Origin of the sequence: Mesorhizobium sp. M7A.F.Ca.US.011.01.1.1, from assembly GCF_003998295.1 — a bacterium.
GTDB lineage: Bacteria > Pseudomonadota > Alphaproteobacteria > Rhizobiales > Rhizobiaceae > Mesorhizobium.
Window position 1 is genome coordinate 1 of the sequence record NZ_RZRT01000034.1, and the last position, 53,839, is coordinate 53,839.

Annotated in this window: 59 protein-coding genes; 25 read left to right on the top strand and 34 right to left on the bottom strand. The window is 63.6% G+C overall.

Annotation, left to right across the window (positions count from 1 at the left end; translation table 11 throughout):
* Nucleotides 1-134 precede the first annotated feature (134 nt).
* The 3 genes from EOA13_RS24975 to rplS all read right to left on the bottom strand — a co-directional run bounded on the left by EOA13_RS24975 (nt 135) and on the right by rplS (nt 1,758).
* Nucleotides 135-638 (bottom strand): MarR family transcriptional regulator, encoded by a 504-nt coding sequence (locus EOA13_RS24975; RefSeq protein ID WP_023811267.1) that lies wholly within the window; start codon nt 636-638, stop codon nt 135-137.
* A complete protein-coding gene (locus EOA13_RS24980; protein ID WP_023811268.1) occupies nt 635-1,069 on the bottom strand; it encodes an organic hydroperoxide resistance protein in 435 nt (144 codons plus the stop codon). Before EOA13_RS24980 ends, EOA13_RS24975 begins: the two co-directional genes overlap by 4 nt.
* Nucleotides 1,070-1,209: 140 nt before the next feature.
* The gene (rplS, locus tag EOA13_RS24985) at nt 1,210-1,758 is read right to left on the bottom strand and encodes a 50S ribosomal protein L19 (RefSeq protein WP_023811269.1); all 549 of its coding nucleotides are present in this window, start codon (nt 1,756-1,758) and stop codon (nt 1,210-1,212) included.
* 328 nt (nt 1,759-2,086) lie between these two features.
* Between rplS and EOA13_RS24995 the strand changes: the two genes are divergently transcribed.
* Nucleotides 2,087-2,839, top strand: coding sequence for a sulfite exporter TauE/SafE family protein (locus EOA13_RS24995; RefSeq protein ID WP_127296315.1), 753 nt, complete (start codon nt 2,087-2,089; stop codon nt 2,837-2,839).
* Here EOA13_RS24995 and trmD read toward each other — a convergent pair.
* Both trmD and rimM read right to left on the bottom strand, forming a co-directional pair.
* Complete coding sequence (gene trmD, locus EOA13_RS25000; RefSeq protein WP_127296316.1) at nt 2,821-3,525, bottom strand: tRNA (guanosine(37)-N1)-methyltransferase TrmD; 705 nt, start codon at nt 3,523-3,525, stop codon at nt 2,821-2,823. The two genes, EOA13_RS24995 and trmD, sit on opposite strands and share 19 nt — an antisense overlap.
* Nucleotides 3,522-4,121: a ribosome maturation factor RimM gene (rimM, locus tag EOA13_RS25005; RefSeq protein WP_127296317.1), complete on the bottom strand. Its 600-nt coding sequence runs from the start codon at nt 4,119-4,121 to the stop codon at nt 3,522-3,524. Before rimM ends, trmD begins: the two co-directional genes overlap by 4 nt.
* A gap of 129 nt (nt 4,122-4,250) precedes the next feature.
* Here rimM and EOA13_RS25010 point away from each other — a divergent pair, with 129 nt between their 5' ends.
* A complete protein-coding gene (locus EOA13_RS25010) occupies nt 4,251-5,189 on the top strand; it encodes a tyrosine recombinase XerC (protein ID WP_127296318.1) in 939 nt (312 codons plus the stop codon).
* 123 nt (nt 5,190-5,312) lie between these two features.
* Entirely contained in the window at nt 5,313-6,383 is a 1,071-nt protein-coding gene (locus EOA13_RS25015) for a TraB/GumN family protein (protein ID WP_023811275.1), read from the top strand.
* Nucleotides 6,384-6,385: 2 nt separating this feature from the next.
* On the opposite strand, the gene EOA13_RS25020 is transcribed toward EOA13_RS25015, so the two are convergent.
* The 12 genes from EOA13_RS25020 to mdh form a co-directional block, all read right to left on the bottom strand.
* Nucleotides 6,386-6,973 (bottom strand): DUF2867 domain-containing protein, encoded by a 588-nt coding sequence (locus tag EOA13_RS25020; RefSeq protein ID WP_127296319.1) that lies wholly within the window; start codon nt 6,971-6,973, stop codon nt 6,386-6,388.
* Between the two features lie 480 nt (nt 6,974-7,453).
* Nucleotides 7,454-8,860 carry a dihydrolipoyl dehydrogenase gene (lpdA, locus tag EOA13_RS25030; RefSeq protein ID WP_127296320.1) on the bottom strand — a complete coding sequence of 469 codons (1,407 nt, stop codon included), beginning with the start codon at nt 8,858-8,860 and terminating at the stop codon, nt 7,454-7,456.
* A 23-nt stretch (nt 8,861-8,883) separates the two neighbouring features.
* Entirely contained in the window at nt 8,884-9,639 is a 756-nt protein-coding gene (locus EOA13_RS25035; protein ID WP_127296321.1) for an SDR family oxidoreductase, read from the bottom strand.
* Nucleotides 9,636-10,154, bottom strand: a complete 519-nt coding sequence (locus EOA13_RS25040) for a hypothetical protein (RefSeq protein WP_023811279.1) — start codon at nt 10,152-10,154, stop codon at nt 9,636-9,638. Before EOA13_RS25040 ends, EOA13_RS25035 begins: the two co-directional genes overlap by 4 nt.
* Before the next feature lie 59 nt (nt 10,155-10,213).
* A complete protein-coding gene (gene odhB, locus EOA13_RS25045; protein WP_023811280.1) occupies nt 10,214-11,494 on the bottom strand; it encodes a 2-oxoglutarate dehydrogenase complex dihydrolipoyllysine-residue succinyltransferase in 1,281 nt (426 codons plus the stop codon).
* 47 nt (nt 11,495-11,541) lie between these two features.
* A complete protein-coding gene (locus EOA13_RS25050) occupies nt 11,542-14,529 on the bottom strand; it encodes a 2-oxoglutarate dehydrogenase E1 component (RefSeq protein WP_023811281.1) in 2,988 nt (995 codons plus the stop codon).
* A gap of 128 nt (nt 14,530-14,657) precedes the next feature.
* A complete protein-coding gene (gene sucD, locus EOA13_RS25055; protein WP_127296322.1) occupies nt 14,658-15,560 on the bottom strand; it encodes a succinate--CoA ligase subunit alpha in 903 nt (300 codons plus the stop codon).
* Nucleotides 15,561-15,574: 14 nt separating this feature from the next.
* Entirely contained in the window at nt 15,575-15,994 is a 420-nt protein-coding gene (locus EOA13_RS25060) for a PIN domain-containing protein (RefSeq protein WP_127296323.1), read from the bottom strand.
* Nucleotides 15,984-16,214 (bottom strand): hypothetical protein, encoded by a 231-nt coding sequence (locus tag EOA13_RS25065; protein WP_023811284.1) that lies wholly within the window; start codon nt 16,212-16,214, stop codon nt 15,984-15,986. Before EOA13_RS25065 ends, EOA13_RS25060 begins: the two co-directional genes overlap by 11 nt.
* A gap of 64 nt (nt 16,215-16,278) precedes the next feature.
* The gene (locus tag EOA13_RS25070; protein WP_127296324.1) at nt 16,279-16,650 is read right to left on the bottom strand and encodes a cupin domain-containing protein; all 372 of its coding nucleotides are present in this window, start codon (nt 16,648-16,650) and stop codon (nt 16,279-16,281) included.
* 4 nt (nt 16,651-16,654) lie between these two features.
* Nucleotides 16,655-17,848, bottom strand: coding sequence for an ADP-forming succinate--CoA ligase subunit beta (sucC, locus tag EOA13_RS25075; protein ID WP_127296325.1), 1,194 nt, complete (start codon nt 17,846-17,848; stop codon nt 16,655-16,657).
* 43 nt (nt 17,849-17,891) lie between these two features.
* Entirely contained in the window at nt 17,892-18,860 is a 969-nt protein-coding gene (gene mdh, locus EOA13_RS25080; protein ID WP_013528846.1) for a malate dehydrogenase, read from the bottom strand.
* A 235-nt stretch (nt 18,861-19,095) separates the two neighbouring features.
* On the opposite strand from mdh, the gene EOA13_RS39420 reads away from it, so the two are divergent.
* Nucleotides 19,096-19,218: a hypothetical protein gene (locus EOA13_RS39420; protein WP_281040875.1), complete on the top strand. Its 123-nt coding sequence runs from the start codon at nt 19,096-19,098 to the stop codon at nt 19,216-19,218.
* 49 nt (nt 19,219-19,267) lie between these two features.
* Here EOA13_RS39420 and zapE read toward each other — a convergent pair whose 3' ends face one another.
* Nucleotides 19,268-20,467, bottom strand: a complete 1,200-nt coding sequence (zapE, locus tag EOA13_RS25090) for a cell division protein ZapE (RefSeq protein WP_127296326.1) — start codon at nt 20,465-20,467, stop codon at nt 19,268-19,270.
* 53 nt (nt 20,468-20,520) lie between these two features.
* Nucleotides 20,521-21,060 carry a protease inhibitor Inh/omp19 family protein gene (locus EOA13_RS25095; RefSeq protein WP_127296327.1) on the bottom strand — a complete coding sequence of 180 codons (540 nt, stop codon included), beginning with the start codon at nt 21,058-21,060 and terminating at the stop codon, nt 20,521-20,523.
* A 260-nt stretch (nt 21,061-21,320) separates the two neighbouring features.
* On the opposite strand from EOA13_RS25095, the gene EOA13_RS25100 reads away from it, so the two are divergent.
* The 8 genes from EOA13_RS25100 to EOA13_RS25135 all read left to right on the top strand — a co-directional run bounded on the left by EOA13_RS25100 (nt 21,321) and on the right by EOA13_RS25135 (nt 28,676).
* Nucleotides 21,321-22,340: an MBL fold metallo-hydrolase gene (locus EOA13_RS25100; protein ID WP_127296328.1), complete on the top strand. Its 1,020-nt coding sequence runs from the start codon at nt 21,321-21,323 to the stop codon at nt 22,338-22,340.
* A gap of 83 nt (nt 22,341-22,423) precedes the next feature.
* Nucleotides 22,424-22,585, top strand: a complete 162-nt coding sequence (locus EOA13_RS25105; RefSeq protein ID WP_013528842.1) for a DUF1328 family protein — start codon at nt 22,424-22,426, stop codon at nt 22,583-22,585.
* 96 nt (nt 22,586-22,681) lie between these two features.
* Nucleotides 22,682-23,566, top strand: coding sequence for a diaminopimelate epimerase (gene dapF, locus EOA13_RS25110; protein WP_127296329.1), 885 nt, complete (start codon nt 22,682-22,684; stop codon nt 23,564-23,566).
* A complete protein-coding gene (gene mtaB / locus EOA13_RS25115) occupies nt 23,566-24,879 on the top strand; it encodes a tRNA (N(6)-L-threonylcarbamoyladenosine(37)-C(2))-methylthiotransferase MtaB (protein WP_127296330.1) in 1,314 nt (437 codons plus the stop codon). Before dapF ends, mtaB begins: the two co-directional genes overlap by 1 nt.
* Nucleotides 24,880-24,891: 12 nt before the next feature.
* Nucleotides 24,892-26,697, top strand: coding sequence for a signal recognition particle-docking protein FtsY (gene ftsY / locus EOA13_RS25120; protein WP_127296331.1), 1,806 nt, complete (start codon nt 24,892-24,894; stop codon nt 26,695-26,697).
* 61 nt (nt 26,698-26,758) lie between these two features.
* Nucleotides 26,759-27,436: a septation protein A gene (locus tag EOA13_RS25125; RefSeq protein ID WP_127296332.1), complete on the top strand. Its 678-nt coding sequence runs from the start codon at nt 26,759-26,761 to the stop codon at nt 27,434-27,436.
* A gap of 51 nt (nt 27,437-27,487) precedes the next feature.
* Nucleotides 27,488-28,108 carry a pyridoxamine 5'-phosphate oxidase family protein gene (locus EOA13_RS25130; RefSeq protein ID WP_023811295.1) on the top strand — a complete coding sequence of 207 codons (621 nt, stop codon included), beginning with the start codon at nt 27,488-27,490 and terminating at the stop codon, nt 28,106-28,108.
* 37 nt (nt 28,109-28,145) lie between these two features.
* Complete coding sequence (locus EOA13_RS25135; protein ID WP_127296333.1) at nt 28,146-28,676, top strand: NADPH-dependent FMN reductase; 531 nt, start codon at nt 28,146-28,148, stop codon at nt 28,674-28,676.
* A 276-nt stretch (nt 28,677-28,952) separates the two neighbouring features.
* On the opposite strand, the gene EOA13_RS25140 is transcribed toward EOA13_RS25135, so the two are convergent.
* Both EOA13_RS25140 and EOA13_RS25145 read right to left on the bottom strand, forming a co-directional pair.
* Nucleotides 28,953-29,159, bottom strand: coding sequence for a 4-oxalocrotonate tautomerase family protein (locus tag EOA13_RS25140; protein ID WP_023811297.1), 207 nt, complete (start codon nt 29,157-29,159; stop codon nt 28,953-28,955).
* Nucleotides 29,160-29,232: 73 nt separating this feature from the next.
* Nucleotides 29,233-30,153: an SMP-30/gluconolactonase/LRE family protein gene (locus EOA13_RS25145; RefSeq protein ID WP_127296334.1), complete on the bottom strand. Its 921-nt coding sequence runs from the start codon at nt 30,151-30,153 to the stop codon at nt 29,233-29,235.
* A gap of 56 nt (nt 30,154-30,209) precedes the next feature.
* Here EOA13_RS25145 and EOA13_RS25150 point away from each other — a divergent pair, with 56 nt between their 5' ends.
* On the top strand, nt 30,210-30,431 hold the full coding sequence (locus EOA13_RS25150) for a hypothetical protein (protein WP_127296335.1): 222 nt from the start codon (nt 30,210-30,212) through the stop codon (nt 30,429-30,431).
* Complete coding sequence (locus EOA13_RS25155) at nt 30,428-30,595, top strand: hypothetical protein (protein ID WP_013528833.1); 168 nt, start codon at nt 30,428-30,430, stop codon at nt 30,593-30,595. The genes EOA13_RS25150 and EOA13_RS25155 overlap by 4 nt, the downstream gene beginning before the upstream one ends.
* A 272-nt stretch (nt 30,596-30,867) precedes the next feature.
* Here EOA13_RS25155 and EOA13_RS25160 read toward each other — a convergent pair whose 3' ends face one another.
* The 4 genes from EOA13_RS25160 to ccmA form a co-directional block, all read right to left on the bottom strand.
* Nucleotides 30,868-31,449, bottom strand: coding sequence for a DsbE family thiol:disulfide interchange protein (locus tag EOA13_RS25160; protein ID WP_127296336.1), 582 nt, complete (start codon nt 31,447-31,449; stop codon nt 30,868-30,870).
* Entirely contained in the window at nt 31,446-31,613 is a 168-nt protein-coding gene (gene ccmD / locus EOA13_RS25165; RefSeq protein WP_127268184.1) for a heme exporter protein CcmD, read from the bottom strand. The genes EOA13_RS25160 and ccmD overlap by 4 nt, the downstream gene beginning before the upstream one ends.
* Nucleotides 31,614-31,736: 123 nt before the next feature.
* Nucleotides 31,737-32,402: a heme exporter protein CcmB gene (gene ccmB, locus EOA13_RS25170; RefSeq protein ID WP_127296337.1), complete on the bottom strand. Its 666-nt coding sequence runs from the start codon at nt 32,400-32,402 to the stop codon at nt 31,737-31,739.
* 25 nt (nt 32,403-32,427) lie between these two features.
* Nucleotides 32,428-33,033 carry a heme ABC exporter ATP-binding protein CcmA gene (ccmA, locus tag EOA13_RS25175; protein ID WP_127296338.1) on the bottom strand — a complete coding sequence of 202 codons (606 nt, stop codon included), beginning with the start codon at nt 33,031-33,033 and terminating at the stop codon, nt 32,428-32,430.
* 280 nt (nt 33,034-33,313) lie between these two features.
* Between ccmA and acnA the strand changes: the two genes are divergently transcribed.
* A complete protein-coding gene (acnA, locus tag EOA13_RS25180) occupies nt 33,314-36,004 on the top strand; it encodes an aconitate hydratase AcnA (protein ID WP_127296339.1) in 2,691 nt (896 codons plus the stop codon).
* Nucleotides 36,005-36,090: 86 nt separating this feature from the next.
* On the opposite strand, the gene EOA13_RS25185 is transcribed toward acnA, so the two are convergent.
* Nucleotides 36,091-36,762 (bottom strand): ceramidase domain-containing protein, encoded by a 672-nt coding sequence (locus EOA13_RS25185; RefSeq protein ID WP_127296340.1) that lies wholly within the window; start codon nt 36,760-36,762, stop codon nt 36,091-36,093.
* Nucleotides 36,763-36,934: 172 nt separating this feature from the next.
* On the opposite strand from EOA13_RS25185, the gene EOA13_RS25190 reads away from it, so the two are divergent.
* Together EOA13_RS25190 and EOA13_RS25195 are read left to right on the top strand one after the other, a co-directional pair.
* The gene (locus tag EOA13_RS25190) at nt 36,935-37,735 is read left to right on the top strand and encodes a thioredoxin family protein (protein ID WP_127269003.1); all 801 of its coding nucleotides are present in this window, start codon (nt 36,935-36,937) and stop codon (nt 37,733-37,735) included.
* A 605-nt stretch (nt 37,736-38,340) separates the two neighbouring features.
* The gene (locus EOA13_RS25195) at nt 38,341-38,727 is read left to right on the top strand and encodes a DUF2794 domain-containing protein (RefSeq protein ID WP_023811306.1); all 387 of its coding nucleotides are present in this window, start codon (nt 38,341-38,343) and stop codon (nt 38,725-38,727) included.
* 115 nt (nt 38,728-38,842) lie between these two features.
* Here EOA13_RS25195 and EOA13_RS25200 read toward each other — a convergent pair whose 3' ends face one another.
* From EOA13_RS25200 to EOA13_RS25215, 4 genes are all read right to left on the bottom strand, one after another.
* Nucleotides 38,843-39,415 carry a GNAT family N-acetyltransferase gene (locus tag EOA13_RS25200; protein ID WP_127296341.1) on the bottom strand — a complete coding sequence of 191 codons (573 nt, stop codon included), beginning with the start codon at nt 39,413-39,415 and terminating at the stop codon, nt 38,843-38,845.
* A gap of 89 nt (nt 39,416-39,504) precedes the next feature.
* Nucleotides 39,505-40,284, bottom strand: a complete 780-nt coding sequence (locus EOA13_RS25205; RefSeq protein ID WP_127296342.1) for a Bax inhibitor-1/YccA family protein — start codon at nt 40,282-40,284, stop codon at nt 39,505-39,507.
* Between the two features lie 227 nt (nt 40,285-40,511).
* On the bottom strand, nt 40,512-43,061 hold the full coding sequence (locus EOA13_RS25210; RefSeq protein WP_127296343.1) for an ABC transporter permease: 2,550 nt from the start codon (nt 43,059-43,061) through the stop codon (nt 40,512-40,514).
* Nucleotides 43,061-43,756, bottom strand: a complete 696-nt coding sequence (locus tag EOA13_RS25215; RefSeq protein ID WP_127296344.1) for an ABC transporter ATP-binding protein — start codon at nt 43,754-43,756, stop codon at nt 43,061-43,063. Before EOA13_RS25215 ends, EOA13_RS25210 begins: the two co-directional genes overlap by 1 nt.
* Nucleotides 43,757-43,839: 83 nt before the next feature.
* Here EOA13_RS25215 and EOA13_RS25220 point away from each other — a divergent pair, with 83 nt between their 5' ends.
* On the top strand, nt 43,840-44,484 hold the full coding sequence (locus EOA13_RS25220; protein WP_127296345.1) for an arylesterase: 645 nt from the start codon (nt 43,840-43,842) through the stop codon (nt 44,482-44,484).
* Nucleotides 44,485-44,609: 125 nt separating this feature from the next.
* On the top strand, nt 44,610-45,206 hold the full coding sequence (thpR, locus tag EOA13_RS25225) for an RNA 2',3'-cyclic phosphodiesterase (RefSeq protein WP_027037464.1): 597 nt from the start codon (nt 44,610-44,612) through the stop codon (nt 45,204-45,206).
* On the opposite strand, the gene EOA13_RS25230 is transcribed toward thpR, so the two are convergent.
* A complete protein-coding gene (locus tag EOA13_RS25230) occupies nt 45,110-45,628 on the bottom strand; it encodes a low molecular weight protein-tyrosine-phosphatase (protein ID WP_127296346.1) in 519 nt (172 codons plus the stop codon). The two genes, thpR and EOA13_RS25230, sit on opposite strands and share 97 nt — an antisense overlap.
* 50 nt (nt 45,629-45,678) lie before the next feature.
* On the opposite strand from EOA13_RS25230, the gene EOA13_RS25235 reads away from it, so the two are divergent.
* From EOA13_RS25235 to EOA13_RS25245, 3 genes are all read left to right on the top strand, one after another.
* Nucleotides 45,679-45,975: a 4a-hydroxytetrahydrobiopterin dehydratase gene (locus EOA13_RS25235; protein WP_023811314.1), complete on the top strand. Its 297-nt coding sequence runs from the start codon at nt 45,679-45,681 to the stop codon at nt 45,973-45,975.
* Between the two features lie 123 nt (nt 45,976-46,098).
* On the top strand, nt 46,099-46,461 hold the full coding sequence (locus EOA13_RS25240) for a YkvA family protein (RefSeq protein WP_127296347.1): 363 nt from the start codon (nt 46,099-46,101) through the stop codon (nt 46,459-46,461).
* A 270-nt stretch (nt 46,462-46,731) separates the two neighbouring features.
* Complete coding sequence (locus tag EOA13_RS25245; RefSeq protein WP_127296348.1) at nt 46,732-47,235, top strand: invasion associated locus B family protein; 504 nt, start codon at nt 46,732-46,734, stop codon at nt 47,233-47,235.
* Between the two features lie 54 nt (nt 47,236-47,289).
* Here the strand turns inward: EOA13_RS25245 and EOA13_RS25250 are convergent, their stop codons facing one another.
* A complete protein-coding gene (locus EOA13_RS25250) occupies nt 47,290-48,645 on the bottom strand; it encodes a chloride channel protein (protein ID WP_127296349.1) in 1,356 nt (451 codons plus the stop codon).
* Between the two features lie 158 nt (nt 48,646-48,803).
* Here EOA13_RS25250 and rlmN point away from each other — a divergent pair, with 158 nt between their 5' ends.
* The 3 genes from rlmN to EOA13_RS25265 are packed head-to-tail and all read left to right on the top strand — an operon-like array spanning nt 48,804 to nt 50,964.
* A complete protein-coding gene (gene rlmN, locus EOA13_RS25255) occupies nt 48,804-50,039 on the top strand; it encodes a 23S rRNA (adenine(2503)-C(2))-methyltransferase RlmN (protein ID WP_127296350.1) in 1,236 nt (411 codons plus the stop codon).
* The gene (locus tag EOA13_RS25260) at nt 50,036-50,485 is read left to right on the top strand and encodes a hypothetical protein (protein WP_127296351.1); all 450 of its coding nucleotides are present in this window, start codon (nt 50,036-50,038) and stop codon (nt 50,483-50,485) included. Before rlmN ends, EOA13_RS25260 begins: the two co-directional genes overlap by 4 nt.
* Complete coding sequence (locus EOA13_RS25265; RefSeq protein WP_127296352.1) at nt 50,485-50,964, top strand: hypothetical protein; 480 nt, start codon at nt 50,485-50,487, stop codon at nt 50,962-50,964. The genes EOA13_RS25260 and EOA13_RS25265 overlap by 1 nt, the downstream gene beginning before the upstream one ends.
* Before the next feature lie 6 nt (nt 50,965-50,970).
* Here EOA13_RS25265 and EOA13_RS25270 read toward each other — a convergent pair whose 3' ends face one another.
* Together EOA13_RS25270 and EOA13_RS25275 are read right to left on the bottom strand one after the other, a co-directional pair.
* A complete protein-coding gene (locus tag EOA13_RS25270; RefSeq protein WP_127296353.1) occupies nt 50,971-51,612 on the bottom strand; it encodes a LysE family translocator in 642 nt (213 codons plus the stop codon).
* 125 nt (nt 51,613-51,737) lie between these two features.
* The gene (locus tag EOA13_RS25275) at nt 51,738-53,813 is read right to left on the bottom strand and encodes a bifunctional diguanylate cyclase/phosphodiesterase (protein WP_127296354.1); all 2,076 of its coding nucleotides are present in this window, start codon (nt 53,811-53,813) and stop codon (nt 51,738-51,740) included.
* Nucleotides 53,814-53,839: the final 26 nt, after the last annotated feature.

Here is a 53,839-nt window from a genome sequence, read left to right on the forward strand (position 1 = left end):
TGCCAAGCGAACAGTCGAAACCGTCTGTGACGCCATCGGCCAAATCCTCGGCACCGTCACGTCAACCGAATGCCGAAATTACTTCACAGAGGCAGGCTATGCCCAACCTAAATTCATCCCGCTCTAGCCGGCGGTCAGTCAGCCGCCGGTGCCTTGGCGTCCGTCTCGCGCAGCCCAGCAATGAGCTTGGCCAGGATGCGGTGCAGGCCATCCAGTTCGACCGCGCTGAGGCGGGGAAATTGGCAGAGTATCTGGACAGCAACGTCTTTGGCGGGCCCGCGTAGCGACTGTCCCTTGGCTGTCAGCTCCAGAAGCACCCGGCGCTCGTCGGCAGCGTCGCGCCGGCGGGTGATGAAGCCGCCCGCCTCCAGCCGTTTGAGCAGGGGTGTCAGCGTCGCCGAATCGAGACCCAGCACCTCGCCGAGCCCACCCACCGTGCGTGGCGCTCGCTCCCACAGCGCCATCATCGCCAGATATTGCGGATAGGTGAGGCCGAGCGGTTCGAGCAACGGCCGGTAGAGCCGTGTCATCAGCCCGCTAGCCGAATAGAGGGCGAAGCAGATCTGGTCGTCGAGTTTCGGCACCCCGGCGAAATCCGCCGAGGCCTGCGTGGTATCGTCCGTCTGTTTTGTGTTCATGCTGCCTTTGCCGGAAGCGCCTTAGCCGAAAGCGCCACCTCGATGTTGCCCTTGATGGCGTTGGAATAGGGGCAAACCTGGTGCGCCGCCGATACAAGCGCTTCCGCCGCCGCCTGATCAAGACCTTTTGTTTCCGCTGCCAGCGAAACGCCGAGCACAAATCCGCCCTGCGCATTGCTGTGCAGGCTGACATTTGCCGTCACCGAGGCATCCTGCAGCGGCAGTTTCTGCTTGCCGGCGATGAAGCGCATGGCGCTTTCGAAGCAGGCGGCATAGCCGGCGGCGAAAAGCTGTTCGGGATTGGTGGCGCCACCTTTGCCGCCAAGCTCCTTGGGCATGGCAAGATCGAGGCTGAGCAAGCCATCATCGCTCTGGACATGGCCGGCGCGGCCGCCGACGGCGCGGGCTTGGGTAGAATACAATGCAGGCATTTCATTTCTCCATTTAAATCGTGCACGATTGTTTAGTACACGATGTAAATCGAGTCAACCGCCGACTTTTCCGCCAGCCAGCCCCCGGAAACGAAAAAAGGCGGCCGAAGCCGCCTTTTCAAACTTGCTCGTCGAAAAACTTATTCGGCGGTGGCTGCTTCGGCTGCCTTTGCGGCTTCAGCTGCCTCGGCGGCGGCCTTCTTCTCGGCGGCGTCCTGAGCGGCCTTCTCGACGGCCAGAGCCTCGGCGGCTGCCACCTTCTCGGCCTCAATGCGGGCCTTCTCGGCGTTCAGAGCATCGCGCTCCTCGTCGTTCAGCTTGCGGGCGCGCACGCCGGTGTTTTCCGAAATACGGGCCGATTTGCCGCGACGATCGCGCAGGTAGTAGAGCTTGGCGCGACGCACCTTGCCGCGGCGAACGATTTCAACGCCTTCAACCATCGGCGAGTAGACCGGGAAAACGCGCTCGACGCCTTCGCCGTAGGAAATCTTGCGAACCGTGAAGTTCTCCTGGAAGCCGGCGCCTGCGCGGGCGATGACGACGCCCTCATAGGCCTGGACGCGGGTGCGGGTGCCTTCGGTCACGCGGACCTGGACGCGCACGGTGTCGCCGGGCTGGAATTCGGGAAGCTTGCGCTTGGCTTCGATCTTGGCGGCCTGTTCGGCCTCGAGCTGACGGAGAATATCCATCTCAAAAGTCCACTTCTTGTTCTTCCGACAGTCAGAGCGTCCGACACTCGCCTTGCAGTTCCATTGACCGCTTGGCTATGCCCTTTGTCTCCAAGACACTTGTCTTTGAAACATCAGGCAGGGGCGACTACACCGTCATTGTTGACGGGTCCGGCAGATTCTTTCTGGCCGGTACGGGCGGGCACATACAGCTATTTCGCCGCTTTGTCACGCCTTGGCAGCGCATTTTCTGCTCGCATGGCACCATCGTAATCCTGCCGTGCCGGGTTGCGCCGGTCGTTCAGGCTTTCTAAGCCTGAAATAACACAGTTTTGAGCGGCCGCAATTCATGTCTGTCTTCGATGCCATCCTGCTCTTTCTGGCGGGCTTTCTGTCAGGCGCCGCCAATGCGGTCGCCGGTGGTGGCACCTTCATCACCTTCGGCGCCATGACGTTGGTCGGCCTGCCGCCGATCGTCGCCAACGCCACCTCCTCGGTGACGCAATTTCCAGGCTACATCACCTCGACCCTCGCCTACTCGGCCGATATCAGGCATTTCTGGCGCGGCGCACTGCTGCTGTGCCTGATCTCGGCCGTGGGCGCACTGGCCGGCGCGTTGATCCTTTTGGCGCTCGACAATCCGTCGTTTCGCGCTCTGGTGCCGTGGCTGCTCTTGGCCGCGACGGCCCTGTTCGCCGCCGGCCCCTGGCTGAAACCGGTGCCGAAGCCCGGCCATGAAGCGGCGGTGGGCTCGCTCGCCGGCTCCCTGGCGCAGTTTCTCACCGCCATCTATGGCGGCTTCTTCGGCGCCGGCATGGGCGTGATGATGCTGGCGACGCTCGGCCTCACCCAGGCCGGCGACTATCACCGGCTGAACGCGTTGAAGAACATGCTGGCCATGGTCATCGCCGCTGTCGCGATCGTCGTCTTCGTCTCGGGCGGCGTCGTCGCCTGGCCGCAGGCGATCATCATGATCCCGGGCGGCGCGCTGGGCGGCTATGCCGGCGTCTGGATCGCCAAGCGCGTGCCGCAAAACGCGGTGCGCGGCTTCGTCGTCGGCGTCGGCCTGTTTCTGGCTTTCTATTACTTTTGGAAAGGCTGAGCGGCGGCGCCCAACAAATCAGGACGCCGCTCTTTCGTCAGCGCTTCCGACTGCGCCCGCCGCCATGCGGCGATCTTCTTGTGATTGCCCGAGATCAGCACCTCGGGAATCTCGCGCCCTTCAAACTCCTGCGGCCGCGTATAGTGCGGATGTTCGAGCAGGTCGTTCTCAAAGCTTTCTTCCTCGCCCGACACCGCGTTACCCATCACGCCCGGCAACAACCGCACCACCGCATCGAGCAGAACGAGCGCTGCCGGCTCGCCGCCCGAGAGTATGTAGTCGCCGATCGAGACTTCCTCCAATCCCCGCGCGTCGATCACCCGCTGGTCGACGCCCTCGAAACGGCCGCAGACGATGACCGCGCCCGGTCCTGCGGCCAGTTCGCGCACGCGGACCTGGGTCAGCGGCTTGCCGCGCGGGCTCATCAGCAGCCGAGGCCGCAGGTCACCTTCCGGCGAAGTGTGGTCGATGGCTTTCGCCAGCACGTCGGCGCGCATCACCATGCCGGCGCCGCCGCCGGCTGGCGTGTCGTCGACGGTGCGATGGCGGTCGGTGGCGAAGTCACGGATCTGGATCGCCTCCAGCGACCACGTGCCGGCCTCGAGCGCCCGGCCGGCCAACGACAGGCCGAGCGCGCCGGGAAACATCTCGGGGTAAAGCGTCAGCACCGAAGCGGAAAAACTCACCGGTTGCCCCCGGCATCGCTCGGTCCGCGCGGCCTGCCCTTCGGATCGAAGTCTTCCTCTCGCGGGCCGTCGCCATCCTGGTCCTCGACAAGTCCGGCCGCCGCCGGGTCGACACGGACGAAGCCTTCGGCGATCGACACTTGCGGCACGGCAGCCTGTGTGAACGGGATCAGCACGCCCTTGCGCCCGCCCAGCGTCACGTCGAGAATGTCGCCGCCGCCGAAATTGTGCACCGCGACGATCTTGCCGAGTGCGGCACCCGTCTCGTCGCGGACTTCGAGGCCGACGAGGTCGGCATGGTAGAACTCGTCTTCCTCGCCGTCGTCCGGCAGCATCGAACGGTCGACGAACAGCTCCGTGCCGGCCAGCGCCTCGGCCGCGTTGCGGTCGGCAACGCCCTTGAAGCGGACCACGACGACGGTGTTGGCGGGCCTGATGTCGATGATCTGGAAGGCGCGCCCGTCCCTGGCGTAGAGCGGCCCGTAATCGGCCAGCGCCAGCGGCTCACCTGTGAAGGTCTTCACCCGCAATTCGCCCTTGATGCCATGGGCGGCGCCGATCACGGCCATCTGGACAGGGTTCTGGGGCTTGCTCATGGCGCTAAATCCTTTGGCTTTTGCTCTAACGCTCCCCGATCGTCATTTCAATGACGCGCTCTTCACCGCTTCCTAACCCGGCTGCCGGAAAATGGCCGGCATGCATGAAACAAAGGTCGAAAGCACGCCATGCAGGAATTCCTGATCCCGGCCAAACCCGATCTCCAGGCGGCGCGCGAAAGCTGGCTGAAGATGCTCGCGCGAGAACGTCGGCTGTCGCCCGAGACGGTGGAAGCCTATGAGCGCGACACGCGCCAGTTCCTGCATTTCCTCACCGGCCATTGCGGCGGCTCACCCGGCATTTCGGACATCGCCGATCTGCGCCCGGCCGACCTGCGCAGCTTCCTCGCGGCGCGGCGCAATGCCGGCGCCGGTGCCCGCACGCTGGGCCGGGGTCTTGCCGGCATTCGCTCGCTGCTGCGTTTCCTCGAGCGGCGCGGCCTCGCCAATGCGGCAGGTGCGGCAGCACTGCGCGCGCCGCGCCAGCCCAAATCGCTGCCCAAGCCGCTGACGGCGAGCGACGCCAAGCATGTTGTTTCCATCGAAGGCCAATTGGCGGAAGAACCCTGGATCGCGGCCCGCAACGCCGCTGTGCTGACACTGCTCTACGGCTCCGGCCTGCGCATTTCCGAGGCGCTCGGTCTGGCGGGCGCCGATCTGGCGTCGGCGGACGACACGGTGCTGCGCGTCACCGGCAAGGGCGGCAAGACGCGACTGGTGCCGGTGCTGCCGGTGGCGCTCCGGGCGATCGCCGAATATCGCCGGCTCTGCCCCTATCATCTCGACCCCAAGGGCCTGCTGTTTCGCGGCGCCCGCGGCGGCCCGCTCAACCCGGCCATCGTCCAGCGCGACATGGCCAAACTGCGCTCGGCGCTCAACCTGCCCGATACCGCGACGCCGCATGCGTTGCGCCATTCCTTCGCTACGCATCTGCTCGGCAGCGGCGGCGATTTGCGCACCATCCAGGAACTGCTCGGCCACGCCAGCCTGTCGACGACGCAGATCTACACCGGCGTCGACACCGCGAGGCTGCTCGAGATTTACGAATCAGCCCATCCACGGGCATGAACCCTTCAATTTCGCAGTACCAATTAACCGTTTTGCCGCTTTTCGGTTCTAGAACTGACCATGATCCCGAAAAGTGGGACCCGGTTTTCGGAAAAGATCATGGTCAAACATGAAGACAGAACCATGAAACGCGTCATCGCCATCGCCGACCGTGCAGCTTCCGTGTCGCTGAAGCTGCTCGTCGCGCTCAATGTTTTGTTCTTCCTGTCGTTCCTCGCCGTGCTGCTGTTCGCGGCCGGCAAGGCGCATGCCGGAATCCCGACCTGCACCGGCGCCGACATGCTGTCGGCCTTGCAGAAGAACGATCCGGCGACCTACCGCAAGATCGAAGCGGAAGCCGCAGCGACACCGAACGGCAAGGGCCTGTTGTGGAAGCTGGAAAAGCCGGGCGAGAAGCCGTCCTTCCTGTTCGGCACCATGCATATGACCGACCCGCGCGTCACCACGCTGCCTCCCGACGCGCAGAAGGCCTATGACGCCGCCGGCACCATCGTCATCGAAACCACCGACGTGCTCGACAAGCAGAAGATGATGGTCGCGATGCTCCAGGAGCCGGACCTGATGATGTTCACTGATTCGACGACGCTGGCGTCGCTGCTGTCGCCCGACGATGCGGCGGCCATGAACGCCGCGCTCGACGCACGCGGCATTCCTCCGGCAACGGTTGCCAAGATGAAGCCGTGGATGCTCTCGGCCATGATGGCACTGCCGGCCTGCGAACTGGCCCGCCAGTCAGGCGGCGCCCCGGTGCTCGATGTCAGGCTGGCGCAAGGTGCGAAGGCTTCCGGCAAGCCGGTGGAAGGATTGGAGACGGCTGAAAGCCAGCTGCGCGCCATGGCCTCGCTGCCGCTGGCGTTTCACATGAAGGGTCTCGTCGACACGCTGAAGCTCGGCGATAAGATCAACGACATCAACGAAACCATGATCGTGCTCTACCAGCGCGGCGACACCGGCATGTTCTGGCCGCTGTTTCGCGTGGCCATGCCGGATGGCACGGACGACCCCGCGGGCTATGCGGCGTTCGAGGAAACCATGATCACCAGCCGCAACAAGGTGATGGTCGAGCATGCCGAACCGATCCTTGCCAGGGGCAACGTCTTCATGGCGGTCGGCGCCCTCCACCTTCCCGGTCCCGAAGGCCTCGTCGAGGATTTCCGCAAGGCCGGTTACACCGTCACGCCTGTAGGCCTGTAACCTTATCTGATCTGGGCCAGCATCGCCGGAACGACGATCCGGTGGAACGGCATGATGATCGCGAGATAGGCGCGCCCGAGCCAATTGTGCGTCTTGACGATCGTCGTCGCGGCCACTTCCTGCCGGCCCATGCCGAGCTCCCGGACTTCGACCAGGGCCCGGAAATCGAGATGCCGGTCGTCGAGGCCAAGCACAACCTTGCCGGGAAACTGGCTGATGAGCGGAAATATCCCGATCCGGCCCGACGGCAACACCGCAGCTTCCAGGCCCGTCTTCAACCGGAACGGCCTGACGGCAAGGTTGCGCAGCGCCATGAGCCTGCCGACCCAGGGCGGCGTTCGCCCCAGGGCGCGTTCCGCCGCGCCGAGTGCGGTTAAAGAAAGACCTTCAGTGACCAGCACATAGCGGTCGGCGAACTGGGCTCCGGCGAGAGCATCGCAGTGATTCGGGACAAACTCTGCTATGGGATTCGTCACGGCAAAATCCTCCGGAAAAACCATGATAGGCACCAATTTGGCGCGTTGCGTGGCGAAAAGACGCCATTCCGGCTCCGGAACGGCGGGATTGTCCTTGTTTTTGGCGTTTTCCAACCCTAGCGTGAAACCAGTTCAATGATTGCGCGTTATGTGGTGTTGATTGATATTTTTCATCCACGGAGGATACTTTTATGGCGAACGCACCGAATCCAAACGACCCGTTCAATTCGTCCACCAACGCTCCGAGGCCAAGTGGCGGCGGTGGCGGTAGTGGTTGGCTGATTGCGCTGGTCGTCGTTATTCTGGCGGTTGTCGCGTATTATGTTTTTGGAAGAAGCGGTGAGCACCCGGCACCCGCCGAGCCGCCGGCAGCCAGCACACCGGCGCCCGCACCGGCACCGGCGGAACCGATGAAGCCGGCCGAACCTGCGCCAGCACCTGCCCCGGCACCTGCAGAACCGGCGCCTGCTCCGGCACCAGCACCGGCCCCAGCGCCGGCTCCAGCCCCAGCCCAATAAGTCGGCTCGATATCGAATACGAACGGCCCGCTGAAAGGCGGGCCGTTCTGTTTTGGGGGCAGCGCTACGTTCGTCTTTAAATATGAATGGGCTTGAAGAACGTGGCCAGCGCCGCCTCCTTCACCGCTTCCGACATCGTCGGATGCGCGTGGCAGGTGCGGGCCAGATCCTCAGACGAGCCGCCGAATTCCATCAGCACCGCCGCCTCGTGGATCATCTCGCCTGCGCCGAAGCCGACAATATGCACGCCGAGCACGCGGTCGCTTTGCTTGTCGGCGAGGATCTTCACAAAACCGTCGGTGTGCAGCATGGCGCGCGCCCGGCCATTGGCGCTGAACGGGAACTTTCCGACCTTGTAGTCGATGCCGGCCTTCTTCAACTCTTCCTCGGTCTTGCCGACCGAGGCGATTTCCGGGCTGGTGTAGACGACGCTCGGAATGACGTCATAGTTCACGTGGCCGGCCTGGCCGGCAATGATTTCCGCTACCGCCACGCCCTCGTCCTCGGCCTTGTGTGCCAGCATCGGCCCGGCGATGACATCGCCGATGGCATAGATGCCCGGGACATTGGTCTTGAGATGGCCATCGGTCTTGACGCGGCCGCGCTCGTCGACCTCGACGCCGGCTTCCTTCAGCCCGAGACTGTCGGCATAGGCGCGGCGGCCGGTGGCAATCAGCACGGCATCGGCCTCGATCGTCTCGGCGGCGCCGCCCTTGACCGGCTCGAAGGTGACCGCGGCACCCTTCTTGGCCTTGGCGACACCGGTGACCTTGGCGCCGAGCTTGAACTCGAAACCCTGTTTGGATAGCAGCCGCTGGAACTGCTTGGAGACCTCGCCGTCCATGCCGCCCAGGATGGTGTCGAGGAATTCGACCACGGTGACCTTGGCGCCGAGCCGCGCCCACACCGAGCCGAGCTCGAGCCCGATGACACCGCCGCCGACCACCACCAGATGGCCGGGCACCTTCTCCAGCGACAGCGCGCCGGTCGACGACACGATCACCTTCTCGTCGATGTCGACCTTGACGCCGGGAATGCCGGCGACATCCGAGCCGGTGGCGATGACGATGTTCTTCGTCTCGATCTCCTCGACCTTGCCGTCCTCGCCGGTCACCGAGACCTTGCCGGCCGCGACCACCTTGCCGGTGCCGCGGAAACTATCGATCTTGTTCTTCTTGAACAGGAAAGCCACGCCGTTGACGTTCGACGACACCGTCGCATCCTTGTGCGCCATCATCTTCTTCAGGTTCAATTTCGGCGCTGATATCTCGACGCCGAGCGTGTCGAAGGAGTGGCCGGCCTCGGCGAACATCTCGGAGGCATGGAGCAGGGCCTTGGACGGGATGCAGCCGATGTTCAGGCAGGTGCCGCCGAAGGTGGCATTCTTCTCGACCACCGCAACCTTGAGCCCGAGCTGCGCCGCCTTGATGGCGCAGACATAGCCGCCCGGTCCCGATCCGATGATAACGACGTCATAAGCCATGTTTGTTTCCCTTTGCTTGGCGCTCAGCGGCCGCCGCTTACATTCAGGATCGCGCCCGTCGTATAGGACGCGGCGTCGGATAGAAGATAGAGAACCGCGCCCGCGACTTCATCAGCCGTGCCGGCTCTTTTCATCGGCAGCAGGTCGCGGAACCGCTCTATCCTGTCCGGCTGCCCGCCGGAGGCATGGATCTCGGTATCGATGAGGCCGGGCCGCACCGCATTGACGCGAATGCCTTCCAGTGCGACCTCACGGGCGAGCCCGACGGTGAACGTGTCGATGGCACCCTTGGAGGCGGCATAGTCGACAAATTCGCCCGGCGAGCCCAATGTCGCTGCCGCCGACGAGATGTTGACGATCGATCCGCCCGCCCCCCCATGACGGGTCGACATGCGCTTCACCGCTTCGCGGGCACACAGGAACGAGCCGACGACATTGATGCGCATCATGCGCTCCAGCCGCGCGACGTCCATCTCGTCGACACGCGCCTTGACGTCGACGATGCCGGCATTGTTGACGAAGGCATCGAGCCGGCCATAGGCGCGGTCGACGGCCTCGAACATGGCCACGATATCGGCCTCGCTGCCGACATCGCCCTTGACGGCTAAGGCCTCGCCGCCGCCGGCCTTGATCTCGGCGACCACTGCGTCAGCGGCAGCCTGGTTCGAGGCATAGTTGACCGCCACGCGGTAGCCGGCCTTCGATCCTAGCCGGCAGACCGCGGCGCCAATGCCGCGGCTGCCGCCGGTGACCAGCAGCACCTTTTTCGCCTCGCTCATTCCTGGCATCCCTTCAAGACAAACACATCCCACGGCACTTTCGAAAACCCGCTGCCGCCATAGGCCGAGGATTGGCGCAACGCCGGCCCGAGGTCCGGCAGGATCAGCGTCTTCGGCGCTTCGACCCCTTCGGCCGGCAGCAGTCCGATGTTGCCCTTGTCATCCGACGTGTAGATGACGCCATGCCAAGGCGTGCAGGCAGCAAGCTCCTCGCCGGTGACGTCGCCTTCGGGGCATTTGTACATCAGCGCGCCGTTCGGCCGCGACACGCCTTCGTTCCACATAACGATACCGTTGAGCACCACATTGTTATCGAGGATCATGCGGAAGCTGTTGGTGACGGTCGCCGAGGTGCCGGTCGGCGTGAAATCGATTTCGCTGCCGCTCTGGGCGTCACCATAGACGGCAAGCTCGATCGGACAGGCTGCATGGGCGCCGGCGGTGGCCAGCACCATGCCGGCCGCGATCGATGCGATCGAAAGCACCTTGGAAAGGCTAAGGGAACGGGTCGTCATTCTGCCGCGCAGATCCCTTCCTCCGGCACGCATTCCAACAGCCGGATCAGCACCAGACCTCAGAGATCAAGCACCAGCCGTTCCGGATCCTCCAGGCTTTCCTTGACGCGGACCAGGAAAGTCACCGCTTCCTTACCGTCGACGATGCGGTGATCGTAGCTGAGTGCCAGGTACATCATCGGCCGGATCACGATCTGGCCGCCGACCACGACAGGCCGCTCCTGGATCTTGTGCATGCCCAGAATGCCCGACTGCGGCGCGTTGAGGATAGGCGTCGACATCAGCGACCCGTAAACGCCGCCGTTGGAAATCGTAAACGTCCCGCCTTGCATGTCGGCGACCGACAGCTTGCCGTCGCGGGCGGCGATGCCCAGCCGGCCGATGTCCTTCTCGATCTCGGCGATCGACATCTGGTCGGCATTGCGCACGACCGGGACGACGAGGCCCTTTTCGGTGCCGACGGCGACGCCGATATGGGCATAGTTCTTGAAGATGATGTCGGTGCCGTCGATCTCGGCATTGACCGAAGGGATTTCCTTCAGCGCGTGGGTGACGGCCTTGGTGAAGAAGCCCATGAAGCCGAGCTTCACGCCGTGCTTCTTCTCGAACACGTCCTTGTATTTGGTGCGCAGCGCCATCACCGCTGACATGTCGACCTCGTTGAAGGTGGTCAGCATGGCGGCGGTCGACTGCGCTTCCTTGAGGCGGCGCGCGATGGTCTGGCGCAGCTTGGTCATGCGCACGCGCTCCTCGCGCGAGGCGTCGTCGCCGGAGGATGGCGCGCGCACGGCAACCGGTGCAGGTGCCGCCTTCGGCGTCTCTGCCGGCTGTGACGGCGCGCCTTTGGAGATGGCGTCGAGCACGTCGCCTTTCAGCACCTGGCCACGCTTTCCCGAACCGGAGATCTGGTCGACCGAGAGATTGCTTTCGGCGATCAGCTTGGCCGCGGCCGGTGCCGGCGGCATGGTGCGCGGTTCGACCGGGCCGGCGTCGCCGGCGATCTTGGCGGTCTCGGCCGCGGCCTGCTTGCCGGTCGATGCGGCATCCGGCGACGAGGCCTGCGACACCGCCTGCGGCTTGGTTGCCGGCGCGGCGGCCGCGCCGCCTGCCGAAATCGAACCCAGCAGCGCGCCGACACCGACCGTCTCACCTTCCTTGACGGTGATCTCACCCAGAGTGCCGGCGGCGGCGGCAGGCACCTCCACCGTCACCTTGTCGGTCTCGAGTTCGACCAGCGGTTCATCGGCGGCGATTGTATCGCCAACCTTCTTGAACCATTTGCCGACGGTCGCTTCAGTGACGGATTCGCCGAGAGTGGGAACGCGGATTTCGGTAGCCATTGTGCCTGTCCGTTTTCTTTCGGTTCTGTTATTCGCCCAGATCTTCTCTATTCACCAAGCGCGTCTTCGAGCAAGGCGGCGAGCTGGGCGAGATGCTTCGACATCAGTCCGGTCGCCGGCGAGGCGGCAGCCGGACGGCCGGTGTAGCGCACCCGCTGATGCTTGGCGTCGATATGCGCCAGCACCCATTCCAGATACGGGTCGATGAACGACCAGGCGCCCATGTTCTTGGGCTCTTCCTGGCACCAGACCATCTCGGCATTGCGGAACCGCGACAGTTCGGTGATCAGCGCCTTGGCCGGGAACGGATAAAGCTGCTCGACGCGCAGCAGATAGATGTCGTTGATGCCGCGCTTTTCGCGCTCCTCATAGAGGTCGTAATAGACCTTGCCCGAACACAGCACGACGCGGCGGATCTTCGAATCCTTGGTGAGCTTGATCGCCTGGCCGGAAAGCAGCTGCGCATCGTCCCACAGCAACCGGTGGAACGAGCTTTCGCCCGAAATTTCCGGCAGCGTCGACACTGCCCGCTTATGGCGCAGCAGCGACTTCGGCGTCATCAGGATCAGCGGCTTGCGGAAGTCGCGCTTCAGCTGCCGGCGCAATATGTGGAAGTAGTTGGCCGGCGTCGTGCAGTTGGCCACTTGCATGTTGTCTTCGGCGCAAAGCTGCAGGAAGCGTTCGAGCCGGGCCGAGGAGTGTTCCGGACCCTGGCCTTCATAGCCATGCGGCAACAGGCACACGAGGCCCGACATTCTGAGCCACTTGCGTTCGCCCGACGAGATGAACTGGTCGAACACCACCTGGGCGCCGTTGGCAAAGTCGCCGAACTGCGCCTCCCACAAGGTCAGCGCCTTGGGCTCGGCCAGGCTGTAACCATATTCGAAGCCCAGCACCGCCTCTTCCGACAGCATCGAGTTGATGACTTCGTAGCCGGCTTGAGCCGCCGACAGATTGTTGAGCGGGATGTAGCGGGTCTCGTCGCGCTGGTCGTAGAGCACGGAATGGCGCTGCGAGAAGGTGCCGCGTTCGGAATCCTGCCCCGACAGGCGGATCGGATTGCCGTCGAGCAGGATGGCGCCGAAGGCCAGCGCCTCGGCCGTCGACCAGTCGATGCCTTCGCCGGATTCGATCGCCTGGCGGCGGTTTTCGAGGAAGCGGATGATTGTCTTGTGCGCCTCGAAATCCTTCGGCACCTCGGTCAGCTTCTTGCCGATTTCCTTCAGCGTCTTGACCGGCACGGCGGTCTTGCCGCGCCGCTGCTCGTCCTGGTTATCGGCGGTGCGCAGGCCCGACCAGGCGCCGTCCAGCCAATCGGCCTTGTTGGGCTTGTAATGCTGGCCGACTTCCCATTCGGATTCCAGATGCGCCCGCCAGTCGGCCTTGAGCTGGTCGAGTTCAGCCTGGCTGATGTGACCCTCGGCGATGAGCCGGTCGCCGTAGATCTGCACGGTCGTCTTGTGGGTGCGGATGTTGCGGTACATGATCGGCTGTGTGAAGGCCGGCTCGTCGCCCTCATTGTGGCCGAAGCGGCGATAGCAGAACATATCGACCACAACAGGCTTGAAGAACTTCATGCGGAATTCGATCGCCACCTTGGTGGCGTGCACCACGGCTTCCGGGTCGTCGCCATTGACGTGGAAGATCGGCGCCTCGATCATCTTGGCCACGTCGGATGGATAGGGCGACGAGCGCGAGAAGCGCGGGTTGGTGGTGAAACCGATCTGGTTGTTGATGATGAAATGCAGCGTGCCGGCGACGCGGTGGCCGCGCAGGCCGGACAGGCCGAGGATCTCGGCGATCACGCCCTGGCCGGCGAAGGCGGCATCGCCATGCAGCAAGAGCGGCAGCACCTTGGCGCGCTCTTCCAGCGGCACGATCTCCTCGCGGCTGCGGCCGAACAGGTAATCCTGCTTGGCGCGCGCCTTGCCCATCACCACCGGATCGACGATTTCCAGATGCGAGGGGTTGGCAGTCAGGGACAGATGCACCTTGTTGCCGTCGAACTCGCGGTCCGACGAGGCGCCGAGATGGTACTTGACGTCGCCCGAACCCTCGACCTCGTCGGGGGCGGCCGAGCCACCCTTGAACTCGTGGAAGATGGCGCGGTGCGGCTTGGCCATCACCTGGGAGAGCACGTTCAGCCGGCCGCGATGCGCCATGCCGAGCACGATCTCCTTCATGCCGAGCTGGCCGCCGCGCTTGACGATCTGCTCCAGCGCCGGGATCAGCGCTTCACTGCCATCGAGGCCGAAGCGCTTGGTGCCCTTGTACTTGACGTCGATGAACTGCTCGAAGCCTTCGGCCTCGACCAGCTTCTGCAGGATCGCCTTCTTGCCGGTGGCGGTGAAGGTGATCTCCTTGTCGGCGCCTTCGATGCGGGCCTGGATCCAGGCCTTTTCCTCGGGGTCCGAAATATGCATGAACTCGACGCCGAGCGTCGAGCAATAGGTTCGGGTCAGGATTTCCAGCATCTGCCGGATGGTGCCGAATTCAAGCCCGAGCACATTGTCGAGGAAGATCGGCCGGTCATAGTCGGCTTCGGTGAAGCCATAGTTCTCCGGCGACAGCTCGTTGTAATCCTCGAGCGGCTTGGCGATGCCGAGCGGATCGAGATTGGCGTGCAGATGGCCGCGCATGCGGTAGGCGCGGATCATCATGATGGCGCGCACCGAATCGCGCGTCGCCTGATGCACGTCGGCATCGGACAGGACGACGCCGTTGGTGACCGCCTTGTCCTTGACCTTCTTTTCGATCGTCTTCTCGACGATGCCCCAGTTGCCGTCGAGCGCCGAGACCAGTTCGCCATTCGCCTGCAGCGGCCAGGAGGGCTTGGCCCAGGAGGCGCCCTTGGCGTTCCTGCGCACATCGCCGGCATCGTCTTTCAGCCCGGCGAAGAACTCCTGCCATTCGGGATTGACCGAGGCGGGATCGTCCTCATAGGCAGCGTAGAGCGCGTCGATGTAATCGGCGTTGCCGCCATAGAGGAATGAGGTGAGCGAAAATTGGTCGTTGGCCTGATCTTGTCTTGCCATTTTTGTCCGCGGAGCCTGGCTCCGTCTCCTGTTTTTGGAGGGGAGTAGGGTAATAAGGGAATAGGGGAGTAGGGCTTTTTGCCGCTGCTATTTTCCCTACTGCCCTACTCCCTTACTCCCCTATTCCCTTACCCTTTGATCGCCTCGACCAGCGTCGTGCCTAGCCGCGCCGGCGAGGGCGATACTTTTATCCCAGCCGATTCCATCGCCGCGATCTTGTCTTCCGCGCCGCCCTTGCCGCCGGAGATGACCGCGCCCGCATGGCCCATGGTGCGGCCGGCCGGCGCCGTGCGCCCGGCGATGAAACCGGCCATCGGCTTGCTTCGGCCACGCTTGGCTTCGTCCTTGAGGAACTGCGCGGCGTCTTCCTCGGCGGAACCGCCGATCTCGCCGATCATGATGATCGACCTGGTCTCGTCATCGGCGAGGAACATTTCGAGCACGTCGATGAATTCGGTGCCCTTGACGGGGTCGCCGCCAATGCCAACGGCGGTGGTCTGGCCGAGGCCGACATTGGTGGTCTGGAACACTGCCTCATAGGTAAGCGTTCCCGACCGCGAAACAACGCCGACCGAGCCCTTGCGGAAGATGTTTCCGGGCATGATGCCGATCTTGCATTCGTTGGGCGTCAGCACGCCCGGGCAGTTCGGCCCGATCAGCCGCGACGTCGAGCGGTCGAGCCGCGCCTTGACCTTGATCATGTCCATCACCGGGATACCTTCGGTGATGCAGATGATCAGCGGGATCTCGGCCTCAATCGCTTCCAGGATGGCCTCGGCGGCACCCGCCGGCGGCACATAGACGACGGAGGCGTTGGCGCCGGTCTTTTCCTTGCCCTCGGCGACGGTGGCGAAGATCGGCAGGCTCTCGCCCTTCGCGCCGGTCCACGTCTCGCCACCCTTCTTCGGGTGGATGCCGCCGACCATTTTCGTGCCGTGATAAGACAGCGCCTGTTCGGTGTGGAACGTGCCGGTCTTGCCGGTCAGGCCCTGCACCAGCACCTTGGTGTTCTTGTCGACGAGAATGGACATTTTTTGCGACCTGATCAGTGATTGCGGAAGGGGTTCATGGCGACCACGGAGCCATAAGACTGCCCGTGGTTGAGGTCTTCGGTGTAGAGTATCTTGACGCCAAGGCGCTCGGCGGCGGCGATGATGGCGCCATCCCAATATGAAATCTGGTAGCGTTGCGCGTTCGCGATGCCCCGCATTACAACGGCGCTATCCAGATCCTGGCAGGGCTTCATGGAGATCGCGGCGACCCATTCGGCCGCCTTCGCCGGCGCCAGTGTGACCTCAGCTCGCTTGGTCACGTTGACATAGAACTCCTGCAGCACCTGTGCGGAGGTCGAATAGTCTTCCTTGGCGATCAACTCCACGGCGCGCTCATACTTCGCGCGCTCGGCCTTGTGTCCGATGGCGGCATAGACGAGGATGTTCGTGTCGAGGAAGCAGTCAGCGATCATAGAGAGCTTCCCGGTTCCATTTCTTGCCACCCATGTCGCCTGCCGCCTCGCGGGCGAGCCGCAGAAGGGCCTGCCGTGCCTCGTCCTTGGCGTACCGCTTGGCGGCCACTGCCGAGAAAAACTCCCGCACCATGGCGTTGACGGTCGTTCGCTGTTCGGCGGCCGTCAGCTTGACCTGCTCCAAGACCTCGTCTTCGACTGCCAGAGTGATGTTCTTCATTTCTCTTTTCTCCTGCGCCTACTTCACACAGTATATGTGTAACTGTGTGGCAGTCGCAAGTTCGTTACAGCCGCTTCAGGTCGGCGACGGTGAGGTCGCTTTTGGCATTGCCGGTGTTGAGCGTCGTTGCCGGCTCGAACATCAGCACCACGGGTTCCGCGGTCAGCGAGCGCGGCCGGTGTTCGACGCCGCGCGGCACGACGATGAAATCGCCCTCGCCGAGCTCGACCGGACCGTCGCGGAAATCGATGGCGATACGCCCGCGCAGCACGAGGAAGGCTTCGTCCTCATTGTCATGCGCATGCCAGTCGAACATCTCGCCGAACTTGGCGACCTTCGCCTGGCTGTCGTTGACATCGCCGGCGATATGCGGATCGAAAACCTTGCTGATGGTCCGATCGGCCGCCTCGACGAGGTTTATCTTGCGCGGAGGCATCCGCTCAGCCCTTCACCGCCGCCACGATCTTCTTGGCTGCGTCGTCGAGATCATCGGCCGACACCACGTTGAGACCGCTGTCGTTGATGATCTTCTTGCCAAGCTCGGCATTGGTGCCTTCCAGGCGCACCACCAGCGGCACTTCCAGGCCGACTTCCTTGACCGCGGCAATGACGCCCTCGGCAATGATGTCGCACTTCATGATGCCGCCGAAGATGTTGATCAGGATACCCTTGACCGCCGGATCCTTGGTGATGATCTTGAACGCAGCCGTCACTTTTTCCTTCGACGCACCGCCACCGACATCGAGGAAGTTGGCGGGCTCGGCGCCATAGAGCTTGATGATGTCCATCGTCGCCATCGCAAGGCCGGCGCCGTTGACCATGCAGCCGATATTGCCGTCGAGCGCGACATAGGCGAGGTCGTATTTCGACGCCTCGATTTCCTTCTCGTCCTCTTCGGTGGTGTCGCGCAGTTCGAGCACGTCGGGGTGGCGGAACAGCGCGTTGTTGTCGAACGACACTTTCGCGTCGAGCACGCGCAGCCGGCCGTTCTTCATGACGATCAGCGGGTTGACCTCGAGCAGGCTCATGTCCTTCTCGACGAAGGCCTTGTAGAGGATCGGGAACAGCGTATCGCCGTCCTTGGCCGCATCGCCGTCGAGCTTGAGCGCGCCGTTGAGCGCCTTCAGGTCGGCTGCCGTGACGCCTTTTTCCGGATCGATGGCGACGGTGATGATCTTTTCGGGCGTGTCATGGGCGACCGCTTCGATGTCCATGCCGCCTTCGGTCGAGACGACGAAGGCGATGCGGCCGACCGAACGGTCGACCAGGATCGACAGATAGAGCTCGCGTTCGATGTCGGCACCGTCCTCGATGTAGAGGCGGTTGACCTGCTTGCCGGCCGGACCGGTCTGCTTGGTCACCAGCGTGTTGCCCAGCATCTCGTTGGCGTTGGCGACGACGTCGGCCACCGATTTCGCCAGCCGCACACCGCCCTTGGCGTCCGGGCCGAGCTCGGTGAATTTGCCCTTGCCGCGGCCGCCGGCATGGATCTGGCTCTTCACCACATAGAGCGGGCCCGGCAGCGCCTTGGCGGCGGCTTCCGCTTCGCTCGCCTTGAACACCGGCACGCCTTCGGCCACCGGCGCGCCAAAGCTCTTCAGCAGCGCCTTGCCCTGATACTCATGGATGTTCATCTGGATGGTCTCCGGATCGACTGGGGGTTCACTTACTGGAGATTCATTTGGAGGCGAGTTGCGGCGCGATCTTGACGCAGGCCTCGGTCAGGCCCTGCACCGTCGCCACAGAGGAGTCGAACATCTTCTGCTCGCTCTTGTTGAGTTCGATCTCGATGATGCGCTCGACGCCGCCGGCGCCGATCACCACGGGAACGCCGACATAGGTGTTCTTGACGCCATACTGGCCGGAGAGATACGCCGCGCAGGGCAGCACGCGCTTCTTGTCCTTGAGATAGGCTTCAGCCATCGAGATCGCCGAAGCTGCCGGGGCATAATAAGCCGAACCGGTCTTGAGCAGGCCGACGATCTCGGCGCCGCCGTCGCGGGTGCGCTGTACGATCTGGTCGAGCTTCTCCTTCGAGGTCCAGCCCATCTTGATGAGGTCGGGCAGCGGAATGCCCGATACTGTCGAGTAGCGGATCATCGGCACCATGGAATCGCCGTGGCCGCCGAGCACGAAGGCGGTAACGTCCTCGACCGAGACCTTGAATTCCTCGGCCAGGAAATAGCGGAAGCGCGCGCTGTCGAGCACGCCGGCCATGCCAACGACATGGCTGTTGGGCAGGCCTGAGAACTTCTGAAGCGCCCAGACCATGGCGTCGAGCGGGTTTGTGATGCAGATGACGAAGGCCTTCGGCGCGTACTTCTTCAGCCCGGCGCCGACCTGTTCCATGACCTTGAGGTTGATGCCCAGAAGGTCGTCGCGGCTCATGCCGGGCTTGCGCGGCACGCCGGCGGTGACGATGCAGACGTCGGCGCCTTCGATGCCGGCATAGTCGTTGATTCCGGTGAGCCTGGAGTCGAAGCCATCGACAGGCGACGACTGCGCGATATCGAGCCCCTTGCCCTGCGGGATACCTTCGGCAATATCGAACAGCACCACGTCGCCGAGGTCCTTGAGGCCGATCATGTGAGCGAGCGTGCCGCCGATCATGCCAGAGCCGATAAGCGCTATCTTGTTGCGTGCCATATGAGGATGTTTTCCCTTTGTCGGTGACGACGTCTCAAATCTCTGGTGATTTGATGGCGGCGTCGAAGAAGAGTCCGGAATGCTGCGGGGAACCGCGAATTTTCGCCGCACCCAATAGCCCCGGCATGGAAAAAATTCAAACGATTATTTTGGTGTCAGTGTTTTCAATCGGTTAGATCATTTGGGATTTACGTAAACGTCAAAGTTTATAAGCCGGCTTGAGAAGAAGTAGCCGATGAAGATGGAAATCGTAAGGCTGGATGCTGGCGATGACACCCTTGTGATGGTGGTCGCCAAGGATGTGTTCGACGAGCAGGTCAGGCCGGATCGGCTGGCTCGACAACAACAGAGCCCTTGATCGTGCTGGCGAGATAGAGGCGCGCGAAGGAACGCTACGGATCCGATTTCTAGGCCTGCGCCTGCTGTCCCTCTGGCGCCGGCTTCCCTTTCTGCCGCTCCGCCCAATCCTCCAGCCAGTCGCGGCTTTGCATCTCGATCAGCCGCGATGCGGTGCGCTCGAACTCGAAGACTTCGACGCCGCGCTTGGCCACATAAAGCTGTGGCGGCTGCGCTTCGGCGCTCACCACCAGCCGCACATGATGGTCGTAGAGCGTGTCGACCAGAAGGATGAAGCGCTTGGCCTCGTTGCGCTTGCCTTCGCCGAGCACCGGGACGTGGTCGATGAAAATGGTTGAGAAGCGCCCGGCGATCGCGAGGAAATCACGCGCGCCAAGCGGCTTCTCGCAGAGATCGGCGAAGGAGAACCGCGCCGCATCGCCCGCCGCACGCGGCACGATCACCTGCCGCCCTTTGAGGGCAATCGATGTCTCGGCGGTCGGCGCGCCCCGCGTCATGGCTTGCCAGGCCTCGTCGAGTAGCTGGTCCGCCGCCGCATCGGCCGGCGTCACATAGACCGGTGTCCGGGCGAGCTTTTCCAGCCGGTAGTCCTTGTCGGCGTCGAGCGCCAGCACCTGTGTGTGCCGCTCCAATATGCCGATGAAGGGCAGGAAAAGCTGGCGGTTCAGCCCGTCGGTGTAGAGGTTTTCCGGCGCCACATTCGAGGTGGCGACCAGCACCACGCCGCTGGCAAACAGCGCCGAAAACAACCTGGACAGGATCATCGCGTCGGCAATGTCGGTGACCGAGAACTCGTCGAAGCACAGCACCCAGGCTTGCTCCGCAAGGGCCTTGGCCACCGGCGGGATCGGATCCTCTTCCCTGACGTCGCCATCCTTGCGCGCCTGCCGGTGCTTCTGGATACGGTCCTGCACGTCGGCCATGAAGTCGTTGAAGTGGACGCGGCGCTTGCGCCGCACCGGCAGCAAGTCGAAGAACATGTCCATCAGCATGGTCTTGCCGCGGCCGACGCCGCCATGGATGTAGAGGCCTTTGACGGCCTCATGCGTCTGGCGCTTGCGGGCGAACAGCCAACCCAGCGCGCTCGACTTATGCGCCAGCCGCTTGGCCGAAATCTCATCGGTCAGCCGGTCGAGCGCCGCAACGATCCGTTCCTGCGCCGGATCGCGGTCGATCGTACCGGTTTCCACCAGATGGTCGTAGCGCTGCCTGACGGTCGCATGGGTCTGGAGGCCGTCACGCAGATGCATCGGTCACGTCGTTCTGGAGCGATTCCGGGAACCGGAATTGCGTAAAACAAAAACTATCTCGTAAGTGAAATCGGCTGGCCGTTGGAAGTCTGGCCGTCGAATTTCGAGCCGCCCGAGGAATAGAGCCGCGCCAGCGCACCGCCGCTCTCGTCATAGAGCGTCAGCTGCTTGCCGGCGACGTTCCACGACTTGATGCCGTCCATCGGCGCCGGGCAATGCAGCGGACCGGCGCGGAAGCCGGCGCCGAATTTGGTCTGCGGTGTCGCCACCTTGCAGCTCTGGCCCGCAACGCTGGCGTTCCAGACACCGGCAACGCTGGCGGCGGTCACGTCCGAAGCGCCGGCTGGCGCCGAACCGTCCGAAGGCAGCGCGGCGACCTGCGTGTTTGCGGGAGCGGTCGGGAATTGCGACGGGTCGGTGGTGCCGGGCGATGCTGGCGGCGGCAATTGGTTCGCCGTCACCTTGCCGGCGGGCGCGGCCTCCAGCGGTGCCGGCTGCTGGTCATCCATCGAGGAAAAACGTGAGGTCGAACAGCCGCTCGCCACGAGCGCCGCCAGCGATATGGCCACCAGACCGGTCTTCGAAAAAGTCATTCCAACCTCCGTCGGATCCGGCTGGGGGGAAGCCGTCCGCACAATCTCACCCCCACCAAGATGGAGAAGGTGGCGAAATTTCAACCCGATATGGTTAAAATACAGTTTGCAGCCAGAAGTGTTGCAATTTTATCGCAATGGGACGGCTGACCGCTTGTCGCGCGTCGCTTGGGATTCCAGTCAACACTTCGTCGGTGGACGCTTGCGCGAACCGCCTTAGCGCCTATGTCTGGAAAACGAAACCCTGCTGGAGCCGCAAATTGGCCGCGAGAAAGACTGCCGCCAATCGCTATTACAGCGGCCCGCCCAGCGACCATTTCGACGGCGCATTGTTCTTCAATCCCGACGGCCAGCCACCCGGCCGTTTCGCCGACCTGCTGAAATGGCAGTTGAATGGCCAGCGCTCGAAATGGCCGGCGAGCGATGCAAGCCCCTTTCCGCAGGCGAAACCGACGGCTCGGGTCGAGGGCGCCGCGCTGGAAGTGACCATGGTTGGTCATTCCACCTTGCTGGTCCAGACGGCCGGTCTGAACATTCTTACCGATCCGGTGTGGTCGCTGCGCGCGTCGCCGCTTTCCTTCGCCGGACCAAAACGCATCAATGCGCCAGGCATCGCCTTTGCCGACCTGCCGCCGATCGACCTCGTTCTGGTCAGCCACAACCACTATGACCATCTCGACCTCGCCACGTTGAAGCGGCTGAAGGGCGGCCACGACCCGCTGGTGCTCACTCCGCTCGGCAACGACGCCATCATCGAAGCCGCCGTGCCAGGCATGCGACTGTCGGCGCATGACTGGGGCGACAGGGTCGAGATCGGCAATGGCGCCGCTGTCCATGTCGAGCCGGTGCATCACTGGTCGGCGCGTGGCGCCCGCGACCGGCGCATGGCGCTGTGGGCCGGCTTCGTCGTCGAAACACCTGACAGCAGGCTCTATTTCGCCGGCGACACCGGCTTTCACAATGGCATCAACTACCGGCTGATGGCCGAGAAACATGGCGGTTTCCGCTTCGCCATCCTGCCGATCGGCGCCTATGAGCCACGCTGGTTCATGGCGCCGCAGCACCAGAACCCTGGGGAAGCGGTGCAAGGTATGACGCTGTGCAATGCCGCCCATGCCGCCGGCTGCCACTGGGGCACTTTCCAGCTCACCGACGAGCCGATCGACGAGCCGGCGCGCAAATTGACCGAGGCGCTTGACGATCAAGGCATCGCACGCGAGCGCTTTCGCGCCTTGCGGCCGGGCGAGGTCTGGGACGTACCGGAGCACATAGCGCCCTGATCCGCATCGGTTTCGACGGAACCCCAGCGCGGCAACCGCGTTTTCAAGTGGTTGAAAAGTCTGTCGGTTTGCGAGGCATTGCCATGCTCAAATGGATCATCATTCTCCTGATCGTCGCCGCGGCGGCGAGCCTGCTCGGCATGCCGGCTCTGGCAGGTGCGGCCGCCACCGGTGCGCGCATCCTTATCGGCATCGTTCTGATCATCTTCCTGCTGGTGGTGCTGGGCATTTTCGCCGTCACATAAGTCCGGCGCTTTCGCCGTGACCAAGCCGCGGCGCACTGGTAATTCCTGCCCGTTTCCGCCATATAGCGCCAAACGGACACGGAATTTTTCGGAGCAATGGCCAGCACTGCCCCTTTCGCCAAGATGAACGGCATCGGCAACGAGATCATCGTTGCCGATATGCGTGGCCGTGCCGATCGGGTGGCGGCGGCGGCGGCGATTACGCTGAACGCCGATGCCGCGACCAGCTTCGACCAGATCATGGCGATCCATGACGCCAGGACGCCGGGCACCGCCTTTTTCATCGACATCTTGAATTCCGATGGAACCAGCGCCCAGGCCTGCGGCAATGGCATGCGCTGCGTCGTCCAGGCGCTCGCCGCCGAGACCGGCCAGAAGATCTTCACCTTCGAAACCGTGGCGGGCATCCTCAATGCGCGCGAACATGCCGACGGTTCGATCTCGGTCGATATGGGCACGCCGCGCTTCGGCTGGCAGGATATCCCGCTGGCCGAGGAGTTCCGCGACACCCGGATGATCGAGCTGCAGATCGGCCCGATCGACGCGCCGGTGCTGCATTCACCCTCGGTCGTCTCGATGGGCAATCCGCACGCCATCTTCTGGGTCGACAATGACGTCTGGTCCTATGAGCTCGACCGCTTCGGCCCGCTGCTCGAGAACCACCCGATGTTCCCCGAGCGCGCCAACATAACCATCGCTCAGGTTACTTCGCCCGAAACCATGATCATCCGCACATGGGAGCGCGGCGCCGGCCTGACCAAGGCCTGTGGCTCGGCCTCCTGCGCCGCCGTGGTCGCAGCCGCCCGTACCAGCCGGACCGGCCGCAGCGTTAGCCTGTTGACCCCCGGCGGCGGTACGCTGCATGTCGAATGGCGCGACGATGACCATGTGGTCCTGACGGGCGCTGCCGAATGGGAATTTTCCGGCAGCTTCGACCCGTCGAACGGGACATGGGCCCGCGACACTGAAAGCGCGGCCTGATGTCCGCTCTGCCCAAGAGCCCGATATCCCCGGGAATCGATATCGTCACCTTCGGCTGCCGGCTCAACACCTATGAATCGCAGGTGATGCGGCGCGAGGCTGAAAGTGCCGGCCTGAGCGCGCTGGAAGGTGGCGCCGTGATCTTCAACACCTGCGCCGTGACAGGCGAAGCAGTGCGCCAGGCCAAACAGGCGATCCGCAAGGCCCGCCGCGACAACCCGCGGGCGCGCATCATCGTCACCGGCTGCGCCGCGCAGACCGAGCCTGAAAAATTCGCCGCCATGGACGAGGTCGATCTCGTGCTTGGCAATGAGGAGAAGCTGAACGCCAACTCCTATCGCGCGCTGCCGGATTTCGGCGTCAACGACACCGAGAAGGCGCGCGTCAACGATATCTTTTCGGTGCGTGAGACCGCAGGCCACATGGTCGACGCCATCGAGGGCCGGGCGCGCGCCTTCGTCCAGGTGCAGAACGGCTGCGACCACCGCTGCACCTTCTGCATCATTCCCTACGGCCGCGGCAATTCGCGCTCTGTGCCCATGGGCGCCGTGGTCGAGCAGGTCAAGCGGCTCGCCGGCAACGGCTATGCCGAGATCGTGCTGACCGGCGTCGACATGACATCATTCGGCGCCGATCTGCCGGGCGCACCGAAGCTCGGCAGGCTGGTGAAAACAATCCTGAAACAGGTGCCCGACGTGAAGCGGCTGCGGCTGTCGTCGATCGATTCGATCGAAGCTGACGACGATTTGCTCAATGCCATCGCCACCGAGCCCAGGTTGATGCCGCATTTGCATCTGTCGCTGCAATCGGGCGACGACATGATCCTGAAGCGGATGAAGCGCCGCCATCTGCGCGATCAGTCGATCCGCTTCTGCGAGGATGTGCGCAAGCTGCGCCCCGGTATCGTCTTTGGCGCCGACATCATCGCCGGTTTCCCGACCGAGACCGACGAAATGTTCGAGAACTCGGAGAAAATCGTCGAGGAGTGTGGCCTGACCCATCTCCACGTCTTCCCCTTCAGCCCACGCGAAGGCACGCCCGCCGCGCGCATGCCGCAGCTCCGCCGCGAGGTGGTCAAACAGCGCGCCGCCCGGCTGCGCGCAGCCGGTGAAGCTGCGTATATCAGGCATCTGTCGTCGCTCACCGGTACGCGTCAGTCGATCCTGATCGAGCGCGACGGCCTTGGCCGCACCGAGGGTTTTACGCTTGCCGCACTCGGCACGGGCGCACCGGGTGAGATCGTCGAGGCTGAGATATCAGGCCACGATGGTATCCGGCTGATCGCGGCGCCGCTTGCCGCCCGCGCCGCCTGAGAAACGCAAAGCATGGCTGGTTTTTTCAAGAAGATATTTTCGTTCGGCAAGAAAGAGGTGGTCGAGGAGCGGATCGACGAGACCGCCCCGCTGCCGCCGATCAAATGGGAAGCACTCGATGCGCTGAAGCCGGCGGCCGAACAGGTCGTTCCGGAGTTCTTGAAGCGCGACGAGCCGCGGCCCGAGGCGGAAACGACGCCGACGCCGGCCGAGCCGGAGATAATTCCTGCGCCGCAGCCGGCGCCTGTCGAGGAACCGGTGCCCGAGCCGGAGCCAACCATCCCGCCAGTACCAGAGCCGGCTGTTCCCTCAGAGCCAGAACCTCTGCCGGAGCCCGAGCCGGAAGAAGAACCAGCGCCCGAGACGCCTGCTGAGCCGCCGGCGCCCGAGGAGATACCAACACCTCCCGCCGTTCCGAAGCCTACTCCCGAACCGCAGCCGCAAGAAGTCCCTACTCCGGCGCCGGCCGAGCCGGAGATCGTCCCGTCGCGGCCGGAAAAGCAGCCGGAGCCGGCCCCGGTCGAAGTGCCGACGCCTGTCGAGGTTCCGGCAGAAACACCAGCCCCGATCGAGGTGCCGACCCCGGCGCCGTCCCCTCTTCAGCCATCTTCAGAGGCCAGCGCCGCCCCTCATCCGCCTGCCGGGACCTTCTCCCCGTATAGTGACGGGGAGAAGGGCGAAGTTTCAGCGCCGACGCCCAAAGCTCCGACTGCCGAAATACAGGCGCCCATTCGCCAGCCTGCGCCGATCGAATCGCAGCCGGTCATTGCGGAAATCGCGCCCGAGCCGCAGTCTCTTCCACAACCCGCGCCGGAGCCGAAAGCCGCCCCCGGCAAGGTGACCGTCACCAAAAAGGTCGAGCAGAAGGCCGAGCCGCAGAAGGCACCGGAACCGGCACCGAGGCGCTCCTGGTTCCAGCGCATGAAGGACGGGCTTGCCCGCTCCTCCAAGGAACTCACCGGCAACATTGCCGGTGTCTTCACCAAGCGCAAGCTGGACGAAGAGACTTTGCAGGACCTGGAGGATGTGCTGATCCGCGCCGATCTCGGCATGGAGACGGCCTTGCGCGTTACCGACGCGCTGGCCGCCAGCCGCTACGGCAAGGACGTTTCCGACACCGAGGTCCGCGCCATCATGGCGGCCGAGGTTGAGAAGGTGCTGACCCATGTCGCCATGCCGCTGGAGCTCGACCTCTCGCACAAGCCGCATGTCATCCTGGTGGTCGGCGTCAACGGCACCGGCAAGACCACCACCATCGGCAAGCTCGCCGCCAAGCTCACCGATGGCGGCCTGTCGGTGATGCTCGCCGCCGGCGACACGTTCCGCGCCGCTGCGATCGAGCAGCTGAAGATCTGGGGCGAGCGGACGAAATCGCCGGTCATCGCCTCCAAGATCGGCGCCGATGCCGCGGGGCTCGCCTATGACGCCTTCGAGAAGGCCAAGGAGGCCGGTTCCGACGTGCTGATCATCGACACCGCCGGCCGCCTGCAGAACAAGACCGAACTGATGGCGGAGCTCGAAAAGATCGTCCGCGTGCTTGGCAAACTCGACCCGGAAGCACCGCACACCGTGCTGCAGACAGTCGACGCCACCACCGGCCAGAACGCGCTCAACCAGGTCGAGATCTTCCGCAATATCGCCGGCGTCAACGGCCTGGTGATGACCAAGCTGGACGGCACGGCGCGCGGCGGTATTCTGGTGGCGATCGCGGCAAAGCACAAATTGCCGGTCTATTTCATCGGCGTCGGCGAACAGGTCGACGACCTCGAACCTTTCTCGGCAAGCGAATTCGCCAGGGCGATCGCTGGAGTGGCCTAACAAGCATGGCCCAAAAAGTTGCAGACTTTTTGGATCAGATCATGCGCAAGAAAGAGATTCCATGAACCCACCCATTCTCGAACGCGATCCGTCGGACCCGCAGAAGCAGAAGAAGGAAGGCGTCAATCCGCTGCTCAAGCTGGTGCTGGAGCTGGGTCCGTTGATGGTGTTCTTCTTCGCCAATGCGCGCGGCGGATGGCTGGTGCAGAAATTCCCTGTTCTGGCCGAGTTCGGCGGGCCGATCTTCGTCGCCACCGGGCTGTTCATGGCCGCCACGGCAATCGCCCTGATCGCCTCGTGGCTGCTCACCCGCACCTTGCCGATCATGCCGATGGTGTCGGGCGTCGTCGTCTTCATCTTCGGCGCGCTGACGCTCTATCTGCAGGACGACATCTTCATCAAGATGAAGCCGACCATCGTCAACACGCTGTTCGGCGGCGTGCTGCTCGGCGGGCTCTACTTCGGCAAGTCGCTGCTTGGCTATGTCTTCGATTCGGCCTTCAGCCTCGACGCCGAAGGCTGGCGGAAACTGACCTTCCGCTGGGGCCTGTTCTTCCTGTTCCTGGCCATCGTCAATGAGGTGGTGTGGCGCAATTTTTCCACCGACGCCTGGGTTACTTTCAAGGTCTGGGGCATCATGCCGATCACGCTTCTGTTCACCTTCAGCCAGATGCCGCTGATCCTGCGTCATTCACTCGAGGACAAGGCCGGCAAAAAAGAAGAGAGAACCGGAAAGTAGAAAAAGCGGTTCTGCGTTCGTGAAACAATGAACCGTTCTGGGGAGAGGGACATGGAATTCATCACCACGCGCGACCAGTTGAGGACGATCTACAAGACGCCACGGCCGACCGACGGTTCTATCCGCAAGGAGCTGAAAAAACTTGACGGCCATTGCCGCTCCTTCATCGGCAAGAGCCCGTTCGTGCTGATCGGCTCGTCCGACGGTGCCGGCAACGCCGACGTGACGCCGAAGGGTGACAAACCGGGCTTTGCCACCGTTCTCGACGACACCACCATCGCCATTCCCGACCGGCCCGGCAACAACCGGCTCGACACGCTGGAGAACATTCTCCTCAATCCCTCTGTCGGGCTGCTCTTCCTCATTCCCGGCATGAACGAGACGCTGCGCGTCAACGGCGATGCCCGCATCACCGTCGACGCAAATTTGCGCGAGCGGCTCGCCGTTGACGGCAGGGAACCGCAAAGCGTCGTCGTGGTCAGCGTCAAGGCCGCCTACATGCATTGCGCAAAAGCCTTCATGCGCTCGGACCTGTGGAAGCCGGAAACCTGGTACGACCGTGCGACGCTGCCGACGCTCGGCCAGATCATGCGCGATCAGCTGGCGGTTGCCGATTCCGCCGAGGCGACCGACCGCTGGCTCGACGAGGAATACAAGAAGACGATGTGGTAGGTTTTTCGACCCTACGATTCGTCCTGACTGGTCCATCTTGCTGAACATTCTTGCCATTTCCGGAAGCCTGCGCGCGGCTTCCAGCAATTCGGCCCTGATCGCAGCACTGGCGCGCAACGCACCGCCCGGCTGCCGCGTCAGCGTCTATGACGGGCTTGGCTGTCTGCCGATCTTCAATCCCGACGACGAGGGCGAGCGGACGCCGCTCGAAGCCTCCGAATTGATCGATGCCGTCACCCGAGCCGACGGCGTGATCGTCTCCTGTCCGGAATATGCCCATGGCGTGCCGGGCGGGCTGAAGAACGGGCTCGATTGGCTGGTCTCGCGCGACGCCGCCGTCGCCAAGCCGGCTATGCTGGTGCACGCCTCGCCGCGCTCGCTGTTTGCCCGCGCCGCACTGGCCGAGATCATGCGCACCATGTCGTTCGCGCTTTGCGACGATGTGCTGGAGATTGCCCTGCTCGGCAAGAAGCCGCCGGAGGTCGAGAGCATCCTGGCGGAGCCGGCGAACCGGCTGGCGATGCGCGATTCGCTGAATGCTTTCGCGGACTTTATCCGCGCCCGTTGAGTGCCGACCCACCACGCATTCGTCATCCTAGGGCGAAGCAAGGAGCGAAGCGACGCGGCGCAGACCCTAGGATCCATGCCGCGACCTTTGCCGAGAATGCATCGGTCCAAGAAGGGCAGCCTAACGTTGGATACTACACGGACCGCCAAAGACAGTATTGCACCGTTGTGCCCTGCTCGAAAGTCGCGGCATGGATCCTTGGGTCTCCGCGACGTCGCTTCGCGACTGCTTCGCCCTAGGATGACGAAGGAAAGGGGCTTCGCCATGCCTTCGAAATCAACCCTTTCGCAGCGTCTCCACATCCGTCTTCCCAACATACCAATCGCGCGCATTGACCTCTTCAAAAACCACCCAGACATCGTCGTTGCTCAGCCCGGTGGCGTCCATGATGGCCGCCGTGACCTTTTTGGCGATGTCCGCCTTCTTGCCCGCCGGATCGGCTGATATCACTTCCTTGACGATGCGGATGTTGACGAATGGCATTTTGTCCTCCCGGGATGTTCGTGCTCGCGACCCGCTTCGATGAAACCGTCGAACGGCCGCCAGTGCTCCAGTCTCAGTATGTCTTGGCGCCGTTGACCATCAGCCGCACCATGTAGAGCGACGTGGTGCCGGCGATGTAGAGGCAGTTCAGCTTGTTGCCGCCGAACACGCAATTGGCGGTGACTTCCGGTACCTTGACCTTGCCGATCAGCGTGCCGTCCGGATCGTAGCAATGGATGCCGTCGGCGGCACTGGTCCAGATGCGGCCGTCCTCGTCGAGCCTGAAGCCGTCGAACAGGCCGGCGGTGCAGTCGGCGAAGACTTTTTCGCCCGAAACCTTCTTGCCGCCCTTGCCGACATTGAACACCCGCATATGCGCCGGATTCTGCCCGCCATGCGTGCGACCGGTATCGACGACATAAAGCTTGCTCTCGTCGAGCGAGAAGGCGAGCCCGTTGGGCCGGACCATGTCGGTGATGACGGCTTCGACCTCGCCGGTGCCGGAATCGACCCGGTAGACATGACAGGCGCCGATTTCGCTCTCGGCCCTGTCGCCCTCATAATCCGTATCGATGCCGTAGCTCGGATCGGTGAACCAGATAGAACCGTCGGATTTCACCACCGCGTCGTTGGGCGAATTCAGCCGCTTGCCCTTCCATTTGGCGGCGATCGTGGTGACCGAGCCGTCGAACTCGGTGCGGCTGACACGGCGGCCCGAATGCTCGCAGGTGATCAGCCGGCCCTGCCGGTCGACGCTGTTGCCGTTCGAATTGCCGGACGGTTGCCGGAAGACGCTGACATTGCCGTCAGTCTCGTCATAGCGCAGCATGCGGTTGTTGGGGATATCGGACCAGACGACATAGCGGCCGGCGGCGAACCAGGCCGGCCCCTCCGCCCACTGGCATCCGGTGAACAGCTTCTCGACCTGCGCGTTGCCGTTGAACAGGCGCGCGAAGCGCTGATCGAGAATTTCATAATAGTCTGCGGCCGCCATGCTTTTCCTCCGGCATCAATGACACCGGATCAAGCCAGCCGGAGGGACAGAAGGCAATGTGGGTACGCACAGTGTCATGCAAAAAGCGCAGCCAAGACAAATCGCTTGCCGGCTCCGCGCATGACGTCAACGCCGCATTAACCGGCTATGCGCTGGGCGCAATGGTGCATTGCAACATCTTCTTTTTGCAACGCACCATTACTATGTCATGCTTCGTATCGATCAAGGGAGGAAGAAACGGCCGCCGAAACGCGGCGCTAAAAGGAACCTTGCTATGATCCTCGACAGTCTCATGACCCGCGCTCGCAACAGCATTGCCAAGCGCAAGCACTACAACCGCCTGGTCGCCGAAATCGACAGCTTTTCCAGCCGCGATCTGGCCGACATGCGCGCCGACCGCTCGGAAATGCTCTACCAGATCCACAAGCAGATCTACGGCTGAGCATTCGGTCAGCCCATCACGTTCGTCATCCTTGGGCGTAGCGACGCGAAGCGTTGCGAAGACCCCAGGATCCATGCCGTGATTTTCGAGCACCACAGCGGTGCAGAATTTGTTTTGCGATAATCCGTGATTTCGCGCTGGCAAGCGCGCGTTTCGGACCGCGGTATTTCCCGGCGAATGTCGCGGCATGGATCCTAGGGTCTGCGCTGCGTCGCTCCGCTCCTTGCTTCGCCCTAGGATGACGAAGCTACGCGTATAGGCGCGTCGCGACGTCAGTTCGACGCCGCCAGCGCCTTGTCTATCTGTGGCAGCAAGAGATCTCTCGCCGTCTCGGGCGTCAGCGGGCCGACATGCTTGTAGGCGATCTTGCCGTCCTTGCCGATGACGAAGGTTTCCGGCACGCCATAGACGCCCCAGTCGATCGCCGCGCGGCCCGCTTCGTCGACCCCTATCGCCTGGAACGGATTGCCGAGATCGCCGAGGAACCGGCGTGCGTTTTCGGGCCGGTCCTTGTAGTTCAGCGCCGCCATGGTGAAACGCTTGTCCTGCGACAGCGCCAGAAGCACCGGGTGCTCTTCGCGGCATGGCGCGCACCATGACGCAAAGACGTTGACCAGCGTGACCTTGCCGGCGAAGGATTTCGAATCGAGCCCCGGCAGGTTTGAGCCCTCCAGCGCCGGCAGGCTGGTTTGCGGCGCAGGCAGGCCGATCAGCGCCGACGGCACTTCCGAAACATCGCGCCCCGACAGCAGCTGCGATAGGAACAGTCCGGCCAGGCCGAGGAAGATCAGCAGCGGCAACAGCACGAACAGGCGGCGACTGCGTGGGGGCGGCGTTTCCGTTTCGGTGCTCATGGCTTTGCCGCCTTGTCGGAGCGCCGCCGCACGCCGGACGCCTCCAGTTCGGCAAGCTCGCGCTTGCGCGCCCGCTGGTCGAGCAGGATCCAGCCGATCAATCCGGCCAGCACCACGGCCGTGATGCCATAGGCGGCGGTCACGTAGAGTGCATGCGCGCTCATGCGGCAGGCCCCGCTGAAGTGCGGCCTTCCAAGCCGATCATGTCGCCCAGTCTAGACATGCTTTTCCTTAGCCTCGCTCCGTCGGCTTCGCAATCGGTCGCCGCGCCGCAGTCATACGCCGCGTCAATCCGTGCCATGGCGCAGCGCCAGCGCCGCCGAGACCGGACCCAGCACGCCAAGAAACAGGGTCAGCGCGGCAAGAATGAGGAAGGGCTGCAGAAACGGATCGGGATTGGCGGTCGCCCCATAGCTTGCCGAAACGCCGAAGATCAGCACCGGAATGGTCAGCGGCAGCACCAGCACCGAGATCAGCAGCCCGCCACGCGGCAGCGCCACTGCCACAGCAGCACCGGCGGCGCCGATGAATGTGATGGCCGGCGTGCCGACCAGCAGCGTCAGCGCCGTGGCGCCGATGCCGAGGGGCTCCATGTTCATGAACAGGCCGAGCAAGGGAGCCGCAATGACCAGCGGCAGCACGCTGCCCGCCCAATGCGCCAGGCATTTCACCAGCACCGTCAAGGCCAGCATGTGGCGATCATTGCCGAGTACCAGGAGATCGAGCGACCCGTCCTCGCGATCGGCTTGGAACAACCGGTCGAGCCCGAGCAGGCAGGACAGCAGCGCGCCGATCCACAGGATGGCCGGTCCGATGCGGGCCAGCAGCTTCAGGTCCGGCCCGACACCGAACGGGATGGTGGCAATGACGGCAAGGAAGAAGATGACCCCGGTCAGCGCCCCGCCGCCCGCACGGATGTTGAGGCGGATGTCGCGCAGGAAGAGGGCTAGCATGGTATGAGATGCTCGCGCGCCATCATCAACCCGTTTCCCCCATCCTCAACTCCATCCCCTCGATCCCCAGCGGCAGATGCGTCGCCGCGACAATCATCCCGCCATCCGTGCAATGCTTGGCCATCAACCCCGCAAACCGCGCCTCCGACGCCTTGTCCAGCCCTGCTGTCGGCTCATCCAGCAACCACAATGGCCGGTGGCTGACCAGCAGTTTCGCGATCGCCGCCCGGCGCCGTTGCCCGGTCGATAGATAGCCGAACGGCAAATGGCCGATGCCACCGAGCCCGACCGTTTCCAGCGCCTCTTCGACACCGAGCTGTCCGTCGCCGTTGAAGTCGCGCCAGAAGCGCAAATTCTCCGCCACGCTGAGCGCCGGCTTCATTGCGTTCTGGTGGCCAAGGTAGTGACAGGCCGAGGCAACAGACGGAAACGCTTCGCCGCCACCCTCGATCCTCACGCTGCCTTGCGCCACCGGCAGCAGCCCGGCGATGACCCGCAGCAGGGTCGACTTGCCCGATCCGTTCGGCCCGGTGACGATGAGCGCCCGACACTCCTCCAAGGCAAAATCGATGCCGGAAAACACCGCCTCGCCGCCTCGCTCGCCGCACAGATTTTCGGCGATCAGCCGCATTCCTCGCCTGCCCTGAAACCATGTGTCGCGGCCGCTGCCGCATCGCACAAATTTGCTTTCCAACTGTCTAGAACTATTCCAGAAAATTCTCTATATGCGGTGCATCCGTGCCAGCGGTCGGCACGGGAACAGAATTAGCGCCGAACCAGCGCACGCGCCGCCTTGAACGGCTCGGGTTGCTTGGGAACGGACAGCGGAAATGGCCGTACCCGCACCTTTGCGCGTGATTGCATGCCATCGGCGTCCGTTCCCTTTCAGGCTGAACAGACAAGGATCGCACGTGTCAAAATCCCTCGACAGTTTCAATTGCCGCCGCACGCTGACCGCAGGCGGCGCGGAGTATGGCTATTTCGACCTCATCGAGGCCGAGAAGAACGGTCTCACCGGCATCTCGCAGCTGCCCTATTCGATGAAGGTGCTGCTGGAAAACCTGCTGCGCAACGAGGACGGCCGCTCCGTCACCAAGGAATCGATCCAGGCGGTGGCCGGCTGGCTGACCGACAAGGGCACCGCCGGTGTCGAGATCGCCTATCGCCCGGCCCGCGTGCTGATGCAGGATTTCACCGGCGTTCCGGCCGTGGTCGACCTTGCCGCGATGCGCGACGCCATGGCTTCGCTCGGCGGCGATCCGCAGAAGATCAACCCGCTGGTGCCGGTCGACCTCGTCATCGACCATTCCGTCATCGTCGACGAATTCGGCACGCCGATGGCTTTCGCTCGAAATGTCGAGCTGGAATATGAGCGCAACGAGGAGCGCTACAAATTCCTCAAATGGGGCCAGCAGGCATTCCGCAACTTCCGCGTCGTGCCGCCCGGCACCGGCATCTGCCATCAGGTCAACCTCGAATATCTCGGCCAGGTGGTGTGGACCAACACCGAGGACGGCGAAACGACAGCCTATCCCGACACCTGCGTCGGCACCGATTCGCACACCACCATGATCAACGGCCTTGGCGTGCTCGGCTGGGGCGTTGGCGGCATCGAGGCCGAGGCGGCCATGCTCGGCCAGCCTGTCTCCATGCTTTTGCCTGAGGTGATCGGCTTCCGCCTCACCGGCAAGCTCAAAGAAGGCGTCACCGCCACCGACCTCGTGCTCACCGTCACCCAGATGCTGCGTAAGAAGGGCGTCGTCGGCAAGTTCGTCGAGTTCTTCGGGCCGGGCCTCTCCAACATGACGCTGGCCGACCGCGCCACCATCGGCAACATGGCGCCCGAATATGGCGCCACCTGCGGCTTCTTCCCGGTCGACTCGGAAACCATCCGCTATCTCACAATGTCCGGCCGCAGCGAGGACCGCATCGCGCTGGTCGAGGCCTATGCCAAGGCTCAAGGAATGTGGCGTGAGACCGGCTCGACCGATCCGGTGTTCACTGATCTGCTCGAGCTGGAACTTGGCTCCGTCGTCCCGTCGATGGCCGGACCCAAGCGGCCCGAGGGCCGCGTCGCCCTGGAAGGCATTCCGGAAGGTTTCGCCAAGGCGATGGAGACCGAATACAAGAAGGCCGCCGAAATCTCCAAACGCTACGCAGTCGAAGGCACCGACCATGATCTCGGTCATGGCGACGTCGTCATCGCCGCCATCACTTCGTGCACCAACACCTCGAACCCGAGTGTGCTGATCGGCGCCGGCCTCCTGGCCCGCAACGCCAACCGCCTCGGTTTGAAGCAGAAGCCATGGGTGAAGACCTCGCTGGCGCCGGGCAGCCAGGTGGTCGCCGAGTATCTGGAGAAATCCGGCCTGCAGAAGGAACTCGATCAGATCGGCTTCAACCTGGTCGGCTTCGGCTGCACCACCTGCATCGGCAATTCCGGCCCGCTGCCGGCGCCGATCTCGAAGACCATCAACGACAAGGGCCTGATCGCTGCCGCGGTCTTGTCCGGCAACCGCAACTTCGAAGGCCGCGTCTCGCCCGACGTGCAGGCGAACTATCTGGCCTCGCCGCCGCTGGTCGTCGCGCACGCGCTGGCCGGCACCGTCACAAAGGACCTGACCACCGAGCCGCTCGGCGAGGACAAGAACGGCGAGCCGGTCTACCTCAAGGATATCTGGCCGAGCTCGGCCGAGATCCAGGAGTTCATCGAGAAGAACGTCACCCGCGAGCTGTTCGCCCGCAAATATGCCGACGTCTTCAAGGGCGACGAGTACTGGCAGAACGTCAAGGCGCCGGAAGGCCAGACCTATGCCTGGGACGACAACTCGACCTATGTGCAGAACCCGCCCTATTTCGCCGGCATGACGTCAGGTTTCGGCAAGATCGGCGACATTAAGGGCGCCCGCGTGCTCGGCCTGTTCGGCGACAAGATCACCACCGACCACATTTCGCCGGCCGGATCGATCAAGGCGGCCTCGCCGGCCGGCAAATACCTCACCGACCACGGCGTCGGCGTCGCCGACTTCAACCAGTACGGCACGCGGCGCGGCAATCACGAGGTGATGATGCGCGGCACCTTCGCCAACATCCGCATCCGCAACCACATGCTGGGCGAGAACGGCCGCGAGGGTGGCTACACCATCCACTACCCGTCGAAGGAAGAGGAATCGATCTACGACGCGGCGATGGAATACAAAAGGGAAGGCGTGCCGCTGGTTGTCTTCGCCGGCGTCGAATACGGCAACGGCTCGTCGCGCGACTGGGCGGCCAAGGGAACCAATCTCCTTGGTGTCCGCGCGGTCATCGCCCAGTCCTTCGAGCGCATCCATCGCTCGAACCTGGTCGGCATGGGCGTTATCCCCTTCGTCTTCGAGGAAGGCACCTCATGGGCATCGCTCAACCTCAAGGGAGACGAGCTGGTCGAGATCGACGGCTTGAGCACCATCAAACCGCGCCAGACGATGATCGCCAAGGTCACCTATGGCGACGGCACGGTGAAGAATGTGCCGATCATCTGCCGCATCGATACGCTGGATGAGCTCGATTACTTCAAGAACGGCGGCATCCTGCAATACGTGCTGCGCGATCTCGCAGCTTAGTAGGGAGTAAGGGAGTAGGGCAGTAAGGGAGTAGGGAAGGGAATACCTATTCCCCTATTCCCCTATTCCCCTATTCCCCTATTCCCCTATTCCCCTACCTTCGGCTTCCCAAACCGCGCCGCCGCCGCCAAAAGCACGCTGAGCATCAGCCCGTTGAGGATGTGCCAGAGGAAGTGCGTTCCGAGCGGAAAGCTTCCGCAGACCACCGGGTCGATCATCCGGCAGATGACGGATACGACGAAGATCGCCGAGCCCGCCAGATTGTACCAGCCGGCGCGATTGCCGCTCCCCGTCACCCAGACACCGAAGAAGGCGAGCGCCAGGAACGGCGGCAGATAGCCCGTCGTACCGTTCGACGCCTGGCGCAGCCAGTCCGGCACGGCAAGGGTTATCGCCCCGGCAATCACATAGAAAGCGATGAAGATGGCGATGGCCTTGCCCCATCGCATGCCGAGGAAGCGACGCAGATTGAACAGCGTGTAGGCCAGCGTGAAGCCGGCGATCGGCAGCACGTCGGCCCAGACCGTGCCCTTGGTCGCAAAGGTGTGAAAGATCGTCGAACCGATGCCGATCGCCACCACCCACCAGGCCAGCACCTCGGCGAAGGCGCCGGTGCCCAGCCTTCGCACCTCGCGCACGCCCCACAGGCCGGCGGCGATGAAGGCGAGATTGGTCAGGGCGTTGACGGGTTCGGACCAGAATTCCGGGCCGGTCCGCTCGCAATAGAGGTCGACTGGCGCCAAAAACGTTTGCCACATCGCGATTGCCGCCCGAATCGGTTTCTATCCTGAAGCGCAGATCCTTCCTATTGCGGGGTTGCGGTCGGCTGCAATGGCAAAATTTCACTGCAACGTGACTTCCCGTTGACTTCCGGTTCTGCCACATATTTTAGCAATCAAGATAAAGCCGGCACCACCGGCGGGAATCGGAATGGCCATGGCCTCGCGAAAATCATTGTGGCTGGCAGCTCTTGCGCTGGCCTTCTCGGCGTCTGCCGGCGCCGGGCATGCCGGCGAATCCGATCGCGCCCATGCCGACCGGGTCCAGATCGACAGGCCCCAGATCGACAGGCCATTGGGCGTGGTCGAGCTGTTCACCAGCCAGGGCTGCAGTTCCTGCCCGCCGGCCGATACTCTGTTCTCCGAACTTGCCGCCAAGGAAGATATCGTCGCGCTCGCCTATCACGTCGACTATTGGGACTATCTCGGCTGGCAGGACACGCTGGGCCGCAAGGAGAACACCGAGCGGCAATACGATTACATGCGCGCCTTCGGCAGCCGCTCCGTCTACACGCCGCAGGCCGTCATCAATGGCCGTGTCCACGTCAACGGCGCCAGCCGCGGCGAGGTCGATGGCGCGCTCGCCCGCATGGCCAAGAGCGGCGAAGGCATGCGCGTCGCCGTCAAGGTCAGCCGCACCAGCGACCGTGTGACGATCGACGCCGGCGATGCCGGCAACGGCCCCAGCGACGCCCATGTCGTCATCGTCTATTTCGACCCGCCGCAGACGGTCAAGGTCGGCGAGGGCGAGAATACCGGCCGCAAGATGACCTACTGGAACGCCGTCACCGGGATACAGACCGCCGGCATGTGGCATGGCAAGGCACAGCGCTACGAACTGCCGATGAGCGAGATTGCCAAAAAGGGCGGCTGCGCCGTGCTGCTGCAGTCGGTCGGCAAGGACGGCATGCCCGGTCCCATTCTTGGCGCCGCGTTCATCCACAAGCCGTAACGGACGCCGGCGCCCCCCATCTTCGCTAGGACTGTGGATGGGAGGCCCCTCATCCGGCCGCTTCGCGGCCACCTTCTCCCCGAGGGGAGAAGAGATAAAGCGCCCCCGCGATCTCCTCTCCCCTCGGGGAGAGGTCGGATTGTCCCGAATTGCCCCTTCGCAATTCGGTTGGCACTCCGGGTGAGGGGGATGCGACGCTCGGTGAAACCGCACTCGACTCACCACCCAATAAAAAACCGACGTCAGCTTGCTTCTGACGTCGGTCATTTAGGTTTTGGGATCGTCGCACCCGATTCTTCCGAAGAAGAACCGAGGTTGGTTCGATCCGACGCAGACCCGTGGGCGGGGGGCTTGGGGTTTACGAGCCGGTGCCGGACCGAACCGTCTCAGGCAACACCGGTAAATTCGTCGGACATTGGGGCATGAGCGCGGATAAAAAAAGGCAGAAATGTGGCGGAACATCACCAATTCCAACACGGCGTTTCATAAAAGTGACTGGACGTGACGAAAACGGCGCGGCGCGGGGCTCGGTTCGCCGGGCCTTGCAATTCAGTCGCGAACACGCCAACTTTGGTTGGCAAAGATTCATTTTGAAGGATCGAGGCATGACGGATGACAGCGGCGGGACGGGGGATGGGGACGCATCCGCGATATTGATCCCGCTGCACGAGGCGCGACGCGAACGTCTCGATCAGCCGGTACGGTTCGACCGCCGCGAGCTGGACCAGATCCTCAGGCTCTACGGACGCATGGTCGCCGCCAATGAATGGCGCGACTACGCCATCGATCATCTTGCGGACCGCGCCGTGTTTTCCGTATTCCGCCGCACCAGTGAAGTGCCGCTGTTCCAGATCGTCAAGGATCCGAAACTGGCCCGCAAGCAGGGCGCCTTCGCTGTCATCGCCGCCGGCGGCCGCATCTTGAAGCGCGGTCAGGAACTTGGCCGCGTGCTTGGTGTGTTCGACAGCAAGCTCAAGGTTGTAGAGGCTTGAGCTACGGAATTGAAGAAACTAGAGAATTGAAGAATTGAAGAAAAGGGCACTCGACGCCTGATGTAACCGCCTTCTTCTTCAGTTCTTCAGTTCTTCAATTCCCCAATTCCTCGCTTCAGCCCCCTCTAAGGCGAAACTTCCGCTCCGGCAGCGAGCTCGGATCGGGCGGCGCCGATGCCCCACCATTCAGCGACAGCTGCATGAACACCGTGTCCAGCCAGCGCCCATGCTTGTAGCCGGAACCTTCGAGGCGTCCCGAATAGCGAAAGCCGAGCTTTTCGTGCAGCCGCACCGAGGCACTGTCGGGACGGCCATCGCCGATCACCGCGATGATCTGGCGAAAGCCCGCCGTCGTCACTGCCTCGATCAGGCTTTGCATCAGCTTGAGCCCGACGCCTTGGCCCTTGGCCTCGGGCGCGACATAGACCGAATCCTCGACGATGAAGCGATAGGCCGGGCGTGGCCGGAAGGCGCCGGCATAGGCGTAGCCGAGAACGGTGCCGTCCTTCTCCGCCACCAGGTAAGGAAAGCCGCCGGCCATCAGGCTGTCGAATCGAACACCCATCTCCGCACGGCTCGGCGGCTCCAGCTCATAGCTCGCCGTGCCTTGGGTCACCGCGTCGGCATAGATGTCCGTGACGCTGTCGAGGTCAGCCGCTGTCGCGGGTCTAATCGTGATAGTGCTCATAGCTCGCAACAACAGCAAAGGCCGGCACAAAAGAAAAGGGCGGCCGTTGGGCCGCCCTTCTGGAACTCGATGGTCCAAGCGCTGCTGAACTAGCGGCGGTCGCCCATGAACTGCAGCAGGAACATGAACAGGTTGATGAAGTCGAGATAGAGCGTCAGTGCGCCCATGATCGCCTTGCGGCCGGCGACGTCGGATGTGTCGCCCTCGAAATACATCTCCTTGATCTTCTGCGTGTCATAGGCGGTCAGGCCCGCGAAGACCAGCACGCCGATCGCCGACACGGCAAAGGACAGCGCCGACGACTGCAGGAAGATGTTGATCACCGACGCGATGATGATGCCGAACACGCCCATGATCAGGAACGAGCCCATCGCCGTCAAGTCGCGCTTGGTGGTGTAGCCGAACAGCGACAGCGCGCCGAAAGCGGCGGCGGTGGCGAAGAAGGTCTGCGAGATGCTGGCCGTGGTGTAGACCAGGAAGATCGACGACAGCGACAGGCCGACGAGACCGGCATAGACCCAGAACGTGGTCTGCGCGGCAGCGACGCTCATCGACTGAATCCTGAACGACAGGAAGAACACGGCGGCCAGCGGCGCCAGCATCACCACCCAGCGCAGCGGCGAACCGAAGATCGCGTAGCCGAACGAAGTCAGCATCTCGCCGCTTGGCAGCGTCGCGACAGCCGAAGCCGGATCTGTGGTGGTGGCCAGCATGATCGTGCCGACAGCGGCAAGACCGGTGATGAGGAGGCCAAGCCCCATCAGATTGTAAACCTTGATCATGTAGGCGCGCAGGCCCTGATCGATGTCAGCACCGACGCTGACGCCGGGCACGGCGCGCGTCTGGTAGTTGCGAATGGGATCAGCCATTGTAGTCCTCTATTGCTTCTGCCCCGTCCGGTGTCAGGTCCTTCCAGACCCAGGCGCCGCTGGCAGGGCTCCAGCATGCCTGTGGCGAAATATGATGGTTATTCGCGTCAAGAACAAGACCGTAACCGGATGTAACGGTTCGTGAGGCAACGAAGTGCCGATTCCTCGGCTTTCCGGACGGCTTTCTTACCAAGATTTAATCCAGGATGCCTTTTCCGGGCCTGTCGTCACAGGTTGCGCAGCACCGGTGCTGCCTTATGGCCGAGCACCCGCCAGGTTCCGGCGAGACCAATGCCGACCGTGACCACCAGCGAAAACAGAATGGTTGCCACCGCCACCTCCGGCATGAAATGCGACGGCAATGTCATGATGCGCGCGACGACGAACCAGGCGGCAGCACTGCCCGCCGCCAGCGCGAAGATGGCGGTGGCCAGCCCGATCAGCATATATTCGAGCGAGAAGGCCGATATCAGCGTGGTGCGTGTCGCACCCAGCGTCTTCAACACCACCGCATCATGGATGCGCGCCCGGTTGCCGGCTGCAAGCGCGCCGGCCAGCACCAGCACCGAGGCGATCAGCGCCACGCCAGCGGCGGCCCGGATCGCCGTGCCGAGCTGTCCGACCAGCCGGTTGACGACATCGAGCGCGTCCTTGACCCGCACCGTCGTCACCGCCGGGAAGGCGCGGGTGACGGCGTTGAGGATGCGGGCGTCGTCGGCCGTCGAGGCACTCTTTTCGGTCAGCGTCGCCATCCAGCCATGCGGGGCGCCCGCGAATGTGTTGGGCGAGAAGACCATGACGAAATTGATGCCCATCGTCTCCCATTCGACCTGGCGGAAATTGGCGATCCTGGCCGTGACATTGCGGCCTAGCACATTGACGGTGATGGTGTCGCCGAGCTTCAGCCCGATCTCCTTGCCTTCTTGCGCCGAAAACGAAACCAGCGGTTCGCCGCTGTAATTTTCGGGCCACCAACTGCCCTCGGTCAACGTCGCGTTATCCGGCTGCCTGGTGTCATAGGTCAGGCCGCGGTCCCCCCTCAGCACCCAGGCGCCTTCCGCCGGCACTTTCACCTTGTCGACATCGACACCGTTCAGCGCCATCACCCGGCCGCGCAGCATCGGCACCTTGGCCAGCACGCCCTGCGGGGCCTCCTTGCCGATCAGCGCCGAGAAAGACGCGACATCGGCGCTCTGGATGTCGACGAAGAAGAAGTTCGGCGCCCGTTCCGGCAGGCTGCCGGAGATCTGCCGCCTGAGATTGCCATCGATCAGCGCCAGCGTCACCAGCAGCGTCAGGCCAAGCCCCAAGGACAGCACCACCGATGGCGTCAGGGCGCCTGGCCGATGAATGTTGCCGATGGCGAGCCTGAGCGCCACGAAGCGCACGCGCGGGCTTTTCCTGGCCGCCCATTGCACCAGTGCGCCGACCACGCGCAGCACCAGGAAGGCGAAGACGGTAGCGCCGACAAAGATCGAGGCGATGCGCTGGTCGCCCGAGAACAGAATGGCCAGCGCCGCAAGCAACAGCGCGATGCCTATGGCCGCCGCGACATAGGCGGGGCGCGGCAAGCCGCGGCCTTCCAGCCCCATTTCGCGAAACAGCGCGGTTGCCGGCACATCGCGGGCGCGGCCGAGCGGCAGCAGCGCGAAAGCCAACGTCACCAGCAGGCCGAACAGCGCCGCCATGCCGAGCGCGCCGGGATAGAAGCCGCCTGCGGCCGGCACCGGAATGACGGATTGCAAGGCCGCACTCGCCGCGAACGGCATCAGCGCGCCGAACACAAGGCCCAGCACGATACCCAATCCGGCTATGATCAGGATCTGCACGAGATAGACGGCAAAGACGAAGCCGCCCGAAGCGCCCAGGCTCTTGAAGGTGGCGATGACGCCGCGCTTGCCGTCGAGATAGGCGCGTACCGCATTGGCGACGCCCACACCGCCGACCACCAGCGCCGTCAGCCCGACCAGGGTCAGGAACTGCGAGAAACGTTCAATGTTGGACGACAGCGCGGGCGCCGCGTTGCTGCGTGTGCGGATCGACCAGCCTGCTTCGGGGAAATCCGTGGCGGCCTGGTCCTGGACGGCTTTCAGCCGCACCTCGTCCGCGTCTGCCGGCAGCCGGATCTTGTAGGCATTCTCGACCAGGCTGCCCGGCTGGATCAGTCCAGTGGCCGCCAGCCCGTCGGTCGAGATCATCAGCCTTGGGGCGAAGCCGAAACCGTCGGACACGGCGTCCGGTTCGGCGACCAGCTTGCCGCGCAGTTCGAAAGTGGCGGTACCGAGCTTCAGCCGGTCGCCGATCTTGACGTGCAGCCGCTCGAACAGAAGATCGGGTGCCGCCGCACCGAAGACGCCGAATTCTTCGTCGAACAGTTCCTGTTTCGACAGTGCCGGCTCGGTCTCCAGCGTGCCATAGAGCGGATAGGCATTGTCGACCGCCTTGGCCTCGACCAGCGCCTGGTCGGATCCGTCGGCCAGACGCGCCATCGAACGCATGCTGGCGGTCCAGGAAACCGTGCCGAGCCCGTCAAGGAAGCTGCGCTCCGCCTGGCTGGCGTCACGCTGGTTGATCTGGAAGCGAAGATCGCCGCCAAGCAGCGTCTGGCCCTGATTGGCGACACCGGCGGTGATCGAACGCGCCACCGAGTTGACGCCGCCGATGGCCGCGACGCCGAGCGCGATGCAGGCGAGGAAGATCAGGAAGCCGGACAGGCCGCCGCGCATCTCGCGCAGCGAGAAGCGGACCGCGAGCCTCAACGTCCGGGACAGCGGCATCAGGCCGTCACCTTGACGGGGGCCGGCGCCTCGATCCGGCCCGAGCGCATCGAAACCTGGCGCGAACAGCGCGCCGCGAGCGCCGGATCATGGGTCACCAGCACCAGCGTCATGCCGCGCTCGGCCGCCTTGGCAAACAAGAGGTCGGCGACCTGCCGCCCAGTCGCCTGGTCGAGATTGCCGGTCGGCTCGTCGGCGATCAGGATGCGCGGCGACGGCGCCAATGCGCGGGCGATCGCCACGCGCTGCTGCTCGCCGCCCGACAATTCGCCGGGATAGTGGGTGACGCGGTCGCTGAGGCCAACCGCCTCCAGCTCGCGCGCCGCCACCGAGAACGGATCGGCATGGCCGGCCAGTTCCAATGGCACCGCGACATTTTCCAGCGCCGTCATGTTGGGAATGAGATGGAAGGACTGGAACACGATGCCAATGTTTCGGCCACGAAACGAAGCAATCTGGTCCTCGCTTTTGCCGTTGAGCAACTCACCGGCGATTCGGACCGTACCCGAATCGACCCTTTCCAGGCCTGCCAGGACCATCAGCAATGTCGACTTGCCGGAACCCGAAGGCCCGACGATGCCGGTCGCCTCGCCCGTCGCCACATCAAGGCTGACACCCTTCAGCACATGGACCGATGAAGCGCCCTCGCCAAGGGTCAGGGATACATCTTTCAGCGCGATGACGGCTTCTGTCAAAATGAAATCGTCCTATATCTGGAAAGGCTCTGCTTGCCGGAAGCCGTCGACTGAAGAATCCTAGCTCATATGGGGCCTGCCGCATGTCTTTCAAACGCAGTATTGCCGCAGGCTTGATGGTTTTCCTCGCCATCAGCGGCGCCATGTCGTCGGCGAGCGCCGAGCCGTTCAAGATCGTCGGCTTCGGTGACAGCCTGATGGCGGGCTTCGGTCTTGGCCCGGACCAGGGCTTTACCGACAGGCTGCAGGCCGCGCTTGGCGCCAGGGGCCAGGATGTGATCGTCGCCAATGCCGGCGTCTCCGGCGACACGACGAGCGGCGGCCTGGCGCGGCTCGACTGGTCGGTGCCGGACGGCACGCAGCTTGTCATCCTCGAACTCGGCGCCAACGACATGCTGCGCGGCGTTTCGCCCGACATCACCAGGAAGAACCTCGACGAGATGCTGAGCAAGCTGAAGCAGCGCAAGATTGCCGTGCTTCTGGCCGGCATGCGTGCCGCACCCAATCTCGGTCCCGACTACCAGAATGCGTTCGACGCCATTTTTCCGGACCTGGCGAAGAAATACGAAGTCGTGCTCTACCCGTTCTTTCTCGACGGCGTCGCCGGCCAGCCCGGCATGCAACTCGAGGACGGCCTGCATCCGAGCGCAAAAGGCGTCGACCAGATGGTCGAACGCATCCTGCCGACGGTAGAGAAGGTGATCGCGACAGTGCCGGGCAATTCCTAGCGGATTGGAACTGTTTCCGCCCGGCAAGCTTTTAACAGGGACTGTGGCCAACAAACCTCTTGCTCCGTTTGACTATCGATGATTCGCTATAGGTGACAGTTCGATTCGAGGAAGGGAGGCTCTTCATGCCGCGTCTTTTCACCGCCCTCGAAATTCCGCGTGACGCTGCCCTTTCGCTGTCCCTGCTGCGGGGCGGCCTGCCGGGAGCCCGCTGGATCGATGTCGAAAACTACCATCTGACGCTGCGCTTCATCGGCGATGTCCCCGGCCATGTCGCCGACGAGATCGCCAACGCGCTCGACCGCGTCCACCGCCCTTCCTTCTCGCTGGCGCTGTCCGGCGTCGGCGCTTTCGGGCAGAAGAAGCCGCATGCGGTGTGGGCGGGCACTTCCGCCTCGCCTGATCTGGCCGCGCTTCAAGGTGAGATCGACCGCATCTGCCAGCGGCTCGGCATCCCGGCCGACCCGCGCAAATTCATGCCGCATGTGACGCTGGCGCGCTTACGCAATTCGACCCCGCTGGACGTCGCCCAATATCTGTCGGCGCGCGGGAATTTCTCGACGCTGCCGTTCCGCATCGGCCGTTTCGTGCTGATGTCGTCGCGCGATTCGGTCGGCGGCGGACCCTATATCGTCGAGGAAGCCTGGCCGCTGTCAGGCACGGACGCCCGCGCCTCCAGCCTTGTCGCCAGCGCCTCCGACGCCTCGCGGATCATGCGATAGGCGGAAGCGAAGGCTTCTGCCTCGTCATGATAAGGATCCGGCACGTCGCGTGACTTTCCCTGCGCGAACTCCAGGAACAGATGGATGCGGTCCTGCACGGCCGCCGGCGCCAGCGCCTTCAGGTCGGCGACATTCGACCGGTCCATGCCGAGGATCAGGTCGAAACGGTGGAGGTCCTGCGGCGTGACCTTGCGCGCTCTCTGCCCGGAAATGTCGACGCCGTGCCGCACCGCAATCGCGATCGCGCGTCGATCGGGGGCAGAGCCGGCCTCCCAGTCACTGGTTCCCGCTGAATCGAGCAGCATATTCCGGCCCGACCCGCGCTCGGCCCAAACGGCGCGGAAGACACCTTCCGCCAGCGGCGACCGGCAGATGTTGCCGAGGCAGACGAAGAGAATGGAATTTATGGGCTTCGCGCTCATCGATCCGTCGCTATGGTGAGGGTCGTTTTCGAATAGCACAGGATATGGACATGGCGAGAGAGAAACTGGGCAGGCAAGCCGCTGAAGCCGCATTGACCGGTCTCGACGGCTGGGCGCTGGCGGAAGACGGCGCCTCCATCAAGCGCACATTCACCTTCGCGAATTTCTCCGAGGCTTTCGCCTTCATGACCCGCGTCGCGCTTGCCGCCGAGACGATGGACCATCATCCCGACTGGTCGAATGTCTACAAGACAGTCGACGTGACGCTGAACACTCACGACGCCGGCGGCGTCACCGCGCTCGATATCGATCTGGCCAAGAAAATGAACCGTTTTGCCGGCGCCTGAGGCCTGGTATCGCCTCGGCGGGCCCAAATCGGCACCGGCATCTTGTAGCGGGGGTCGGGTTTCACCACATTTTCCCCCGCGGGCATGCGCCGGGATGCGCACGGGCCCTGCTAGGAGAGACTGATGGCGCGACAATCCGGTTTTGATTTCTTCGGCTTTGGCGGCAAGCTGGCGGACGAGAGCGAAGTGCGCGAGAAATTCTGGCGCACAGCCAAGAAGGCCGCGCGGCAGATCCCCTTCATGGAAGAGGTGGTGGCCGCCTATTACTGCGCCATGGACAAGAACACGCCGCTGCGCGCCAAAGGCATTCTGCTGGCCGCGCTCGGTTATTTTGTGCTGCCGGTGGATGTCATCCCCGACTTCGTCTTCGGGCTTGGCTTTACCGACGACATCGCCGTGCTCACCGCCGCGATCACCGCCGTCAGTGCCCACATCACCACTGCGCACCGGCAGGCCGCCAGGGACGCCATGGCCGACAAGGGCTGAACTCGCGCACGGAACGCCGTTGAGGCCGGCTTTCTGCGGCAGCGTAAAAAGTCAAACTCTTGCCGCTTTCGTGGCCTCCAAGTCGCCAAAGGGATGTCGCGCCAGCCGCTCGCAAGGCGGAGGCGCGGGAATGGCGGCGGTTTCCTCGGGGTGAGGCTCCTTTTCTCTTCGGAAATTCACCGTTTGGTAACCCAGATTAAATCAAAATGAAGCGACGGGCAGGACGCCAAGCCGGCCTGCCTCCGCACCATTTGGAATACGGGAAAAACGATGCGCGGATTGATTGCTATAGTTTCGAGTCTGGCCCTGGTGGCCGTGGCAGCGCCGGCACTGGCGCAGTCTGCGACCAAGATCGGCCAGCACAATGCCTGGGGCACCTACAGCTACCAGGCATCGGGCGGCAAGGTCTGCTATGTCCTGACCGTGCCGACCGACAAGCAGCCGCCGACGCTCGACCATGGCGACATGTTCTTCTTCGTCAGCCAGCGGCCCGGCCAGCAAGTGTCCTACGAGCCGCAATTCATTGCCGGCTACAACTTCCAGGACGGCTCCAAGGCCACCGTGACCATCGACAAGAAGACGTTTTCGATGTTCACCCGCGGCAAGTCGGCCTGGGTCGAGAATGCCGCCGAGGAGCCGGTGCTGATCGCCGCCATGAAGACCGGCACCGACATGAAGGTGACGGCGAAGTCCGGCCGCGGCAATCCGACCTCCTATGTCTTCTCCCTGAAGGGCATTTCGGCGGCGCTGACGTCGATTGCCAAGTGCAAGTAGGCTAGACTTCGTTTTGAATGAATGGCCGGGCCGCAAAGCCCGGCCTTTTTGCTTTCAGCCTTGCCCCGATCCTGGCCCGGCCTCCGCTCGGCGGCGCCGGATCGCCTCGGCGATGAAGACACGCGACAGCGTGTGGTAGAGCGGTTCGTGCGAGATCATGCGCGCCGTGCCATAGCCCAGCATCGAGGCCAGCATCAGCGCGATGACATTGTCGTGATTGCCGGTCATCTCCAGGATGATGACGAAGGCCGTCATCGGCGCCTGCACGACCCCGGCGAAATAACCGGCCATGCCGAGCAGCGCCGCCGCCCCCGTGCCGGCGCCGAAGAGAAGGCCGAGCGAACTGCCGATGCCGGCACCCACCGCCAGCGAGGGCGCGAAAATGCCGCCCGGAATGCCCGAGATCATCGACAGCAGTCCCGCCAGGAACTTTTCGGCAAAGAAGAACCATGGCAGCGGCGTGCCTTCGACCGCCCCGCGCGCCTGCATATAGCCGGTGCCGAAGGTCAGCCCGCCCGAGGCGATGCCGATCACTGCAACCAGCAGCCCGCAGACGGCCGCGACTAGCAAGGCGCGCCGCAAAGGCTGGCCTGTGTTCCAGCGCCGGATCCGGCGTGTCACCTTCAACGCCAGCAGCGAAAACAGCGCGCCGAAACCGCCGCCGATGATGCCGCAGGCAAGCACCAGCGGCCACTCGGCGGCAAACGAGATCGTGTCCCTGGCGACGCCGAAATAGGTGTAGTTGCCGAGCAGGCCGAGCGAGGCGAGACCGGCCAGGATCACCGCCGTCAGCACCAGCCCGTTGGTGCGCGCCTCATAGGTGCGGCCCATCTCCTCGATGGCGAAGACGATGCCGGCCAGCGGCGTGTTGAAGGCGGCGGCGATCCCGGCGGCCGACCCGGCCAGGATCAGGCCCCGCGCCTGCACCATGCCGCCCCAGCGTGCCGCCTGCAGCATCAGCGACGCGCCGACCTGCACGGTCGGACCCTCGCGGCCGATCGAGGCGCCGCAGAACAGGCCGACGATGGTGAGCATGATTTTGCCGACCACCAGTTTGAGGGACAGGATGTGGCTGCGGTCTTCGTCGTCGCGCAGGTGGCGAGCGGCGATCGCCTGCGGAATGCCGCTGCCTTGCGAACCGGGAAAGAAGGTATGGGCGAGCCAGGCGCACAACACGAAACCCAACGGCGTAACGGCAAGCGGCAGATAGAAACGCCAGCCGCCTGCGTTTCCTGTCATCAGGTGAAAAAGTTCCTGCGCCCTGTCCGCCAGCACCGCGAACAGCACGCTGATCACACCGATGCCAAGCGCCCCGGCCCAGAACACCAGGCGCGGCTGCCACACCCGCCGTGAGCCCCACATCGCGCGCGAACGCCGCAGCATGGGATATTTTCGCGATGTGCCGGCCATGTCTGTCCTCGAGCGGGGAGTATCGAGCCCTAACACGTGCAGGCCAGAGGTTAAACCGGCACAACCCATGACTCTGCCGTCAACCTGTGCTATGCGCCGCGCTTCCTTTCCGGCACGATGCGTGAAATCGGCCGCAAACCGCTTATATCAGTGCAACCATGACCCTTTCATTCGATCTCACCACTGACGGCGCCCGCGACGCGTTGCGTGCCCGCGCGGCACAGCCCGAAAAGCCGTCGCTGATCGGCCTGACGCGGGTCGAACTCGCCGAGGCCCTGGTTGCATCAGGCACCGTGCCCGAGCGCCAGGCGAAAATGCGCGCCCAGCAGCTGTGGCACTGGATGTATGTGCGCGGCGTCTCCGATTTCGCCGGCATGTTCAACATCTCCAAGGATCTGCGCGCCGAGCTGGACAAGCACTTCACCGTCGCCAGGCCCGAGATCGTCGAGGAGCAGATTTCCGCCGACGGCACGCGCAAATGGCTGTTCCGCTTCCCGCCGCGCGGCGCCGGCCGGCCGGTCGAGATCGAAACCGTCTACATTCCCGAGGAAGGCCGCGGCACGCTGTGCATCTCCTCGCAGGTGGGCTGCACGCTGACCTGTTCGTTCTGCCACACCGGCACGCAGAAGCTGGTGCGCAATCTGACGGCTGAAGAGATCCTCGCCCAGCTGCTCACCGCCCGCGACCGGCTCGGCGATTTCCCTGAGCGCGACACGCCCGACGGTGCCATCGTGCCGGCTGAGGGCCGCAAAGTGTCCAACATCGTCATGATGGGCATGGGCGAGCCGCTCTACAATTTCGAGGCGGTGAAGAAGGCGCTGCTGATCGCTTCCGACGGTGACGGCCTGTCCCTGTCGAAGCGGCGCATCACGCTGTCGACCTCCGGCGTCGTGCCGGAAATCTTCCGCACCGGCGAGGAGATCGGCGTCATGCTGGCGATCTCGCTGCATGCCACCAATGACGATCTGCGCGACCTGCTGGTGCCGATCAACAAGAAGTATCCGCTCAACGAGCTGATCGCCGCCTGCCGCGCCTATCCCGGCCTGTCGAACGCCAAGCGTATCACCTTCGAATATGTGATGCTGAAGGACGTCAACGATTCCATCGAGGACGCCAAGGGCCTGATCAAGCTGCTCAAAGGCATTCCGGCCAAGATCAATCTGATCCCGTTCAACCCGTGGCCGGGCACCAACTATCAGTGCTCGGACTGGGAGACGATCGAAAAATTCGCCGATTACATCAACAATGCCGGCTATGCCTCGCCGATCCGCACGCCGCGCGGCCGCGACATTCTCGCCGCCTGCGGCCAGCTCAAATCCGACTCCGAGCGCATGCGCAAGGTCGACCGGCTGGCGCTGGAAGCGATGATGATAGCGGGGCACGGCGAGGCGTGAGCCGCCCCTTCGCCTGGCTAAAACGCCTCGCCATCATGGCGGTCGGCTATGTCGCCGCGGTGCTGACCTCGATCCTGGTGCCGGTGCTGCTGATCGCTCTTCTGGAAGGCATCGAAGACGGCAACTGGTCCATCATTTTCGCCTTCGACTGGCTGGGCTCGTTCCCGCTCGCCGTGTTGACAGTAATGATCGGCGCGCTGTTGATCGTCGGCCCGGCGCTCTTTGTCGCCGAACGGTTTTCACTTCGAGGATGGTTCTACTTCGCCGCCACCGGTGCGATCACGTCCATCGCCTTTGGCGTATCCATGCCGCGCTCGGCCAGCAGCTTTGTCTTCAATCCGGGCTTTCTGGGTTTTCTCGCCACCGCCGGCATCGCCGCCGGTTCGGTCTACTGGCTTCTGGCTGGACGCAGGTCCGGCACGCGACAGAATCTGGGCCGGGATTGATGGCACGTCTCGTCGGCTACCTCGTCCGTTTCACCGTCATCCTGTTCGGCTATGCCGTCGCCTCGCTGGCGGCGAGCGCCTTCCTCAACATCCTGTTGCTGGCATCGCTCGGCTACACGCCGGAGCATGCGCACCCGACGGCGACGGCTTCCCTGTATTTCTCAATTCCCTTCGCCGCCCTGTTCGTCGCCTATTTCGCCCTGATGCCGGCCTCTGTCGTCATCCTGCTTGCCGAAATCCTGGGCCGGCGCGACTGGCTGTTCTATGCGCTGGCAGGCGCGGTGGTTGCCGGTGTTTTCCTCGGGCTGGCCGACCGCAGCGATGACACCGCCTTCGTCGTCAGGGACACCAGCGCCATCATGGCCGTGATAGGCAGCGGCATGGTCGGTGGTATCTTTTACTGGCTCAGCGCCGGGCGCTGGGCCGCAAGCTGGTGGCAAGGCGAACCAGGATCAAAAGAGGATGGCCAGACAGGATGACGGCGCCTACTTCGCCTGCGCGGTCAGGATCTTGAGGGCGAAGGCGGAGAACACGCCGGCGAAGAGATAGTCGACCACCCGCGTGACCCGCGGGCTGGCCTTCATCGCCGCCGAAAACTTTTCCGCCGCCAGCACCATCGGCACCGTCACCGGGACCGACAGCACAATGAACATCAGCCCAAGGAAAAACAGCTTTCCCGGTGCGTTCGGATCATGCGCGGAGACGAACTGCGGCAGGAAGGTCATGAAGAACAGGATGATCTTGGGGTTGAGCAGATTGACGCCAAGGCCCGCCGCCCAACTGCGCAACAGCGAAATCTCGGGGCCTGTCTTCTTCTCCGGCGAAAAGGCCGAGCCCCTGGTGATTGCCTGCCAAGCCAGGAAGACGAGATAGCCGGCGCCGAAGATCTTCAGCACGAAGAAAGCCATCGGCGAGGCGACGATCAGCGCCGAGACACCGACAACCACCAGTGTGGTGTGGATGAGCGTGCCGCACAGCGCGCCGGCCATCGAGGCAAAGCCGGTGGCACGGCCCTGGCTCAGCGTGCGCGAGACGAACAGGGTCATGTCCGGCCCCGGCGTGATCGCCAGGATGACCGTGGCGATGGCGAATTGGATCAGCGTGGTGGTGTCTGGAATGAACGACATGAGCGGCCCCAGGGGATTGGGAGGCCTATACAGGATGCGCCATGACGATGCCAGACACAGCAGCGACCCGATCTCGATCCAGCAGGCGTCCGCACGGCATTCGCTGGACGGCCGGCCGCGGCGTCCTATGCCTGCCTGCTCAGCCGCATCCTCGCCGGCTCCTCCGCGACGAGTTGATCGTTGCGGACATCGGCGTCCCCGGTGATCTGGTCGATCGGCTTGGGCCGGCCGAGGAAATAGCCTTGCGCCTCGTTGCAGCCTTCGACCTGCAGGATGGTGAGCTGGACATGCGTCTCGACGCCTTCGGCAAGCACCGGAATGTCGAGGCTGCGGCCCAGCGTCAGCACCGCCCGGATGATGGCCTTGGCCTGCGGGCTTCGCTCGACGTCAGCCATGAACGAGCGGTCGAGTTTGATCTTGTCGAAGGGAAACGAGCGCAGCGTATCGAGCGATGAATAGCCGGTGCCGAAATCGTCGATCGCGATCGTCACCCCCAGCGCCTTGATCTGGCGCAACACATGCAGCGTGCGCACCTTGTCGGCGACGATCGTCGATTCGGTGAGCTCCAGCTCCAGCCGTTTCGGCGACAGCCCGGTCTCGATCAGGATCTGATGGACGAGCTTGGCGAGATCGGCATGGGCGAACTGTACCGGCGACAAATTGACCGCGATCTTGTGGCCATTGCCCCACGAGGCCGCCTGGCGGCACGCGGTCCGCAGCACCCATTCGCCGATCGCCATGATCGAGCCGTTCTCCTCGGCAATCGGGATGAATTCGGCGGGCGGGATCATGCCGTGCACCGGATGGGTCCAGCGCAGCAGCGCCTCGTAGCCGCAGGTGGCGCCGGTCGGGACCGAGGTCTGCACCTGATAGTGAAGCGAAAGCTCGCCGCGGTCGATCGCCTGGCGAAGGTCGGTGGCCAAGGCACGGCGCGCCCGCGCCGTCTCGTCCATGGCGGATTCGTAGAAGCAGACGGCTCGCGTGACGTCGTTCTTTGCCCGGTACATGGCAAGATCGGCATTGCTGACCAGCCGCTCGCGGTCGGCCCCGTCGCGCGGATAGACGGCGACGCCGATGCTGGCGCCGGCGGCGATTTCGAAATCGTCGAGCCGCAACGGCTCGAACAGGGATTTCTCCAGTCGCGAGACCAGTCCGAGAAGGTCCTTCTGATCCTTGAAGCGCTTGATCGCGGCGAACTCGTCACCGCCGAGCCGGGCGACGAATTCGCCCTCGCCGATGAGTTTCGACAGCCTGCGGGCGACGATCTTGAGTGCCTGGTCGCCGGCCGCATGCCCCCTGAGGTCGTTGATCTCCTTGAAGCGGTCGAGATCGATGACGATGACCGCCGTCATTGTGTCCTCGCCCTCGCATGCCCGGTCGATTTCATGGTCAAGGCGGTCGTTGAAGGAGACCCGGTTGGGAAGGCCGGTAAGGGCGTCGTTGAGGGCGAGATGCTGAAGCCGCTCGAAGCTCTCCAAACGACCACGCTCGTCGATCAGATAGCTGGCGAAGCCGGTAGCCGCGACGATCAGGCCGACCACGGCGACGGCGACCGCCATTGCCACCAGAATATCGGGATTGGTGCCTGTGCTGATGAAGGACAGCGGCGTCACCGCCACCGCGGCCATAGCCGTGAAATGCAGGCCGACGATCGCCAGCACCAGCAGCCCGATGGCGAGATAGTGCGACCAGCGGTATGGCCGGCGCACGGCATGGCCGACGGCCAGGGCGGAGAACACCGCCGAGATGACCAGTGAGGCCACGACATAGGAGCCGTCCCATTCGACGATGCCGGCAACGTGATAGGCCATCATGCCGGTGTAGTGCATGGCCGAGATCGCCAGGCCGACGACGACGCCGCCCCATTCCGGGGCCAGGCGCCGGTTCTTGCCGGATGCGAGGGTGAAACCCAGCCCGGTGCCGGCGATGGCGATGACCAGGGATGCCATGGTCAGGACCGGATCGAAGGTGATCGGCGCGCCGGGCTGGTAGGCCAGCATGGCGATGAAATGGGTGCACCAGATCGACGAGCCGGCGGCGACCGCGGTCAGGAACAGCCAGCCCTTCATCTGCACGCCGGTGGTTTTCCTCGAACGGTCGAAGAGGCCGATCGTCACCCAGCAGCCGGTGACGCACATCAGCGCCGCCAGCAGGACAAGCCACAGATTATGCTCCATGGCGATGCATGATATAACGCGCATCAAGAACGGCCCGAGCCCGAGGACAC

What these genes read in the sequence shown, in the direction of transcription:
- EOA13_RS24975 (WP_023811267.1), bottom strand. Translation starts at nt 638, where the DNA reads ATGAACACAAAACAGACGGACGATACCACGCAGGCCTCGGCGGATTTC.
- EOA13_RS24980 (WP_023811268.1), bottom strand. Translation starts at nt 1,069, where the DNA reads ATGCCTGCATTGTATTCTACCCAAGCCCGCGCCGTCGGCGGCCGCGCC.
- rplS (WP_023811269.1), bottom strand. Translation starts at nt 1,758, where the DNA reads ATGGATATTCTCCGTCAGCTCGAGGCCGAACAGGCCGCCAAGATCGAA.
- EOA13_RS24995 (WP_127296315.1), top strand. Translation starts at nt 2,087, where the DNA reads ATGTCTGTCTTCGATGCCATCCTGCTCTTTCTGGCGGGCTTTCTGTCA.
- rimM (WP_127296317.1), bottom strand. Translation starts at nt 4,121, where the DNA reads ATGAGCAAGCCCCAGAACCCTGTCCAGATGGCCGTGATCGGCGCCGCC.
- EOA13_RS25010 (WP_127296318.1), top strand. Translation starts at nt 4,251, where the DNA reads ATGCAGGAATTCCTGATCCCGGCCAAACCCGATCTCCAGGCGGCGCGC.
- EOA13_RS25015 (WP_023811275.1), top strand. Translation starts at nt 5,313, where the DNA reads ATGAAACGCGTCATCGCCATCGCCGACCGTGCAGCTTCCGTGTCGCTG.
- lpdA (WP_127296320.1), bottom strand. Translation starts at nt 8,860, where the DNA reads ATGGCTTATGACGTCGTTATCATCGGATCGGGACCGGGCGGCTATGTC.
- EOA13_RS25035 (WP_127296321.1), bottom strand. Translation starts at nt 9,639, where the DNA reads ATGAGCGAGGCGAAAAAGGTGCTGCTGGTCACCGGCGGCAGCCGCGGC.
- EOA13_RS25040 (WP_023811279.1), bottom strand. Translation starts at nt 10,154, where the DNA reads ATGACGACCCGTTCCCTTAGCCTTTCCAAGGTGCTTTCGATCGCATCG.
- odhB (WP_023811280.1), bottom strand. Translation starts at nt 11,494, where the DNA reads ATGGCTACCGAAATCCGCGTTCCCACTCTCGGCGAATCCGTCACTGAA.
- EOA13_RS25050 (WP_023811281.1), bottom strand. Translation starts at nt 14,529, where the DNA reads ATGGCAAGACAAGATCAGGCCAACGACCAATTTTCGCTCACCTCATTC.
- sucD (WP_127296322.1), bottom strand. Translation starts at nt 15,560, where the DNA reads ATGTCCATTCTCGTCGACAAGAACACCAAGGTGCTGGTGCAGGGCCTG.
- EOA13_RS25060 (WP_127296323.1), bottom strand. Translation starts at nt 15,994, where the DNA reads ATGATCGCTGACTGCTTCCTCGACACGAACATCCTCGTCTATGCCGCC.
- EOA13_RS25065 (WP_023811284.1), bottom strand. Translation starts at nt 16,214, where the DNA reads ATGAAGAACATCACTCTGGCAGTCGAAGACGAGGTCTTGGAGCAGGTC.
- EOA13_RS25070 (WP_127296324.1), bottom strand. Translation starts at nt 16,650, where the DNA reads ATGCCTCCGCGCAAGATAAACCTCGTCGAGGCGGCCGATCGGACCATC.
- sucC (WP_127296325.1), bottom strand. Translation starts at nt 17,848, where the DNA reads ATGAACATCCATGAGTATCAGGGCAAGGCGCTGCTGAAGAGCTTTGGC.
- mdh (WP_013528846.1), bottom strand. Translation starts at nt 18,860, where the DNA reads ATGGCACGCAACAAGATAGCGCTTATCGGCTCTGGCATGATCGGCGGC.
- EOA13_RS39420 (WP_281040875.1), top strand. Translation starts at nt 19,096, where the DNA reads ATGAAGATGGAAATCGTAAGGCTGGATGCTGGCGATGACACCCTTGTG.
- zapE (WP_127296326.1), bottom strand. Translation starts at nt 20,467, where the DNA reads ATGCATCTGCGTGACGGCCTCCAGACCCATGCGACCGTCAGGCAGCGC.
- EOA13_RS25095 (WP_127296327.1), bottom strand. Translation starts at nt 21,060, where the DNA reads ATGACTTTTTCGAAGACCGGTCTGGTGGCCATATCGCTGGCGGCGCTC.
- EOA13_RS25105 (WP_013528842.1), top strand. Translation starts at nt 22,424, where the DNA reads ATGCTCAAATGGATCATCATTCTCCTGATCGTCGCCGCGGCGGCGAGC.
- dapF (WP_127296329.1), top strand. Translation starts at nt 22,682, where the DNA reads ATGGCCAGCACTGCCCCTTTCGCCAAGATGAACGGCATCGGCAACGAG.
- mtaB (WP_127296330.1), top strand. Translation starts at nt 23,566, where the DNA reads ATGTCCGCTCTGCCCAAGAGCCCGATATCCCCGGGAATCGATATCGTC.
- ftsY (WP_127296331.1), top strand. Translation starts at nt 24,892, where the DNA reads ATGGCTGGTTTTTTCAAGAAGATATTTTCGTTCGGCAAGAAAGAGGTG.
- EOA13_RS25125 (WP_127296332.1), top strand. Translation starts at nt 26,759, where the DNA reads ATGAACCCACCCATTCTCGAACGCGATCCGTCGGACCCGCAGAAGCAG.
- EOA13_RS25130 (WP_023811295.1), top strand. Translation starts at nt 27,488, where the DNA reads ATGGAATTCATCACCACGCGCGACCAGTTGAGGACGATCTACAAGACG.
- EOA13_RS25140 (WP_023811297.1), bottom strand. Translation starts at nt 29,159, where the DNA reads ATGCCATTCGTCAACATCCGCATCGTCAAGGAAGTGATATCAGCCGAT.
- EOA13_RS25145 (WP_127296334.1), bottom strand. Translation starts at nt 30,153, where the DNA reads ATGGCGGCCGCAGACTATTATGAAATTCTCGATCAGCGCTTCGCGCGC.
- EOA13_RS25150 (WP_127296335.1), top strand. Translation starts at nt 30,210, where the DNA reads ATGTGGGTACGCACAGTGTCATGCAAAAAGCGCAGCCAAGACAAATCG.
- EOA13_RS25155 (WP_013528833.1), top strand. Translation starts at nt 30,428, where the DNA reads ATGATCCTCGACAGTCTCATGACCCGCGCTCGCAACAGCATTGCCAAG.
- EOA13_RS25160 (WP_127296336.1), bottom strand. Translation starts at nt 31,449, where the DNA reads ATGAGCACCGAAACGGAAACGCCGCCCCCACGCAGTCGCCGCCTGTTC.
- ccmD (WP_127268184.1), bottom strand. Translation starts at nt 31,613, where the DNA reads ATGAGCGCGCATGCACTCTACGTGACCGCCGCCTATGGCATCACGGCC.
- ccmB (WP_127296337.1), bottom strand. Translation starts at nt 32,402, where the DNA reads ATGCTAGCCCTCTTCCTGCGCGACATCCGCCTCAACATCCGTGCGGGC.
- ccmA (WP_127296338.1), bottom strand. Translation starts at nt 33,033, where the DNA reads ATGCGGCTGATCGCCGAAAATCTGTGCGGCGAGCGAGGCGGCGAGGCG.
- EOA13_RS25185 (WP_127296340.1), bottom strand. Translation starts at nt 36,762, where the DNA reads ATGTGGCAAACGTTTTTGGCGCCAGTCGACCTCTATTGCGAGCGGACC.
- EOA13_RS25190 (WP_127269003.1), top strand. Translation starts at nt 36,935, where the DNA reads ATGGCCATGGCCTCGCGAAAATCATTGTGGCTGGCAGCTCTTGCGCTG.
- EOA13_RS25195 (WP_023811306.1), top strand. Translation starts at nt 38,341, where the DNA reads ATGACGGATGACAGCGGCGGGACGGGGGATGGGGACGCATCCGCGATA.
- EOA13_RS25200 (WP_127296341.1), bottom strand. Translation starts at nt 39,415, where the DNA reads ATGAGCACTATCACGATTAGACCCGCGACAGCGGCTGACCTCGACAGC.
- EOA13_RS25205 (WP_127296342.1), bottom strand. Translation starts at nt 40,284, where the DNA reads ATGGCTGATCCCATTCGCAACTACCAGACGCGCGCCGTGCCCGGCGTC.
- EOA13_RS25210 (WP_127296343.1), bottom strand. Translation starts at nt 43,061, where the DNA reads ATGCCGCTGTCCCGGACGTTGAGGCTCGCGGTCCGCTTCTCGCTGCGC.
- EOA13_RS25220 (WP_127296345.1), top strand. Translation starts at nt 43,840, where the DNA reads ATGTCTTTCAAACGCAGTATTGCCGCAGGCTTGATGGTTTTCCTCGCC.
- thpR (WP_027037464.1), top strand. Translation starts at nt 44,610, where the DNA reads ATGCCGCGTCTTTTCACCGCCCTCGAAATTCCGCGTGACGCTGCCCTT.
- EOA13_RS25230 (WP_127296346.1), bottom strand. Translation starts at nt 45,628, where the DNA reads ATGAGCGCGAAGCCCATAAATTCCATTCTCTTCGTCTGCCTCGGCAAC.
- EOA13_RS25235 (WP_023811314.1), top strand. Translation starts at nt 45,679, where the DNA reads ATGGCGAGAGAGAAACTGGGCAGGCAAGCCGCTGAAGCCGCATTGACC.
- EOA13_RS25240 (WP_127296347.1), top strand. Translation starts at nt 46,099, where the DNA reads ATGGCGCGACAATCCGGTTTTGATTTCTTCGGCTTTGGCGGCAAGCTG.
- EOA13_RS25245 (WP_127296348.1), top strand. Translation starts at nt 46,732, where the DNA reads ATGCGCGGATTGATTGCTATAGTTTCGAGTCTGGCCCTGGTGGCCGTG.
- EOA13_RS25250 (WP_127296349.1), bottom strand. Translation starts at nt 48,645, where the DNA reads ATGGCCGGCACATCGCGAAAATATCCCATGCTGCGGCGTTCGCGCGCG.
- rlmN (WP_127296350.1), top strand. Translation starts at nt 48,804, where the DNA reads ATGACCCTTTCATTCGATCTCACCACTGACGGCGCCCGCGACGCGTTG.
- EOA13_RS25265 (WP_127296352.1), top strand. Translation starts at nt 50,485, where the DNA reads ATGGCACGTCTCGTCGGCTACCTCGTCCGTTTCACCGTCATCCTGTTC.
- EOA13_RS25270 (WP_127296353.1), bottom strand. Translation starts at nt 51,612, where the DNA reads ATGTCGTTCATTCCAGACACCACCACGCTGATCCAATTCGCCATCGCC.
- EOA13_RS25275 (WP_127296354.1), bottom strand. Translation starts at nt 53,813, where the DNA reads ATGCGCGTTATATCATGCATCGCCATGGAGCATAATCTGTGGCTTGTC.